At 70.6% G+C, this 47,606-nt stretch carries 49 protein-coding genes and 3 pseudogenes; 29 read left to right on the top strand and 23 right to left on the bottom strand.

Features of this window, described 5'->3' with window-relative positions; translation table 11 throughout:
• From OEY_RS0103380 to OEY_RS0103365, 4 genes are all read right to left on the bottom strand, one after another.
• Positions 1 to 565: flavin-containing monooxygenase (locus OEY_RS0103380; RefSeq protein WP_010592538.1), on the bottom strand; the 565-nt coding region annotated here is incomplete at its 3' end.
• Positions 566 to 679: 114 nt separating this feature from the next.
• Positions 680 to 2,308 carry a LuxR C-terminal-related transcriptional regulator gene (locus OEY_RS0103375; protein ID WP_010592537.1) on the bottom strand — a complete coding sequence of 543 codons (1,629 nt, stop codon included), beginning with the start codon at positions 2,306 to 2,308 and terminating at the stop codon, positions 680 to 682.
• A gap of 91 nt (positions 2,309 to 2,399) precedes the next feature.
• A complete protein-coding gene (locus tag OEY_RS0103370; protein WP_010592536.1) occupies positions 2,400 to 3,149 on the bottom strand; it encodes an ABC transporter permease in 750 nt (249 codons plus the stop codon).
• 97 nt (positions 3,150 to 3,246) lie between these two features.
• Positions 3,247 to 4,062 (bottom strand): mycofactocin-coupled SDR family oxidoreductase, encoded by an 816-nt coding sequence (locus OEY_RS0103365; protein WP_010592535.1) that lies wholly within the window; start codon positions 4,060 to 4,062, stop codon positions 3,247 to 3,249.
• Between the two features lie 176 nt (positions 4,063 to 4,238).
• Here OEY_RS0103365 and OEY_RS0103360 point away from each other — a divergent pair, with 176 nt between their 5' ends.
• Together OEY_RS0103360 and OEY_RS0103355 are read left to right on the top strand one after the other, a co-directional pair.
• Entirely contained in the window at positions 4,239 to 4,892 is a 654-nt protein-coding gene (locus OEY_RS0103360; protein WP_010592534.1) for a TetR/AcrR family transcriptional regulator, read from the top strand.
• Positions 4,889 to 5,548, top strand: coding sequence for an enoyl-CoA hydratase-related protein (locus OEY_RS0103355; RefSeq protein ID WP_010592533.1), 660 nt, complete (start codon positions 4,889 to 4,891; stop codon positions 5,546 to 5,548). Before OEY_RS0103360 ends, OEY_RS0103355 begins: the two co-directional genes overlap by 4 nt.
• 4 nt (positions 5,549 to 5,552) lie before the next feature.
• Here the strand turns inward: OEY_RS0103355 and OEY_RS0103350 are convergent, their stop codons facing one another.
• From OEY_RS0103350 to OEY_RS0103325, 6 genes are all read right to left on the bottom strand, one after another.
• Positions 5,553 to 7,112, bottom strand: a complete 1,560-nt coding sequence (locus OEY_RS0103350) for an ATP-dependent DNA ligase (RefSeq protein WP_010592532.1) — start codon at positions 7,110 to 7,112, stop codon at positions 5,553 to 5,555.
• A gap of 76 nt (positions 7,113 to 7,188) precedes the next feature.
• Positions 7,189 to 8,271 (bottom strand): ABC transporter ATP-binding protein, encoded by a 1,083-nt coding sequence (locus OEY_RS0103345; RefSeq protein WP_010592531.1) that lies wholly within the window; start codon positions 8,269 to 8,271, stop codon positions 7,189 to 7,191.
• Positions 8,272 to 8,301: 30 nt separating this feature from the next.
• The gene (locus tag OEY_RS0103340) at positions 8,302 to 9,183 is read right to left on the bottom strand and encodes a carbohydrate ABC transporter permease (protein WP_010592530.1); all 882 of its coding nucleotides are present in this window, start codon (positions 9,181 to 9,183) and stop codon (positions 8,302 to 8,304) included.
• A complete protein-coding gene (locus tag OEY_RS0103335) occupies positions 9,183 to 10,148 on the bottom strand; it encodes a carbohydrate ABC transporter permease (protein WP_010592529.1) in 966 nt (321 codons plus the stop codon). Before OEY_RS0103335 ends, OEY_RS0103340 begins: the two co-directional genes overlap by 1 nt.
• Positions 10,145 to 11,473: an ABC transporter substrate-binding protein gene (locus tag OEY_RS0103330; protein ID WP_010592528.1), complete on the bottom strand. Its 1,329-nt coding sequence runs from the start codon at positions 11,471 to 11,473 to the stop codon at positions 10,145 to 10,147. The genes OEY_RS0103335 and OEY_RS0103330 overlap by 4 nt, the downstream gene beginning before the upstream one ends.
• A 62-nt stretch (positions 11,474 to 11,535) precedes the next feature.
• Entirely contained in the window at positions 11,536 to 12,540 is a 1,005-nt protein-coding gene (locus tag OEY_RS0103325) for a sugar-binding transcriptional regulator (RefSeq protein ID WP_010592527.1), read from the bottom strand.
• Between the two features lie 145 nt (positions 12,541 to 12,685).
• Between OEY_RS0103325 and OEY_RS0103320 the strand changes: the two genes are divergently transcribed.
• The 12 genes from OEY_RS0103320 (at position 12,686) to OEY_RS0103265 (ending at position 23,961) form a co-directional block, all read left to right on the top strand.
• Complete coding sequence (locus OEY_RS0103320; RefSeq protein WP_010592526.1) at positions 12,686 to 13,702, top strand: NAD(P)-dependent alcohol dehydrogenase; 1,017 nt, start codon at positions 12,686 to 12,688, stop codon at positions 13,700 to 13,702.
• Positions 13,703 to 13,713: 11 nt separating this feature from the next.
• Positions 13,714 to 15,189, top strand: a complete 1,476-nt coding sequence (locus OEY_RS0103315) for a mannitol dehydrogenase family protein (RefSeq protein ID WP_010592525.1) — start codon at positions 13,714 to 13,716, stop codon at positions 15,187 to 15,189.
• Complete coding sequence (locus OEY_RS0103310) at positions 15,186 to 16,112, top strand: carbohydrate kinase family protein (protein ID WP_010592524.1); 927 nt, start codon at positions 15,186 to 15,188, stop codon at positions 16,110 to 16,112. Before OEY_RS0103315 ends, OEY_RS0103310 begins: the two co-directional genes overlap by 4 nt.
• The gene (gene xylB, locus OEY_RS0103305; RefSeq protein ID WP_010592523.1) at positions 16,109 to 17,530 is read left to right on the top strand and encodes a xylulokinase; all 1,422 of its coding nucleotides are present in this window, start codon (positions 16,109 to 16,111) and stop codon (positions 17,528 to 17,530) included. The genes OEY_RS0103310 and xylB overlap by 4 nt, the downstream gene beginning before the upstream one ends.
• 147 nt (positions 17,531 to 17,677) lie before the next feature.
• Positions 17,678 to 18,148, top strand: coding sequence for a VOC family protein (locus OEY_RS0103300; RefSeq protein WP_010592522.1), 471 nt, complete (start codon positions 17,678 to 17,680; stop codon positions 18,146 to 18,148).
• A 48-nt stretch (positions 18,149 to 18,196) separates the two neighbouring features.
• Entirely contained in the window at positions 18,197 to 19,510 is a 1,314-nt protein-coding gene (locus OEY_RS0103295) for an MFS transporter (protein WP_010592521.1), read from the top strand.
• Positions 19,511 to 19,574: 64 nt separating this feature from the next.
• Positions 19,575 to 19,700, top strand: coding sequence for a hypothetical protein (locus OEY_RS31370; RefSeq protein WP_268965544.1), 126 nt, complete (start codon positions 19,575 to 19,577; stop codon positions 19,698 to 19,700).
• Positions 19,701 to 19,912: 212 nt separating this feature from the next.
• Positions 19,913 to 20,740 carry an IclR family transcriptional regulator gene (locus OEY_RS0103285; RefSeq protein WP_010592520.1) on the top strand — a complete coding sequence of 276 codons (828 nt, stop codon included), beginning with the start codon at positions 19,913 to 19,915 and terminating at the stop codon, positions 20,738 to 20,740.
• A 44-nt stretch (positions 20,741 to 20,784) separates the two neighbouring features.
• Positions 20,785 to 21,579, top strand: coding sequence for a 2-keto-4-pentenoate hydratase (locus OEY_RS0103280; RefSeq protein WP_010592519.1), 795 nt, complete (start codon positions 20,785 to 20,787; stop codon positions 21,577 to 21,579).
• Positions 21,576 to 22,364: a 2-keto-4-pentenoate hydratase gene (locus OEY_RS0103275; RefSeq protein ID WP_010592518.1), complete on the top strand. Its 789-nt coding sequence runs from the start codon at positions 21,576 to 21,578 to the stop codon at positions 22,362 to 22,364. The genes OEY_RS0103280 and OEY_RS0103275 overlap by 4 nt, the downstream gene beginning before the upstream one ends.
• Before the next feature lie 2 nt (positions 22,365 to 22,366).
• On the top strand, positions 22,367 to 22,564 hold the full coding sequence (locus OEY_RS0103270; RefSeq protein ID WP_010592517.1) for a tautomerase family protein: 198 nt from the start codon (positions 22,367 to 22,369) through the stop codon (positions 22,562 to 22,564).
• Positions 22,565 to 22,695: 131 nt separating this feature from the next.
• Complete coding sequence (locus OEY_RS0103265) at positions 22,696 to 23,961, top strand: acyl-CoA dehydrogenase family protein (RefSeq protein ID WP_010592516.1); 1,266 nt, start codon at positions 22,696 to 22,698, stop codon at positions 23,959 to 23,961.
• Between the two features lie 70 nt (positions 23,962 to 24,031).
• Here OEY_RS0103265 and OEY_RS0103260 read toward each other — a convergent pair whose 3' ends face one another.
• Positions 24,032 to 25,039 carry an AraC family transcriptional regulator gene (locus OEY_RS0103260; RefSeq protein WP_010592515.1) on the bottom strand — a complete coding sequence of 336 codons (1,008 nt, stop codon included), beginning with the start codon at positions 25,037 to 25,039 and terminating at the stop codon, positions 24,032 to 24,034.
• A gap of 132 nt (positions 25,040 to 25,171) precedes the next feature.
• Between OEY_RS0103260 and OEY_RS0103255 the strand changes: the two genes are divergently transcribed.
• Both OEY_RS0103255 and OEY_RS0103250 read left to right on the top strand, forming a co-directional pair.
• Entirely contained in the window at positions 25,172 to 26,386 is a 1,215-nt protein-coding gene (locus tag OEY_RS0103255; RefSeq protein WP_010592514.1) for a cytochrome P450, read from the top strand.
• Positions 26,387 to 26,388: 2 nt separating this feature from the next.
• Positions 26,389 to 27,417 carry an NADH:ubiquinone reductase (Na(+)-transporting) subunit F gene (locus OEY_RS0103250; protein ID WP_010592513.1) on the top strand — a complete coding sequence of 343 codons (1,029 nt, stop codon included), beginning with the start codon at positions 26,389 to 26,391 and terminating at the stop codon, positions 27,415 to 27,417.
• Between the two features lie 53 nt (positions 27,418 to 27,470).
• On the opposite strand, the gene OEY_RS0103245 is transcribed toward OEY_RS0103250, so the two are convergent.
• The gene (locus tag OEY_RS0103245) at positions 27,471 to 28,493 is read right to left on the bottom strand and encodes an AraC family transcriptional regulator (RefSeq protein WP_010592512.1); all 1,023 of its coding nucleotides are present in this window, start codon (positions 28,491 to 28,493) and stop codon (positions 27,471 to 27,473) included.
• 209 nt (positions 28,494 to 28,702) lie between these two features.
• Between OEY_RS0103245 and OEY_RS0103240 the strand changes: the two genes are divergently transcribed.
• The 4 genes and pseudogenes from OEY_RS0103240 to OEY_RS31085 all read left to right on the top strand — a co-directional run bounded on the left by OEY_RS0103240 (position 28,703) and on the right by OEY_RS31085 (position 31,550).
• Positions 28,703 to 30,265, top strand: a complete 1,563-nt coding sequence (locus OEY_RS0103240; RefSeq protein WP_010592511.1) for a 4-hydroxyphenylacetate 3-hydroxylase family protein — start codon at positions 28,703 to 28,705, stop codon at positions 30,263 to 30,265.
• A gap of 13 nt (positions 30,266 to 30,278) precedes the next feature.
• A complete protein-coding gene (nphA, locus tag OEY_RS0103235; protein WP_192811057.1) occupies positions 30,279 to 30,806 on the top strand; it encodes an NADH-dependent flavin reductase in 528 nt (175 codons plus the stop codon).
• Between the two features lie 29 nt (positions 30,807 to 30,835).
• Positions 30,836 to 31,135, top strand: a pseudogene (locus tag OEY_RS31445) (wax ester/triacylglycerol synthase domain-containing protein); the annotation flags it as partial.
• A 91-nt stretch (positions 31,136 to 31,226) separates the two neighbouring features.
• On the top strand, positions 31,227 to 31,550 hold the full coding sequence (locus OEY_RS31085) for a hypothetical protein (RefSeq protein ID WP_010592509.1): 324 nt from the start codon (positions 31,227 to 31,229) through the stop codon (positions 31,548 to 31,550).
• Positions 31,551 to 31,576: 26 nt separating this feature from the next.
• Here OEY_RS31085 and OEY_RS0103220 read toward each other — a convergent pair whose 3' ends face one another.
• The 5 genes from OEY_RS0103220 to OEY_RS0103200 form a co-directional block, all read right to left on the bottom strand.
• Entirely contained in the window at positions 31,577 to 32,005 is a 429-nt protein-coding gene (locus OEY_RS0103220) for a tautomerase family protein (RefSeq protein WP_010592508.1), read from the bottom strand.
• Positions 32,006 to 32,038: 33 nt separating this feature from the next.
• A complete protein-coding gene (locus OEY_RS0103215) occupies positions 32,039 to 32,791 on the bottom strand; it encodes an SDR family NAD(P)-dependent oxidoreductase (RefSeq protein ID WP_010592507.1) in 753 nt (250 codons plus the stop codon).
• 112 nt (positions 32,792 to 32,903) lie between these two features.
• A complete protein-coding gene (locus OEY_RS0103210) occupies positions 32,904 to 34,382 on the bottom strand; it encodes an aldehyde dehydrogenase (protein ID WP_010592506.1) in 1,479 nt (492 codons plus the stop codon).
• 15 nt (positions 34,383 to 34,397) lie between these two features.
• A complete protein-coding gene (dmpG, locus tag OEY_RS0103205; RefSeq protein WP_010592505.1) occupies positions 34,398 to 35,459 on the bottom strand; it encodes a 4-hydroxy-2-oxovalerate aldolase in 1,062 nt (353 codons plus the stop codon).
• On the bottom strand, positions 35,456 to 36,334 hold the full coding sequence (locus OEY_RS0103200) for an acetaldehyde dehydrogenase (acetylating) (RefSeq protein WP_010592504.1): 879 nt from the start codon (positions 36,332 to 36,334) through the stop codon (positions 35,456 to 35,458). The genes dmpG and OEY_RS0103200 overlap by 4 nt, the downstream gene beginning before the upstream one ends.
• A 219-nt stretch (positions 36,335 to 36,553) precedes the next feature.
• Between OEY_RS0103200 and OEY_RS0103195 the strand changes: the two genes are divergently transcribed.
• Positions 36,554 to 37,648 carry a VOC family protein gene (locus OEY_RS0103195; RefSeq protein WP_010592503.1) on the top strand — a complete coding sequence of 365 codons (1,095 nt, stop codon included), beginning with the start codon at positions 36,554 to 36,556 and terminating at the stop codon, positions 37,646 to 37,648.
• A 68-nt stretch (positions 37,649 to 37,716) separates the two neighbouring features.
• Here the strand turns inward: OEY_RS0103195 and OEY_RS0103190 are convergent.
• Positions 37,717 to 38,644: pseudogene (locus tag OEY_RS0103190) on the bottom strand (sigma-70 family RNA polymerase sigma factor).
• A gap of 75 nt (positions 38,645 to 38,719) precedes the next feature.
• On the opposite strand from OEY_RS0103190, the pseudogene OEY_RS27975 reads away from it, so the two are divergent.
• From OEY_RS27975 to OEY_RS0103175, 3 genes and pseudogenes are all read left to right on the top strand, one after another.
• A pseudogene (locus OEY_RS27975) lies at positions 38,720 to 39,176 on the top strand (carboxymuconolactone decarboxylase family protein).
• A gap of 96 nt (positions 39,177 to 39,272) precedes the next feature.
• Entirely contained in the window at positions 39,273 to 39,662 is a 390-nt protein-coding gene (locus tag OEY_RS0103180) for a hypothetical protein (RefSeq protein ID WP_010592500.1), read from the top strand.
• Positions 39,663 to 39,754: 92 nt separating this feature from the next.
• Positions 39,755 to 40,174, top strand: coding sequence for a hypothetical protein (locus OEY_RS0103175; protein WP_010592499.1), 420 nt, complete (start codon positions 39,755 to 39,757; stop codon positions 40,172 to 40,174).
• Positions 40,175 to 40,183: 9 nt separating this feature from the next.
• On the opposite strand, the gene OEY_RS0103170 is transcribed toward OEY_RS0103175, so the two are convergent.
• On the bottom strand, positions 40,184 to 40,636 hold the full coding sequence (locus OEY_RS0103170; RefSeq protein WP_010592498.1) for a phosphatase domain-containing protein: 453 nt from the start codon (positions 40,634 to 40,636) through the stop codon (positions 40,184 to 40,186).
• Between the two features lie 101 nt (positions 40,637 to 40,737).
• Entirely contained in the window at positions 40,738 to 42,435 is a 1,698-nt protein-coding gene (locus OEY_RS0103165) for a fumarate hydratase (RefSeq protein ID WP_010592497.1), read from the bottom strand.
• A gap of 267 nt (positions 42,436 to 42,702) precedes the next feature.
• Between OEY_RS0103165 and OEY_RS0103160 the strand changes: the two genes are divergently transcribed.
• Positions 42,703 to 43,458: a CPBP family intramembrane glutamic endopeptidase gene (locus OEY_RS0103160; protein WP_010592496.1), complete on the top strand. Its 756-nt coding sequence runs from the start codon at positions 42,703 to 42,705 to the stop codon at positions 43,456 to 43,458.
• Positions 43,459 to 43,507: 49 nt separating this feature from the next.
• On the top strand, positions 43,508 to 44,032 hold the full coding sequence (locus tag OEY_RS0103155) for a 2'-5' RNA ligase family protein (protein ID WP_010592495.1): 525 nt from the start codon (positions 43,508 to 43,510) through the stop codon (positions 44,030 to 44,032).
• Positions 44,033 to 44,042: 10 nt separating this feature from the next.
• On the opposite strand, the gene OEY_RS0103150 is transcribed toward OEY_RS0103155, so the two are convergent.
• The gene (locus OEY_RS0103150) at positions 44,043 to 44,258 is read right to left on the bottom strand and encodes a hypothetical protein (RefSeq protein WP_010592494.1); all 216 of its coding nucleotides are present in this window, start codon (positions 44,256 to 44,258) and stop codon (positions 44,043 to 44,045) included.
• 89 nt (positions 44,259 to 44,347) lie between these two features.
• The gene (locus OEY_RS0103145; protein ID WP_010592493.1) at positions 44,348 to 45,139 is read right to left on the bottom strand and encodes a helix-turn-helix domain-containing protein; all 792 of its coding nucleotides are present in this window, start codon (positions 45,137 to 45,139) and stop codon (positions 44,348 to 44,350) included.
• Positions 45,140 to 45,266: 127 nt separating this feature from the next.
• On the opposite strand from OEY_RS0103145, the gene OEY_RS0103140 reads away from it, so the two are divergent.
• A complete protein-coding gene (locus OEY_RS0103140) occupies positions 45,267 to 45,602 on the top strand; it encodes a DUF1330 domain-containing protein (RefSeq protein ID WP_026137631.1) in 336 nt (111 codons plus the stop codon).
• A 19-nt stretch (positions 45,603 to 45,621) separates the two neighbouring features.
• On the opposite strand, the gene OEY_RS0103135 is transcribed toward OEY_RS0103140, so the two are convergent.
• Entirely contained in the window at positions 45,622 to 46,188 is a 567-nt protein-coding gene (locus OEY_RS0103135) for a mismatch-specific DNA-glycosylase (RefSeq protein WP_010592491.1), read from the bottom strand.
• 158 nt (positions 46,189 to 46,346) lie between these two features.
• On the opposite strand from OEY_RS0103135, the gene OEY_RS0103130 reads away from it, so the two are divergent.
• Together OEY_RS0103130 and OEY_RS27970 are read left to right on the top strand one after the other, a co-directional pair.
• On the top strand, positions 46,347 to 47,291 hold the full coding sequence (locus OEY_RS0103130; protein ID WP_010592490.1) for a winged helix-turn-helix domain-containing protein: 945 nt from the start codon (positions 46,347 to 46,349) through the stop codon (positions 47,289 to 47,291).
• 116 nt (positions 47,292 to 47,407) lie between these two features.
• Positions 47,408 to 47,606, top strand: a 199-nt coding sequence (locus OEY_RS27970; protein WP_010592489.1) for a twin-arginine translocation signal domain-containing protein, incomplete at its 3' end; no start/stop codon positions are given.

The raw sequence follows: 47,606 nt of genomic DNA, 5'->3' as shown, positions 1-47,606 counted from the left end.
CCACCTCGTGGGCGAGGTCGCCGCCGGAGTGGGACGCGCCCACCACGAGCACCGGGCCGTCGGTCAGCTGCGCCGGATTGCGGTACTCGCTCGAGTGCAGCTGCACGATCCGCGGGTCCAGCTCGGCCGCGAAGTCCGGGATGCTGGGGGTGCGGCCGAACGTGCCGGTGGCGACGACGACGTTGCCGGCCTCGATCCGCATCTCGCCGCAGTCGAGGACGAAGCGATCGCCGTCGCGCGACAGCCGTCGCACGCGGGTGCCGCCGCGAACGGGCAGCTCGAACCGCGCGGCGTACGCCTCGAGGTAGTCGGCGACGTCGTCCTTCGTCGGGAACCGGTGCGGATCGCCGGGGAACGGCATGCCGGGCAGGCCGTCGTATCCGGCGGGGCTGTACAGGCGCAGCGAATCCCAGTGGCTGCGCCAGTTGTCGCCGATCCGCCGGTTCGCGTCGACGATCAGGAAGGGGCGCCCGTGCCGGGCGAGGTGGTAGCCGGCGGACAGCCCCGCCTGGCCTGCGCCGATCACGACGGTGTCGATCCGTCGGGGTGCACTGTCGGTGGTCATCGGAACTCCCGGGCTCGAGGGGACTGGACGGATGACGTTAGGCGCCGCCGGCATCGGCCGCGTCGGGCGAAGTACGCAGCCGTCCGCGGACCCGGATGGGTAGTTCTGTGCAGCTCAGAGCAGGTGGTGCTCGTACGCGTATGCCGTCGCGGCCGCCCGGGACGACACGTCGAGCTTGGTGAAGATGTTGCTCAGGTGCCGCGCCACGGTCTTCTCGCTCAACACGAGTTCACGGGCCACGGCGCGGTTGGTCTTCCCCGTGGCGACGGCCCGCAGCACCTCGATCTCGCGGGTGGTCAGCCGGCCCCGCGCGGCCGGGCGCCCCGGCCTCCGCGCGAGGTCCCGCAGGTCCGGCTCGGCGTGCAGGTCCCGGAACGTCGCCGCCGCGGCCTCGTACTCGAGCCGCGCCGTCTCGGCGTCGCCGAGCGCGTCACAGCACCGGCCCTGCAGCACCCGCACCCGCGCGCACTCGTAGGGCGCCTCGAAGCCGCGCCAGAGCCCGCACGAGCGGCGCAGCCGGTCGAGGGCGGCGCGCGGTGCGCCCTCGGCGAGCAGGACGGCGCCGGTGACCTGCTCGGCGATCGCACTCAACGCCGGAGCGTCCTGTTCCCCGGCCAGCGCCGCGAGTTCGTCGGCGCTGCGGCGCGCGGCCGCGACGTCGCCGACGGCGAGCGCGATCTCCGCGTGGCCCGCCAGCAGCCGCGGACGATAGAGCGGAAGCGATTCGCCGAGCGCCCGCCGGATCCCGGCGAGCGCCGCGTCGGTGTCGCCCCGGCGCAGACGCAGCAGCGCCATGCCCGGCTGGATCTCGCGGCCCAGCCGGCCGGCGCGGCGGTAGGCGTCCTCGGCCTCGTCGAACTCGCCGCGCAACCGGTGCAGTTCGCCCTGTTCGTACAGGGCCATGCCGACGGCCGGTTGACCCGGTGGGTCCGACAGCCGCCGGAACGCGAGCCGGGCCAGGTCCATGGCCTCCGTCCAGGCGCCCTCGAGTTGCAGGATCTCCGCGCGGTGTACGAGGCACTGTCCCCGGAAGGGAACGAGGCCGGGCTGGGCGTCGCACCAGCGGCCGAGTGCCCGCGTCCATTCCCTGGCCCGCTGCAGCTCGAACGTGCCCTGGCAGGCCTCGATGACCGCGCAGTACACCAGTCCGGCCACGACCGGCGAGACCTCGTCGAGGCTCACGCCGACCATCACCTCGTCCAGGGTGCCGAGACCGCCGGCGACGTCGCCGAGCAGGATGCGGCACTGCCCGATGCCGAGGGTGCTCAGCGCGACGAGGTCGGCGTCGCCGCAGGCTCGGCCGATCGCCTGGGCGGCGGTGAACGAGGGCAGGGCGTCGGCCGGCCGGTTCGCATGCATGTCCTGCACCGCCGCCGGCAGCATCAGGAGGCCGCGTGTCGCGCAGTCCGGGCGCCCGGGCTCGGTCAGGTGCTGGGCCCGGGCGAGCCAGCCGCCGGCGCGCGCCACCTCCCCACGGTTCATCAGCAGGAAGCAGAGCCAGAACGCACTGAGTCCGGCCCGCTCGGGGTCGTCGGCGTCGAGATGCGCCGAGAACGCACGCTCGCACAGCGTCGCGCAGTCGTCGTCCCGGCCGACCAGATACGCCGACCGTGCGAACAGGTCGAGGTCGTCGGCGGTGAGGGGCTCGTGCGCGTCGGCGGTGCGGAACGCGTCGAACGCCCGCGTCCAGTCCCGCGCGTGGAACGCTGCCCGCGCGTGGTCGAGCACCGTCGACGTGCCCATCCTCGCTCCCTGCGGCGACCGAACGTGCACCGAGTGGTTGCCTGCGATCCTACGCCCACCGGCCTCCGGTTCCGGGGTGCGCAGTGGGAGGTCAGTCCGGCAGGCCGGGCCGGGTACGGACCGGTGCCAGACCGGAGACGAGGACGACGGCGGTGATCGTTCCGGCGGCCATGATCGCGGCGAGCACCACGATCTGGAAGCGTCCGGCCTCGAGCGGGGACACACCTCCGAAGATCGCGCCGACGAAGGCACCCGGCAGCGTCACCAGCCCGGTGGTCTTGGTCTGGTCGGTCGACGGGATCAGCGCCGAGTGGACGGCCAGTCGCGTGAGCTCGCGGGTGGACTGCCGCGGCGTCGCACCGAGCGCGAGCCAGCCCTCGACCGTGTCCCAGTTGTCCCCGGTCAGTTCCGTGAAGCGCCGCCCCGCGAGGGTCGCGATGGTCATCGCGTTGCCGACGACGATGCCGCCGATGGCCAGGACGTACCGCGGGGAGAACTCGATGGCGCCGGTGACGAAGACGATCGTGAGCGTCACGGCGATCCCGAGCGCCATCGCACCGGATACGAGGGCCACGTGCCCCGGGCTCCAGCCGATCCGGCGGGATGCGGTGGCAGCGGCGACGGTGAACATGACCAGCAGCGCGGCCCCCACCCAGACGGGACTCGTGATCACCCCGGACAGCACCACACTGATCAGGGCGAGTTGCACGGCGCCCCGCAGCACCGCGACCGCCGGCGCGAAGTGATGCGGGGCGCGGTAGCCCCACAGCACCGCGGTCGTCGTCCCGACGAGCAGGGTCACCCCGACGGCGGTGGGAACCAACTCCAGGGACCAGGTCACCCTCCGGAGGGTATCCGCCGGGGGACGGGGGTGGCCGAATGTGACATGCGTTCGATCAGATCGAAGCGGTGTGACATTCGGCCCACCGGCAGCGGGTTCAGCGGATCAGGTTCCCCAGGTCGACGGGGATCTGCGCGCCGGTGATGTACTTCGCCTCGTCGGAGCACACCCACGCGACGACGGCCGCGACGTCCTCGGGCTGCAGGATCTCGTAGGGCAGCGAGTTCATGTAGATCGGGCCCAGGGTGGTCGCGTACTTCGCGATGAGCGGGTGCAGGTCGCTGACCTTCATGCCGGTCTCCACGCCGGCCGGGTGGACGGTGTTGACCCGGATCCGGTGCTCGCCCAGTTCGTTCGCCATCGTCTTCGCCAGGCCGGTGATGCCGTGCTTGGTCGCGACGTAGTGGCCGGTGAAGGGGGTGCCCTTGAGCCCCGAGACGGAGCTGGTGAAGACGACCGCCCCGCCCTCGCCCTGCTCGATCAGGTAGGGCACGGCGGCCTTCGCGGTGTGGAACACGCCGGTGAGGTTGACGTCGACGGTCTCCCGCCACTGCTCGAGGGTGATCTCCCACGACAGCGCGCCCGAGCAGATGCCGGCGTTCGCGACCACCACGTCGAGGCGGCCGAGCTGCTCGACGCCGTCGGCCAGCGCCCGCGACAGCGCGTCGAAGTCCCGCACGTCCGCGGTCGTGGCGACGATGCGACGGCCCGTCTTCTCGACCAACCGCACCGTCTCCGCGAGATCCTCCTCCGTGGCGCCCGGGTAGGCGGTCGAGGCGAAGTCGGTGCACGCGTCGATCGCGATGATGTCGGCGCCCTCGCGGGCGAACTGCACGGCCTCGGCGCGGCCCTGACCGCGCGCCGCGCCGGTGACGAAGGCGACCTTGTTCTCGAAACGGCCGGCGGTCTCCATGCTTGCCTCCTCGGTGGTGTCGGACGCGGATTCTCCCGGTCCGAAGCGGGGGACGGCAGCGCGGGTTCCGCTCACCGGGACCGCGGTCCGGAAGGCGCACGGTGTCCCGTGTCCGGCCGGGCGCCCCGTTCGGTTACCCGCTGGTAATAGAGCATGCGTTCTGTTATGGTCCCGCTGTGCCCCGGCCCCGCATCCACGACCTCGACGAGGTTCTCGACGCCACCGAGAATCTGGTGGTGGCCGGTGGTGCGAGCGCGGTGACGCTGCGTGCGGTCGCCGCGGCCACGGGGATGTCGAACGGGGCTCTGTATCACGCCTTCGGCTCCCGCGGTGGGCTGGTCGGCCGGGCCTGGTTGCGCGCGGCCCACCGCTTCCTCGACCTGCAGCGCGCGGCGGTCGACGAGGTTCTCGGCTCCGCGTCGACGCCGGACCGGGGGATCGACGCCGTCGTCGCCGCCGCCGATGCCCCCGCGGCGTTCGCCGCCCTGTTCCCCGAGTCCTCGCGCCTCCTGCTCACCGTCCGGCGCGAGGAGTTGCTCGGGTCCGACCCGCCGGCGGACGTCGCCGCAGAGCTGGGGCGGCTCGATTCGATTGTGGTCGCGCTGCTCGTCCGCCTGTCCCGGGCGTTGTGGGGCCGCGGCGACGCGCGCGCGGTCGCGGTCGTCGAGGACTGTGTCGTCGGTCTGCCGACAGGTCTGTTGCTCCGGCGCGGGCGTGTCCCCGACGCGGCCATGCGCCACCGTCTCGAGGCCGCGGTCCGCGCGGTGCTCGCCCTCGATCCTCCGCCCGCGCCATCCGGGCGCGGCGGCCACACGAAAGGCTCGCGATGACCGTCACTCTGACCTACCGGGACAAGATCGCCGTCCTCGACCTCGGCGACGACGAGAACCGGTTCTCTCCCGACTGGCTCGACACCGTCGACCGGCTCCTCGACGAAGTGCAGCAGAACGCGCACGCACTCGTCACCACGGCGACGGGGAAGTTCTACTCCAACGGCCTGGACCTGGAATGGCTGACAGCTCACGGTGATCGGGCGCAGTGGTACGTCGGCCGGGTGCAGGCGCTCTTCGGCCGCATCCTCACCTTCCCGCTGCCGACGGTCGCCGCCGTGGTCGGGCACGCGTTCGGGGCGGGTGCCATGCTCGCGATCGCGCACGACTACCGGGTGATGCGCGCGGACCGGGGCTACTACTGCTTCCCCGAGGTCGACATCCACATCCCGTTCACGCCGGGCATGGCCGCGCTGATCCAGGCCAAGCTGACCCCGCAGACCGCGGTCACGGCGATGACCACCGGTCGCCGCTACGGCGGTCTCGAGGCCGAGGCCGCCGGTCTGGTCGACCGCACGGCGGGCGCGGACGGCGTCCTCGACGCCGCCGTCGAACTCGTCACCCCGCTCGCGGGGAAGGACCCCGGCACCCTCGGTGCCATCAAGTCCACCATGTACGCGGCCGCGGTCGACGCACTCGCCCAGGGTCGGGCCTGACCGGTCACGAACTTCCGTGATGGGACGGAAGTGGTTGCTGCGGAACGGAATCCGTCCCCGGTAACAGTGCGCGCACCGCGTCGACGGTGTCCGCCTCGGCGGCGGTCTTGTCGGGGCGGTAGCGCAGCACACGGGCGAAGCGCAGCGCCACCCCGCCGGGGTAGCGGGGGCTGACCTGTACGCCGTCGAGTTCGATCTCCACGACCAGCTCCGGACGCAGGTACACGGTGTGCGCGTCGCGGCTGCGTTCGTGTCGCGGGAGCTCCTCGGTCTGCCATTGCAGCAGGGCGTCGGTCAGTCCCTTGAACGTCTTGCCGACCATGATCGGCTCGCCGCCGTCCGGATCCCGCGCGCCCAGATGGAGATTGGACAGGTAGCCGGCGCGACGGCCGTAACCCCACTCGGCGCCGAGTACCACCAGGTCCAGGGTGTGCTCCGGTTTGACCTTCTGCCAGGCGCGGCCGCGCCGGCCCGCCGCGTAGGGCGCGGTGAGGTCCTTGACGACGACGCCCTCGTGCCCGGCGGCGAGGGCGGCGTCGAACTGGGCGTCGGCGGTGGCCGCGTCCGGCCGCAGCACGCCCGGGATCCGATGGTTCGGCGCGACCCGCCGCAGAGCGTCGAGACGCTCGGTGAGCGGCGCGTCGAGCAGGTCGGTGCCGTCGAGGTGCAGGCAGTCGAAGAAGTACGGGTGCAGCATCAGCTCGTGCGCGGACTCGGCACCGAACCGGCTCATCGTCTCCTGGAACGGCCGGGGCCGGCCCGCAGGGTCGAGTGCCAGGGTCTCGCCGTCGAGCACGACCGACGTGCAGGGCAGCGTCGCGACCAGCTCCACGAGTTCGGGGACGCTGCGGGTGATCTCCCGCAACGTGCGGGTGAACACCCGCACCGTCCCGCCCCGGCGGTGCACCTGGATGCGGACGCCGTCGAGCTTGTACTCGACGCTGACCTCGCCGCCGAACTCGCTGTGGGCACCGGCGAGGGACTGGGCCGGGGCGGCGAGCATGGGCCGGATCGGCCGGCCCACCTCCAGCCGGAAGGCGGCGAGCGCGTCCGCGCCGCCGCCGAGCCCGGCCGCCGCGGTTGCGGGCAGCCGGCCGGAGAGCATGAACGCCCGGCGCACCGTCTCGGCCGGCAGCCCGGCCGCGGCGGCCACCGCGTCGGTCATCACCCCGTCGAGCGCGCCCTGCCGCAGGTCGCCGGTCAGCAGCCGCACCAGGAAATCCTGCTCCTCGGCGGTGGCCGCGCCGAGCAGACCGGCGAGCAGTTCGCGCCGCCGCCCCGTCGAGCCGGTCCCGGACAGACCGGCGAGCTCGGTGAAGGCCCGGTCGACGTCGACGACGGTCAGCGACGGCTCCTCGGACGGGTCGATGCGGGATCCGGCGAGGGTGCGCCATCCCACGCCGATCCGGCCCTGACGTGGCTCACCCGCCAGCCACGACACCACGGGCTCGACCTCCCCGGGGTCGAGGACGGCGAGGAGGGCGCGCAGTTCCTCCACCTTGGCCCGCCGCGACCGGGTGGCACCGACGGCCTGCGAGGTGGCAACGATCGTCGAGAAGAGCACGCCCCGACCGTACCGACCACCGCCGGTTTCGGCGCGGGTGTACCGCCGGTTCCGGCGCGGGTGTACAGCCGGAGGGTCAGTCGCCGACGCGTTCACCGGTCGCCGGATGGAACAGGTGCACCGTGCCCTCCCGCTTGCGCAGCCGGATCGTGTCCGCCAGCCGGGCCGGGGTGCGGGTGAGCGAGCGTGCGACGAGGGGGGTGTCGCTGCGCGCGACGCGGGTGTACACGTACGACTCGCTGCCGAGTTCCTCGACGAGTTCGACGATGGTCTCGACGCCGTCGCCGTCCGTGATCTCGAGCTGTTCGGGCCGGATCCCGACGGTGACGGTCTCGAGGCCGGCGCGGTGCAGCGAGGCGATGCGGTCGCGTTCGACGTCGACGACGGTGCTGCCGATCTGCACGCCGCCGTCGACGATCCGCGCGTCGAGCAGGTTCATTGCGGGCGAGCCGATGAACCCGGCGACGAACGCATTCGCGGGCCGGTCGTACAGCTCGGTGGGGGAGGAGAACTGCTGGAGCTTGCCGCCGCGCAGCACCGCCACCCGGTCGCCCATGGTCATCGCCTCGACCTGATCGTGCGTGACGTACACGGTGGTGGTGCCGAGACGCCGCTGCAGCGCGGCGATCTGGGTGCGGGTCTGCACGCGCAGCTTGGCGTCGAGGTTGGACAGCGGTTCGTCCATGCAGAACACCTGCGGTTCGCGGACGATCGCGCGGCCCATCGCGACGCGCTGGCGCTGCCCGCCGGAGAGCTTGGCGGGTTTGCGGTCCAGGTAGTCGGTGAGGTCGAGCAGCTTCGCCGCCTGTTCGACCTTGCGGCGCCGTTCGTCGGCGCCGACGCCGCGCATCTTCAGCGCGAAGCCCATGTTCTCGGCGACGGTCTTGTTCGGGTAGAGGGCGTAGTTCTGGAAGACCATTGCGATGTCACGATCCTTCGACGGCACGCCGACCATGTCGCGGCCGCCGATGCTGATCGAGCCCTCGTCGATGTCCTCGAGCCCGGCGAGCATTCGCAGGGCGGTGCTCTTGCCGGAGCCGGACGGCCCGACCAGGACGACGAATTCTCCGTCCTGGATGTCCAGGTTCAGGGAGTCGACGGCGAGGGTGTCGGAGTTCTCGTAGAGGCACGACGCGTTGCGGTAGGTGATCTCGGCCATGACGGTTCCTTCGGAAAGTGAGTGGGGGAGTTACTTGATCGCGCCGAACGACAGGCCGCGCACGAGCTTGTTCTGGGCGAGCCAGCCGGCCAGGACGACGGGCAGCGCCGCCATCGTGGCGGCCGCGGACAGGCGGGCCCAGTACAGGCCCTCGCCGGTGATGAAGCCGACGAGGAACACGGGAATGGTCTGCGCCTGCACCGCCGTGAGGTTCACGGCGAAGAAGAACTCGTTCCAGGAGAAGATGACGCAGATCAGGGCGGTGGCGGCGATGCCGGGCGAGACGAGCGGCAGGATCACCTCCCGCACCGACGTCCACAGGTTCGCGCCGTCCATGCTCGCGGCCTCGAGCAGCTCGCCCGGCACCTCGAGGAAGAACGAGCGCATCATCCACACCGCGATCGGCAGGTTCATCGCGGTGTAGAGGATGATCAGTGCCCAGATGTTGTCGAGCAGACCGATGTTCGCGACGATCACGTACAGCGGGATGATCGCGGCGACGATCGGCAGCATCTTCGTGCTGATGAAGAAGAACAGGGCGTCCTTGGTCTTGCGCACCGGCCGCAGCGACAGGGCGAACGCGGCGGGCACGCCGAGCAGCAGGACGAGGATCGTCGACACGCCCGTGGCGAACGCCGAGTTGAGCAGGCTGACACCGACTCCGGTGTCGAACACGGCGCGGAACTGGTCGAGGGTGGGCGTGAAGGAGAACTTCGGCGGATCGGAATAGGCGTCGGCCTCCTGCTTGAAGGCGGTGAGCACCATCCAGAACACGGGGAAGAAGAACCCCAGGGCGGCGATCCAGGCGACGACGCCCCACGGATTGGCCTTGCGGTGCTTGCGTTTCCGGGTTCCAACCGGGACGGTCTCCGGTGTGGGAACCTGTTGTGCGGTGGGGGCGGTGGTGCTCATCAGGCGGCCTCCTCCTTGCCGGTGAACGATGTGAAGATCAGCCGCAGCGCGACGGTGGCCACGACGATGGTGGCGACGACGACCACCACGCCCATGGCGGCGGCCTGGCCGATGTCGAAGCCGAGGAACGCGCGCTGATAGATGTAGAAGGGCAGGTTGGAACTCGCGGTGCCCGGTCCGCCCTGGGTCATCATGTAGATGGCGTCGAACGTGTTGACCAGGTGGATCGCGCCGAGCACGGCGCCGAGTTCGATGAACCGCCGCAGGTGCGGCAGCGTCAGCTCGCGGAACAGGGCGAAGGCGCCCGCCCCGTCGACCCGCCCGGCCTCGAGGATGTCCCGCGGCATCGACTGCAGACCGGCCAGGATGAGCAGCATCATGAACGGGGTCCACTGCCACACCAGGTTCGCCATCACCGCGGCGAGCGGGTAGCGGCTGACCCAGTCGATCTGCCCCACGCCGAACGGGGAGAGCACGAAGTTGACGATGCCGAACACCGGGTCGAACATCGCGGTCTTCCAGATCAGTGCGCCGGCGACGGGGGTGACGAGAAACGGGGTGATGAGCAGGGTGCGAACGATGCCGCGGCCGAGGAAGACCCGGTCGAGCAGCAGCGCGAGGAGCAGGCCCAGCACGACGGAGATCAGCACCGTGCCGACGATGAGGACCACGGTGTTGACCGCCACCTCGCGGAACTGACTGTCGCGGAAGACGTCCGCGTAGTTCTGCAGGCCGACGAAGCTGCGTGAGCCCGGGCGCACCAGGTTCCACGACTGCGTCGAGTAGTAGAGGGTGAACACGAACGGGATCTGGGTCACCACGATCATGAAGATCAGGGCAGGCAGCAGGGGCCCGCGTCGGCGCCAGCCCTCCGCGCGGGAGACCGCGTCGCTCTTGGCGTCGCGCACCCGGCGGATGCGCTCCGAGTCGTCGGCGGTGGAGGCGCCGACCGCCAGGGTTGTCATCGCTGATCCTCTCGGTAGGTGGCGCCGACCACGTCGGCGTACTCCTGCGCCTGTTCCAGTGCCTCGGTGACGGTCTTCTGGCCCGCGATCGCGGCGCTGATCTGCTGGCTCACCCGGGTTCCGAGGTCCTGGAACTCGGGGATGGCCAGGAACTGGACACCGGTGTAGGGCACCGGCTCGACCGTCGGGGCGTCCGGCGTCGCGCTCTCGATGGACTCGAGGGTGAGCGGCCCGTATGCGGCTGCGGCCTCGCGGTATTCGGGGATCTCGTAGGTCGACAGCCGGCTGCCCGGCGGTACCCGCTCCCAGCCGAGGGTCTCCCCGACGGTGCGCAGGTACTCCTTGCTCGTCATCCACGAGACGAACCGCCACGCGGAGTCCGCGTTGTCGCTGTCGACGGGGATGCCGAGCGACCAGCTGTAGAGCCAGCCCGCGTCGTCCTTGACCCGGATCGGTGCCGGGGCGTACCCGATCTTTCCGACGACGTTGCTCGACGCCGGGTCCTCGAGGGTGGAGACCGCCGAGGTGGAGTCGTACCACATCGCGACCCGGCCCTGCGCAAGCTGCGTGGCGCATTCGCTGAAACCGCTCGTGGCGGCGCCGGGCTGGCCGTGCTCGCGGACCAGGTCGACGTAGAACTGCACCGCCTCGACGACCTCGGGGCTGGTGAGCTGCGCGTTCCAGTCCTCGTCGTACCAGCGGCCGCCGAAGGTGTTGATCACGGTGTTCAGCGGGGCGAGCACCTCACCCCAGCCGGGCTTGCCGCGCAGGCAGATCCCGGCGGTGTCGGGGGTGTCGAGCCGGGCGGCGGCGGCGGCAACCTCGTCCCAGGTGGGGGTGGGGGACAGGACGATCCCGGCCTGCTCGAACAGGTCCTTGCGGTACATCAGGAACGACGACTCGCCGTAGAACGGCACCGAGTACATGTCGCCCTCGTAGGACAGCGAGTCGCGCAGGGTGGGAATGAAGTCGTCCTCGTCGTAGCCCTCCGTCTGCCGGGCGTACTCGGAGAGGTTGGTCAGCCACCCGTTCGCCGCCCACTGCGGTGTCTCGTAGTTGCTGATCATCACCACGTCGAACTCGCCGCCGCCCATCGCGGTGGAGGCCGTGATCTTCGCGCGGGCCTGGTTCTCCGAGAGGGTGACGAACCGCAGGTCGATGTCCGGGTTCTCGGCCTCGAACTGGGCGGCGAGTTGCTGGGCGTCCTGCATCTGGGAGTTCGACACCATCGCGATGGTGACGGTCTGGTCGGAGGCGCCGAGCGAGCCGGCGCCGGCGCAGCCGCTGAGCGTGAGGCTGAGCGCCCCGGCCCCGGCCGCCAGCATGCGGGTGGTTCTTCTGGATCTGTTCACCGATCGTCGCCTCTTCTCCGGTCTCTCCGGTGGTGTCATCGGTCGAGTAGCCAACGTGCGCACTCGATGTCGCATACGAGCATGGTGACCAGGCCGCCGCGCAGCGCTCCCAGCGCGGCCTGGTGTTTGGCGGCCCCGCCGGTGACGAGGACCGCGGCCGGGCAGGCGCGGATGTCGTCGAGCGAGACCGACACGGCGCGACGGTCGAGATCCCCGCCCACGGCCGTGCCGTCGGCGTGGAAGAACCGTCCCGCGATCTCCCCGACCGCGCCGAGGTCGGTGAGGGTGTCGAGCATGGCGGTGTCGAGATAGCTGCCCTCGAACAAGGTGGTCGACGTGGACACCGCCCCCACACCGAACATCATCATGTCGGCGCGGCGGCCGACGTCCAGGGCGCGGGAGATCATGGAGTCGGCCCGCAGGGACGCGACCGTCGCGGGGTCGGCGTACAGGGGGACCGGGAGCCGGACCATCTTGGCCTGCAACTGTTCCGCGCAGCGCCCGAGCACGTACTCGGCGCCGGTCTGGTAGTCGGAGGTGGTGACGGCGCCGTCGAGCTGGACGATCGTCGCGCATGCGGCCCCGCCCGGCGGGAGGGCCTGCGCGACGGCCACGGTCTCCGGCCCCCACGTGAACCCGAGGGTGTCGGTCGCGCGGATCCGCCGGCTGATCAGGGCGGCGGCGGCCCGTCCGACGCCCGCGAAGCTGGCGGCCTCGTCGAGCGGGCCGGCTGCGTCCACCCCGTCGCCGACGACGACGGCCTCGAGCAGGCCGAAACGCTCCTCGAGCGCGCGTTCCTCGTCGGCGTGCAGGTCGTCGCGCAGGTTGGCCGGCACGTTCACCTCGATGCGCACCAGGCCCTGGGCCCGGGCCCGGGCGACGAGCCGTCCCGCCGTCGGGCGGGAGACGCCCAGGCGCGTCGCGACCTCGGCCTGGGTGAGGCCGTCGAGGTAGTACAGCGTCGCGGCGCGCAACGCCAGGCGCAGATCCTCCGGTGCCGCGGTGGCCGCGGGCGGGTTCGTCGCGTGGGGGACGGTCACGTCATCTCCTGGGTCGGAGGGACTCGGGCCGGGGAACCGGCGAAGTCGGTGGAGCGTGAGCAAATGCTCATGGGTGCGTTCATCTGCTCAGTACGCTAGCATCGGCACTGTGACCCACACAACACCCCCGTCGATCCCGGAGCGCATGCGCGCCGCCGTTCTGGTCGAACCCGGACGGATCGAGATGCGCGAGCGCCCGGTCCCCGAACCCGCACCCGGCGACGTGCTCGTCCGGGTCACCACGGTCGGCGTGTGCGGATCGGACACGCACTACTACCGCGAGGGCCGCATCGGTGAATTCGTCGTCGAGGCCCCGCTCGTCCTCGGCCACGAGGCCTCCGGCACGATCGCCGCGGTCGGTGCCGGCGTCCCCGCCGAACGGATCGGGCAGCGCGTGTCGATCGAGCCGCAGCGACCCGACCCGACCACCGAGGAAACCCGGCGCGGGCGCTACAACCTCTGCCCGCACATGCGGTTCTACGCCACCCCGCCCGTCGACGGCGCCTTCTGCGACTACGTCACCATCGGGGCGGAATTCGCCCATCCCGTCCCCGACGCCGTCTCCGACGACGCGGCCGCCCTCTGCGAACCGCTGTCCGTGGGCATCGCCGCCGTCCGCAAGGCGGGCGTCACCGCCGGATCCCGGGTGCTCGTCACCGGCGCCGGCCCCATCGGCATCGTCACCGCGCAGGTCGCCCGCGCCTTCGGCGCCACCGACGTCGTCGTCACCGACCTCGACGCGGACCGTCGCGCGCTGGCCCGGAAGTTCGGGGCGACCGCCGCCCTCGACCCGCGCACCGACGACGTCACCGACCTGCACGTCGACGCCTACATCGACGCCTCCGGCGCCCCCGCCGCGGTCGCCACCGCGATGCGGGCCGTGCGGCCCGCCGGCACCGTCGTCCTCGTCGGCTCCGGCGCCGAGACGATGAACCTGCCGGTCCAGCTGATCCAGAACCGTGAGCTGGTCCTCACCGGCGTCTTCCGGTACGCCCACACCTGGCCGACGGCCGTCGCCCTCGCCGCCACCGGCCGCGTCGACCTCGACGCGATGGTCACCGCCCGGTTCCCGCTCGAGCGGGCGGCCGAAGCACTCGAATCCGACCGGACACCCGGCAACATCAAGACCGTCGTGCGGGTCCACCCCGGCGACGACACGTAAGGAGCCCCGACATGGACCTGGGGGAGAACGCCCTGACCGCCCTGCCCGTCCCCGGCCCGGCGTACCCGCGCCGCGACATCGGCGTCGGCATCGTGCATTTCGGGGTCGGCGGATTCCATCGTGCCCATCAGGCGATGTACGTCGACCGATTGCTCGAAGGCGCGGGCGCCCGCAACTGGGGCATCTGCGGTGTCGGCGTCATGCCCGGCGACCGCCGCATGCGCCACGCCCTCGCCGCCCAGGACGGCCTCTACACCCTGATCCTGCGCCACCCCGACGGCACATGGGAACCGCGGGTGATCGGTTCGATCGTCGACTACCGTTACGCACCCGAGGATCCCGAGGCGGTGATCGAGCTGATCGCGGCGCCCACCACGCGCATCGTCTCGCTCACCGTCACCGAGGGTGGCTACAACATCCGCCACGACACCGGCGAGTTCGACGTCGACGACCCCGCCGTCCGCCGCGACGTCGAGCACCCCGATGCGCCCGCCACCGTCTTCGGGTTCGTCACCGCCGCCCTCGCGCGCCGCCGCGAGCGCGGACTGCCGTCGCCGACGATCATGTCCTGCGACAACATCGAGGGCAACGGCACCGTCGCGCGGCGGGCCTTCACGTCCTTCGCCGCGCTCGTCGACCCCGGTCTCGCCGACTGGATGCGCGAGCACACCCGGTTCCCCAACTCGATGGTCGACCGCATCACCCCGGTCACGACCGACGACATCGCCTCCGAACTCGACGCCCGCTTCGGCGTCCGGGATCGCTGGCCCGTCGTCGCCGAGCCGTTCACCTCCTGGGTACTCGAGGACGACTTCTCCTGCGGCCGTCCGGCATTCGACGAGGTCGGGGTGCAACTCGTCGACGACGTCGCCCCGTACGAACTGATGAAACTGCGCCTGCTCAACGCGAGTCACCAGGCACTGGCCTACTTCGCGCACCTGTGCGGCTACCGCTACGTGCACGAGGCCGCGCAGGACCCGTTGTTCGCGGAGTTCCTGCTCGAGTACATGGACGCCGAGGCCACCCCCACCTTGCGTCCGGTGCCCGGCATCGATCTCGCGCAGTACAAGCGCACCTTGATCGAGCGCTTCGCCAACCCCGAGATCCGCGACACCGTCGCCCGGCTGTGCGCCGAATCCTCCGACCGCATCCCGAAATGGCTGCTGCCCGTCGTGCGGGAGAACCTCGCGACGGGCGGGTCGGTGCGCCTGGCCGCCGCCGTCGTGGCCAGCTGGGCCCGCTACGCCGAGGGCACCGACGAGGCCGGCGAACGCATCGAGGTCGTCGACCGGCTCGCCGGCACCCTCGGACCCCTCGCCCGCAGCCAGCGCGGGAATCCGACCGCCTTCCTCGAGAACCGCTCCGTCTTCGGTGATCTCGCCGACGAGCCGCGGTTCGTGGACGCCTACCGGTGGGCGCTCGACTCCCTGCACCGCAACGGCGCCCGCGCCACGCTCGAGGCCCTCCGCAGCAGGGTCGGATCGTGAACGGGCACGTCCTCGTCCTCGGCGAGGCCCTCGTCGACATCGTCCGGCGCGGCCCGGCCCGGCCCGTCGAACACGTCGGCGGCAGCCCGCTCAACGTCGCCGTCGGCCTCGGCCGCCTGGGCCGCGACGTCGAATTCGTCACCCACATCGGCGACGACGACCGGGGCCGCCGCATCGTTCGCCACCTCGCCGACTCCTCGGTGCGGCTCGCCGCCGGCAGCAGCACCGCGCCGCGCACCCCCACGGCGACCGCCACCCTGGACGAGAACGGCGCCGCCACCTACGAGTTCGACCTCGAGTGGCAACTGCCGGATCCACGCCCGGAGCCCGGCGCAGGGCACGTGCACACCGGGTCGATCGCGGCCCTGCTCGAACCCGGCTGCGAGGCCGTCGCCGCGCTGCTCGACCGGCACGTGCCCACCGCGACCATCAGCTACGACCCCAACGTCCGGCCCGCCCTCGTCGGCGACGACCCGCGCACCCGCGACCGCATCACCCGCTTCGTCGCGGGCGCCGACGTCGTCAAGGCCAGCGACGAGGACCTGCGCTGGTTCGCCCCCGACCGCGACCCCCGCGACGTCGCGCAGGAGTGGCTCGCCCTCGGCCCGGCGCTCGTCGCGGTGACCCTCGGCGCGGGCGGTGCCGTCGCCGTCGCGCGGTCCGGCGCCGTCGACGTCGCCGCGCACCCCGTCGAGGTCGTCGACACCGTCGGCGCCGGCGACGCATTCATGGCCGGTCTGCTCGACGCCCTGTGGACGCAGGAACTGCTCGGCGACCGCGAGGGCCTGCACGGAATCGAACCGGACGCGCTGCGCGCGGCCCTCGACGTCGCCGCGCGCACCGCGGCGCTCACCGTCGCGCGCCCGGGTGCGGACCTGCCGACCCGCGGGGAGCGGGACGCCGACCCGAAGGAGCAGAGGTGACGCTCGTCGCCGGGATCGACTCGTCCACCCAGTCCTGCAAGGTGCTCGTCTGCGACGCGCGCACCGGTCACGTCGTGCGGGAGGGCCGTGCCCCGCATCCCGACGGCACCGAGGTCGACCCGCGCGCCTGGGCAGACGCCCTCGACCGCGCCGTCGCCGCCGCGGGCGGGCTCGACGACGTCGCCGCGGTGTCGGTCGGCGGTCAGCAGCACGGGCTGGTGACCCTCGACGAGACCGGGACGGTGGTGCGCCAGGCGCTGCTGTGGAACGACACCCGCTCGGCCGCGGCCGCCGCCGACCTCGTCGCCGACCTCGGCGGCGGGCAGGCGTGGGCCGACGCCGTGGGGGTGGTGCCGCTCGCCGCGATCACCGTCGCCAAGGCGCGCTGGCTCGCCGACCACGAACCGGGCCACGCCGACCGCGCTGCGGCACTGTGCCTGCCGCACGACTGGCTCACGTGGCAGCTCGCGGGAGCCTCCGGCGTCGGCGCGCTCGTCACCGACCGCAGCGACGCCAGCGGCACCGGCTACTACAGTGCCGCCGACGGCTCCTACCGCACCGACCTGCTCGACCTCGCGCTGCGTGGCCGCCGGCCCGTGCTGCCCCGGGTGGCCGGACCGGCCGAACGGGTCGGGGAGACGGTCGCGGGCGCCGCACTCGGACCCGGTGCCGGGGACAACGCCGCCGCGGCCCTCGCCCTCGGCGCGCACGAGGGCGACGTGATCGTCTCCGTCGGCACCTCGGGCGTGGTCTCGGCCGTCTCGGCCACCCCGAGCCGCGATCCGTCCGGGCTCGTCGCCGGCTTCGCCGACGCCACCGGCCGGCACCTGCCGCTCGTGTGCACCCTCAACGCGGCGCGGGTCCTCGACGCCACGGCCGCGCTGCTCGGGGTCGACCACGACGAACTGTCGCGGCTCGCGCTGTCGGCCCCGCCCGGCGCCGGCGGTCTCGTGCTGGTGCCGTACCTCGAGGGCGAGCGCACCCCCAACCGGCCCGGCGCCACGGGCGCGATCCACGGCCTGCACCTGACGAATTCGACACGGGAACACCTGGCGCGCGCGGCCGTGGAGGGACTGCTGTGCTCGCTCGCGGACGGTCTCGACCACATCACCGCGCAGGGCGTGCCGGTGCGGCGGGTGCTGCTCGTCGGCGGCGGCGCCCGTTCCCGGGCGCTGCGCGAACTCGCGCCCGGCATCCTCGGGGTCCCGGTGGAGGTGCCGGAGCCGGGCGAGTACGTCGCAGCCGGCGCGGCCCGGCAGGCCGCCTGGGTGCTGGCCGGCGGCACCGAACCACCCCGGTGGGAGGGTGGCGGCGTGCGGCGCTACGAGGCGGACCCGGTCCCGGCCGTGCGCGCCCGGTACGCGGAGGTCCGTGATCTCACGGACGGCAGCGACCTGACACCTCTTTCCGGAACCTGACACCGGTTCCGGCCGGCCGGAAAGGCTGTCGGCATCCCGAAACGGATGCACGCTCCGGACCGCGGCCGCGATGAGTTCCGGCGTCGGCCCGGGTCGATATCTGTGACGCCGACAGGGCGCCGTCATCCACCGAGCAAGGAGAAGGCGATGCCGAAGATCACCCCGTTCCTGTGGTTCGACACCGAGGCCGAAGAGGCCGCCAAGTTCTACACCAGCGTGTTTCCCCGCTCGCGCATCCTGAGCACCACGTACTACCAGGACACCGGGCCCAAGCCGGCCGGCACCGTCATGACCGTCGACTTCGAACTCGACGGCCAGCGCTACGTCGCGCTCAACGGCGGCCCGGAGTTCTCGTTCACCGAGGCGGTGTCGTTCCAGATCGACTGCGCCGACCAGGACGAGGTCGACCACTACTGGAACGCTCTCACCGAGGGGGGGGAAGAGAGCCAGTGCGGCTGGCTGAAGGATCGGTTCGGGCTGTCCTGGCAGGTGGTGCCGCGACGGCTCTTCGAGCTGCTCTCCGACACCGGCCCCGAGGTGGGGCGGCGGGTCACCGAGGCGATGCTGCAGATGCGCAGGATCGAGATCGCACCGCTCGAGGAGGCCGCCCGCGGCTGAACCGGCGAGCCCAGCGGGCACCGCGGCGGCGGGGATAGCTTTCGGTCGATGACCACGCGCACCGAGCGGTTCGCCGAGCTGCCGCTGACCCGCAGACACGGCAGGCTGCTGCTCGGCTCCGGTGTGGGCTGGGCACTCGACGCCATGGATGTCGGGCTCATCTCCTTCGTGATGGCCGCCCTGGCCGTGCAGTGGAATCTGAGCGCGACCCAGCTGTCGTGGATCGGGTCGATCGGCTTCGTCGGAATGGCAGTCGGAGCCGCGGTCGGTGGGCTGCTCGCCGACCGGATCGGCCGGCGCCAGGTGTTCGCGGTGACACTGCTGGTGTACGGCCTGGCCACCGGCGCGGCGGCGCTCGCCGGCTCCGTCGCGGTGCTGATCGTGTTGCGGTTCGTCGTCGGCCTGGGTCTCGGCGCCGAGCTTCCCGTCGCGTCGACCCTCGTCAGTGAGTACGCGCCGCGCCGGCAGCGGGGTCGCATGGTCGTCGCGCTCGAGGCGTTCTGGGCGGCCGGATGGATCCTCGCGGCCCTCATCGGCTACTTCGTGATCCCCCTCGGCGACGACGGCTGGCGCTGGGCGCTGGCCGTGGGAATCGTCCCCACCCTGTACGCGGTGGTCGTGCGGTTCGGACTACCCGAATCCGTGCGATACCTCGAGCGCCGGGGCCGCTACGCCGAGGCGGAGAAGGCCGTGCGGTCCTTCGAGATGTCCGCCGGCGTCGCGGCGCCGACGGACGCGGAGGAGACGTCGCGTCCGGTGCTCACGGAGACGAGCGCCGAGTCGATCTGGTCGCCGCGGTTGCGGCGGCGCACCGCCGCCCTGTGGACGGTGTGGTTCTGCATCAACCTCTCGTACTACGGGGCCTTCATCTGGCTGCCGAGCCTGCTGGTGAACCAGGGCTTCGACCTGGTGAAGTCCTTCCAGTACACGCTGATCATCACGCTCGCGCAGCTGCCGGGATACGCCGTCGCGGCGTGGCTGATCGAGGTGTGGGGGCGCCGCGCAACCCTGGCGAGCTTCCTCGTCGGCTCGGCCGCGGCCGCGGGCCTGTTCGGGCTGGCCGACACGCCCACCGAGATCGTCGCCGCCGGAATGGCATTGTCGTTCTTCAACCTCGGCGCCTGGGGGGCGCTCTACGCGATCGGACCGGAGCTGTATCCGACGTCGGTGCGCGCCGCCGGGACCGGCGCGGCGGCCGCGTTCGGGCGCATTGCGTCGATCGTGGCGCCGCTGCTCGTGCCCTGGCTGCTCACCGGCGGCGGCAACGCCCTCGTGTTCGGGGTGTTCGCGGCGGCGTTCGTGCTCGCCGCCGTCGCCGCCTTCACGCTGCCGGAGCGCAAGGGGCACGTGCTCGAGGCCTGAGCCCTACGCCCGGGCGGCCGGCGCCGGGCCGCAGGCCGCCGCCACCGCGAAGGTCCCGAGGGCCGTGCCCGTGACGAGGCGCTGGGTCCGCACGGCCCGCGGGGGCGTCGCCATGCGGCGCGCCGGTCAGTTCGACGACCCGACCCTCGCGGACGTCGTGTCGCACCTGCGGATGTCGTCGGGCGCGTAGCCCGCCGGCCCCCGCGCGTGCGCACGTCTCGCGCCGATTCCGAAGGCAGCGCCACGGGATGTGCGCCCTCGGTGCGCGTGGAGTCATCCTTCTGTGCATTCGCAGCCATGTTCGCCCGCACTCCGGGGACCTAGTGTTCCAGATCACAAGCATCCGGCGGCGGGCCGTGCGCATCCGAGGCCTCCGCCGCGACCGAAAGGACGGACCTGGACGTGGCGTCACTGCAGACGGTGCAGAGGATCGGACCGGTGCTGGACCTGTTCACGGTGCAGCAACCCGAGTGGGGGGTCTCCGAGGTCGCGGCGGCGATCGACGTTCCCCGATCGAGCGCGCACGCTCTGCTGTCGAGCCTGGTCGACACGGGGCTGCTCCAGTGCCGCGCACGCGGACGCTACCGGCTCGGGTGGCGCGTCGTGGAGCTGGGGGAGACGCTGCGCGGCACCGTCGACGTCCGGTCCTGTGCCGCCCCCGTCCTCGAGCGTCTGGTGGAGAAGTACGGAGAGACAACTCATCTCGCGGTCATGGATCGATGGAACGTCCTCTACGTGGACAAGATCCTCGGCAATCACAACATCACCGTGCAGGGCGCCCGGGTCGGGACGCGCCTGGATGCGCATTCCACGGCGGTGGGCAAGGTGCTGCTCGCGCAACTCGAGGAGATCGAGGTGCGCCGGTACCTGGCCATGCGTCCGTTGCGGCGGCTGACACCGTCGACCACCACGAACCCCCAGGCACTTCTGGACGCTCTGGCCGGTGTGCGCTCGGCCGGCTTCGCTGCGGACCTCGGGGAGACCGTCTCCGAGGTGCACTGCGTCGCCGCCCCGGTGCGCGACGACCTGGGCTCCGTCGTGGCGGCCGTGAGCGTGAGCGTGCCCGCGACGCGCTTCGCCCAGCGGCGACCGCAGCTCGAGCGGGCCGTGGTCGGCGCCGCGCACGAGATCACCCGGGCGATCGCCGAAGCCCACGACTGCAGTCCCGTACCGCTGCGGGACGACCCGAGTGCCGCCGCTCTCGTGGAGGCGAGTCCGCGCGCCTCCTGATCACGATCCGACTGCACGAACACGACAAGCGAAAAAGAGGAGCCATGGACACCGCCGCCCACAAGGCCGCAGACCGACTGCTCGAGGTGTATCGCACGGGGGAGCCGATCGATCCGCTCACCCCCGATCATCCCGACGCGTCGATCGAACTCGCCTACCGGATCCAACAGCTGCAGGTCGAGCAGTGGACGCTGGCCGGCGATGTCGTCAAGGGCCACAAGGTGGGCTTGGCCTCCCGCGCGATCCAGCGGCAGATGGGTGTCGATCAACCCGATTTCGGGCATCTGACCGCGAGCATGTTCCACCTCGAGCATCAGCCGATCCCCGCCGGCCGCTTCCTGCAGCCGCGGATCGAGCCCGAGGTGGCGTTCGTGCTCGGCAGGCCGCTGGCCGGTCCGGGCGTCACCGCCGCCGAAGCTGCGCGGGCCGTGGACTTCGTGCTGCCCGCACTCGAGATCGTCGACTCGCGGATCCGGGACTGGAAGATCGGCATCTTCGACACCATCGCGGACAACGCCTCGTCCGGCGGCGTGATCCTGGGGAGCCGGCCGGTCTCCCTCGGTGACGTCGACCTGAGGCTGATCGGATGCACACTCCACATAGGCGGTGAACTCATGGCGACGGGAGCCGGCGGAGCCGTCCTCGGGTCCCCGCTCAACGCGCTGGTGTGGCTGGCCAACACGGTCGGCCCGCTCGGGGTCACCCTCGAACCGGGGCATGTGGTGCTTCCCGGCTCCATGACCAGGGCGTTTCCCGTGGCGGCGGGCAACTCCATCGTGGCGAACATCAGCGGGCTCGGCAGCGTCACCGCCGTGCTCGGCGGAAAGGACGAGAAATGAGCGACCAGTCGTGGAGCGCGGCCCGCGTCGCCGACGTGCTTCTGCGGGCGGAGGACACGGCGACCCCGCAGACGTCGATCCTCGCGGAATGGGACGGACTGGACCTGGGGACCGCGTACGCCGCGCAGGACATCGCGTTGCGCATGCGGCTCGCCCGCGGCGAGCGGCTCACCGGCGTGAAGCTCGGGGTCACGTCTAAGGCAAAGCAACGGCAGGTGGGCGTGGACTCGCCGTCCACCGCGTGGCTCACGGACAGGATGATCCTGCCGATCGGCGAGCCTGTCCCGCGCGAGAAGATGATCCACGCTCGCGCGGAGCCGGAGATCGCGTTCGTCATGGGCCGCAGGCTCGAGGGGCCGGGCGTCTCGGCCGCGACCGCACTGGCCGCGGTGGAGCACGTGGTCGGCGCGATCGAGATCATCGACAGCCGCTTCTCCGGCTACCAGTTCTCGATGATGGACGCCGTCGCGGACAACAACTCGTCCGGACGGTACGTGACCGGTCCGGTCGGCCGCGCGCCGGAGGATCTCGATCTCGCCCTCGAGGCGTGTCTGCTCGAGATCGACGGCGAGGTGGTGGATTCGGCAACGGGCGCTGCGGTACACGGACATCCCGCGGAGGCGCTGGCCTTCGCCGTGAACACCCTGGCCGAGCGGGGACTCGCCATCGAGGCAGGGTGGGTGGTGCTCACCGGCGGCATGACCGACGCCGTGCCGGTGCAGCCGGGGGCGCGCATCGCCGCGCACTTCACCACCCTCGGCACCGTCACCGTGGCGGGAGGCTGACGATGCCGCTCATCGACGTGACGATCGCGGAGGGGCGCAGCCCGGACGAGCTCCGGAGGCTGATCCACGAACTGACCCAGGCGGCGCACCGGGCCCTGGACGCGCCGCTGCCCAACATCCGGGTGGTGCTGCGGGAGACGCCGAAGACACACTTCGCCGCAGGCGATGTGACGATCGCCGAGCGTGAGACACGGGCCTGAACGGTCCGGATATCCCGGACTGCGACAGCGCCGGCCGGCGACGACGTCGAGCATCGTGATCGAGCCGCATCGGGGCGGGGAAGCGGGATACACAAGGGAGACACCATCCCCTGCGTCCCCTGGAGAACCCGATGACGTCGAACCCACAGCGCGCCCTCACCCTGGTTGCCGAGCCCGAGCCCGGCTGCGAACGGGTGGCGGACCGGATGTACCACGACCTGCTTTCGCCACCGGAGGTGCAACAGGTGCGCGACCGCGTCCGGGACTTCGCCGCTCGGGCTGTCTCGCCGATCGCCGGCCGGATCGCCGGCGGGGACGAGCGCCTCGACGGGTTCCCCCGGGACGCGTTCGAGGCCATGGCCTCGAACGGTCTGTTCCGCCTTCCCTTCACCGCGGATGTCGGTGGCGACGGACTCACGCACCGCGCCACGGCCACCGCAGTGGCCGTCGAGGAACTGGCGTACTACTCCAACAGCGTCGCCGCGATCTACGACGTCCATTGCATCCTCGCCGGCACGGCACTGGACCAGGGCACCGAGGAGCAACGGCGCCGATGGCTGCGTGCCGTCGTCGACGGGGAGATCGTCGGATCGTTCGCGACGAGCGAGCCCGGTGCCTCGAGCGATCTGTCTCCCGAGGCGGTGCAGACCGTCGCGAGCCCGGACGGCGACGGGTGGGTGCTCACCGGCCGCAAGCGGTGGATCACCAATTCGGTCGTCGCCGGTGTCGTCGTCGTGCTCGCCCGGACCGGCGACAGCCTCACCACCTTCATCGTTCCCACCACCGCACCGGGCGTCACCGTCGGCACACCCGACCGCAAACTCGGCAACCGCGGGCAGATCACGGCCGACGTGATCCTCGACCGTGTTCCGCTCGGGCCGGAATCGGTGCTCGGGCGGGTCGGCGGTGGCCTGCGCGTCGCGCTCCGGACACTCACCTACGGCCGCATCGGAATCGGCGCCGCCGGCGTCGGCATGGCGCAGGCCGCCTTCGACCGGACCGTCGCGCATCTGAAGTCGCGGCACGCGTTCGGTGGTTCGCTGGCCTCCAAACAGCATTGGCAGTTCGTGATGGCCGACTACGCGGCAGATCTCGAGTCCGCCCGTAGCCTGTACCTGAAAGCGGCGCTCCGGCTCGACGCGGGGGAACACTTTCCCGAGCCCGAAGCGGCGATGGCAAAGCTGCGCGGAACCGACCTGGCGGCGCGCATCGCCCGGGATGCCGTGCAGGCGTTCGGCGGACTCGGATTCGTGCAGTCCCTCGGTGCCGACGACACCGAAGGCCCGGTCGAGGCGATCTACCGGGACAGCAAGATCGGCGAGATCTACGAGGGAGCCAACGAGATTCAGAAATGGGTGCTCGCCCGGCAGATTTTCGGGCGGGACCACACCGGATAGGTTTCGGCAGTTCTGTGGGGGCTGGTCGTCGCTCGTGCGAGCGTGGACGGCCGGCCCTCGCCGGTGACGACTACCCGCGCACGGCGGGGTTCAGGCGGAAATGTGCAGGGCTGGAGCCGAACCGGCGACGGAACGCGCGGCTGAAATGCGATACGTCCCGGAACCCGACGTGGACACTGATCGCAGTGACGGTGAGATCGGTTTCCAGCAGCATCGTTCGGGCGCGGCCGAGTCGCACCTCGTACAGCCACGTGCGGGGAGTGGTTCCCGCCGTGCTGAACAGTTTGTGGATGTAGCGCAGCGACATTCCCAGTTCCATGCCGATCTCGGCGAGCGTGTGATCGGGATCGTGCAGGTACCGGGCCATGGTGGCCTGGACCTTGCGCAGGTCGTCCGCGTGCGCCCGCTTCGTGGCGTTCAGCGGAGTCACCCGGTCGCTGATCGCGGTGACGAGCAGGTCAAGCGCCGCGGCGGCCACAGAATCCGAGGTTCCACCGGACAGGGGGGTTTCGGTGGCGGCCACGTCGACCAGAAAACGCGACACCAGTCGCCCGATGCCGGTCTGCCCCGAAATGCCGTGGCCCGTCACGCTCTCCACCGCGTCGAGCGGCAGTCGGGACGTGAGCTGCCGGCGCGGCGCCCGCAGTACGATCTGCTCGAATTCGGTTGTGCCGTCGACGACGAACGGCGTCGACGAGTCCACGACGCCGAAGGCGCCGTTCTCGAGGATCGCCGTCCGCGGCCCCTGCGTCAGGGTGGCGGAACCCTGAGTGATGAGGCACAGCAGGAAATCGTCGTTGGGATCCGAATCGATCATCGCGGGGGTCCGCACCACCGTGTGCGGATCGGCGCGCACCACGCTCACGATCACGTCGCCGATCGGGCGAGCGACCAGATCGGCAGCAAACCGGTCGTTCGATCGGGACCAGTCGACGTCCATCTCGCAGTAGGTCCGGTCGAGCGTATCCGCCCACCGCGCACGGCCTTCGGCGGATTCGAGTTCACGAACGCTCAGCGCCACCGGTCGACCGGCCTCCGCGGTGCACGGGGAGTCATCCTTCGGTGCACTGTCGGTCATGTTCCTGCTCACCTCCTCCTCCTAGTGTTCCAGATCACAGGAACTCGGCGGGCGGACGATACCGCGAGACGCACCGTCTGCGCGACCCTCGACCGTCGCCTCCGGACGAGCCGACGACAGGAGAACGACATCATGACCACCACCCACACCTGGATCGACGAGATCACCATGGAGGAACTGGATCGCGACCCGAATCCGATCTATGAGCGCCTCCGCCGTGAAGCCCCGGTCGCGTATGTGCCCGCAGTGGGGATGCACGTCGTGGCGACCCGCGAGTTGTGCCTGCAGATCACGCAGGACCCGCAGGCGTGGTCCACCGTGATCGCCCCCTCGGGAGGCCGGACGTTCGGCAAGGGAACGGTTCTCGACTCCAACGGCGAGCAGCACCGCAGGATCCGGGAGTGGATCGATCCGCAACTGCGTCCCGCCGCCGTCGACACCTATGTCGAGGCCCTGGTCCGGCCGCAGGCGCAGCGGATCCTCGAGCGCATCGAAGACCTCGGAGCCGCCGACATCCAGGAGGCATACTTCGCGCCGGTCAGCGTCCGCGCCGTCGGCGACCTCATGGGCCTGACGGACGTCCCGTCCGAGACGCTCGTGCGCTGGTTCCAGACGCTCGCCCTGTCCTACGGCAACGCCGCGGTCGACGAGCACGGCAACTTCGCAGATCCGGCACCCTTCGAGGCCGGTGACAGGGTCAAGGAGGAGATCGTCGCGACAGTCGACCCCATGCTCGACCACTGGACCGCCCACCCCGACCACACCCTCATCTCGCACTGGCTGCACGACGGGATGCCCGAGGGACAGGTGCGCGATCGCGCCGAGATCTACCCGAACATCTACGTGTTCCTGCTCGGTGCTCTGCAGGAGCCGGGCCACGTCATGACGACCACCCTGGCGGGCCTGCTGCAGCACCCCGACCAGCTCGAACGGGTCGTCGACGATCCGACCCTCGTGCCGCGCGCGATCAACGAGGGCGCTCGGTGGGTGGCGCCGATCTGGAGCGCTGCGGTGAAGGTCGCGAACCACGATGTCACGATCGGCGGTGTCGACCTGCCTGCGGGTACACCCGTGATACTCGCCTACGGCTCGGCGAACCGGGACGAGACCGCCTGGGAGAACCCGGACGCCTACGACGTGGATCGGCCGGTCATGCCGCATCTCGCGTTCGGCTCCGGCAACCATGCCTGTGCCGGAACCTACCTCGGCACCGCGATCGTCCGCATCGCGCTCGAGGAGCTGTTCGAGACGATCCCGAACATCGAGCCCGATCTCGACCACACGCCGGACTTCTGGGGCTGGACCTTCCGCGGCCCGCAGGGATTGCGTGTGCGGTGGGAGGTGTGACAGTGGAACATTCGGTGACCGTCTCGGACGGCGAGCAGCCCTTTCGTGCCGCAGCGGACCGCTCCATCCTCGAATCCGCGCTACGGGAGAACCGGTGGCTCCCGCATGCCTGCTCGCAGGGCACGTGTGGCACCTGCAAGATCCGCGTGCTGTGCGGGGAGGTGGACCACGGGCGGGTGGACGATACGGTCCTTTCCGAGACGGAGCGTGCGAGCGGGCTCGCGCTGGCCTGCCAGGCGAGCCCGCGCACCGATCTGACCGTCGCGCCGTTGAGCGAGACTGCGCCGGTCGGCCCGAGGCATCCGTTGCGCGATCACGCCGGCACCGTGCTCGAGCTGACCGACATCGCCCGGTGCACCCGCCGGCTCGTCGTGGAGCTGGACGAGCCGATGGAATTCTCCGCCGGCCAGTACGCCGAGCTGGTTGTGCCGGGTTCCGTGGTGGCACGCCAATATTCGATGGCCAATCCGCCGTCCGAGTCGCGCCGGCTCGAGTTCCACATCAAGAAGGTCGACGGTGGGCTCGCGACGGAGGGGTGGATCTTCGGCTCGCTTCGCCCGGGAGACCGGATCGAGTTGCGCGGGCCGCTGGGGCAGTTCGCCCTGGTTCACCCCCAGGAGGAACCGGCCATCCTGATCGGCGGCGGGACGGGACTAGCCCCCTTGAAGTCGATTGTGCGCCATGCTCTCTCCAGCGATCTCGTCCCGAGCATCGACCTGTACCACGGAGGGCGCGGGCAGGCGGATCTGTACGACGTGGACTTCTTCCGGGCACTCGAGGCTGCCGATTCCCGATTCCGCTACCACCCCGTGCTCAGCGAGGAGCAGTGGGACGGCGCGACCGGCATGGTCACCGACGTCGTGCTCGACGACTTCGCCAGTTGCCGGGGGCGCAGCGCGTACCTGTGCGGACCACCCGCCATGGTCGCCGCGGCGGTCAAGGCGCTCAAACGGCGTCGCATGGCGCCCCGGTCGATATTCAAGGAGGAGTTCACCGTCGGCGCCGCGCCGCCGGTGCTGTCGCCGACGTGACCGGTTCTGCGGCCGGGTGTTCGGGTTCGTCCCGGGCACCCGGCCGTTCGCCGTCAGTGCCGGTGGCCCGGTGGGCGGTCGGTTCTTCCCTTGCGGTACTGACCGGGGCTGGAGCCGAAGGAGGCGCGGAACGTCCTGCTGAAGTGGGAGACGTCCCGGAAACCCGCGCATTCGCTGACCTCCGCGACGGACATCTCGGTCGTCAGCAGGTACTTCCGCGCGCGTTCGAGGCGGGCCTGGTACAGCCATGCCCGGGGGGTGATCCCGGCCGCGCTGAACAGTTTCTGCACGTTACGCAACGACATCCCGGCGTCGGCCGCGACGTCCGACAGCGTGAGCTCGGGATCGTGCAGTTTCTGTTCGATGACCCGCTGGACGCGGGTGAGGTCCTCGGTGCGATGCAGTTGCGAGGCGCTGGTCGCGAGCGGTCCCTCCGCGAGCGCGGTGGCCAGCATGTCGACGGCCGAGGAGGCGAACGACACGGCGGCCCCCGGCGAGATCGGCGCCGTCGTGGTCGAGAGGTCGACGAAGAATCGGCCGACCAGTTCGCCGGCCCCGGTGTCGCCGCCGATCGACCGGGCGGTGCCGTGCTCGACGATCCGGCCGGGTAGACGTGAGGTGAGCAGCTCGGCGGGGGACCGCACCACGATCTGCCGGAACGGCGCGGGGGAGTGGAAGACGAACGGTGCGGAGCAGTCCAGCAGCGCGAATCCCCCGCGCTCGAGAACGGTGGCTCGACCGGACTGCTGCACCTCGACGCGGCCCTCGGTCACGATGCACACGAGGTAGCCCGCCCAGTTGTCCGAGGCGATCATCTCGGGGGACCGCACCACGGTGTGGGCGTCGGCGCGGATCGTGCTGATGTGCAGGTCCCCGAAGGGCCGTCCACCCCACTCGGCGTCGAAGTGCTGCCGCGGATCGGGCCACGCCACGTCCATCTCGCCGTACAGCAGCTCGAGGGTGCTCGCCCACTGTGTGCGGCCTTCGCGGGTGTCGAGCTCCCGCGTGCGTAGGGACACGAGGGCGGGCGCCGCTCCGTTGCGCGCGGAGTCACCCGATTGTTCGCGCTCAGCCATGTTCCAGCAGACCTCCGCCTTCTAGTGTTCCAGATCACAGGGACTTGGCGTCCGGAACGATATCCCGACATCGCGCCGAAGGCGACATCCGAGAGCGGATCCCCAATCAGGGCAACGCAATCGGTGCCGACCGCGTCGCAGCGCGACGCCGGTCGATCCCGCCGGTCCCCGAAACGACTCTCCACCGCCCGAGACCAGGAGTGAACATCATGACGACATCAGCGATCATCGGCGACGCCGTGGGAGCACCCAACACCGTCCGTCCCATGACGGGCGAGGAGTACATCGAGTCGCTGCGCGACGGTCGCGAGGTGTACTTCCGTGGTGAGCGGGTCGACGACGTCACCACGCACCCGGCCTTCCGAAATTCGGTTCGGTCGGTGGCACGGATGTACGACGCGATGCACAAGCCGGAGGCGAAGGGCATCCTCACAGTGCCGACCGACACCGGCAACGGTGGCTTCACCCATCCGTTCTTCAAGACGGCACGCAGCGCCGACGACCTGCTCCTCGCCCGCGACGCGATCGCCACGTGGCAGCGCGAGGTGTACGGCTGGCTGGGCCGCTCGCCCGACTACAAGGCGTCGTTCCTCGGCACCCTCGGAGCCAACGCCGACTTCTACGGCGAGTACAAGCAGAACGCCCTCGACTGGTACAAGAAGTCCCAGGAGCGGGTGCTCTACCTCAACCACGCGATCGTCAACCCGCCGATCGACCGCGACAAGCCCGCCGACGAGACCGCCGACATCTGCGTGCACGTGGTCGAGGAAACCGACGCGGGTCTGATCGTGTCGGGCGCGAAGGTGGTGGCGACCGGTTCGGCGATCACGAATGCCAACTTCATCGCGCACTACGGCCTGCCGCTCCGCAAGAAGGAGTTCGGCCTGATCTTCACCGTTCCGATGGATTCACCGGGGCTGAAGTTGTTCTGTCGTACGTCCTACGAGATGAACGCCGCCGTCATGGGTACGCCGTTCGACTACCCGCTGTCGAGCCGATTCGACGAGAACGACGCGATCATGGTGTTCGACCGGGTGCTGGTGCCGTGGGAGAACGTCTTCGCCTACGACGCCGAGACGACCAACGGGTTCGTCATGAAATCCGGGTTCATGTCGCGCTTCATGTTTCACGGTTGCGCCCGTCTCGCCGTGAAGCTCGACTTCATCGCCGGCTGTGTGATGAAGGCGGTGGAGATGACCGGCTCGGCCGGATTCCGCGGGGTGCAGATGCAGGTCGGCGAGATCCTCAACTGGCGCGACATGTTCTGGGGACTGTCCGACGCGATGGCGAAGACGCCCGATCCGTGGGTGGGCGGGGCCGTGCAACCGAACCTGAACTACGGCCTGGCGTATCGGACCTTCATGGGTGTGGGCTATCCGCGGATCAAGGAGATCATCCAGCAGACTCTCGGCAGCGGTCTGATCTACCTGAATTCCCATGCGAGCGACTGGGGCAACCCCGACATCCGGCCGTACCTCGACCAGTACGTGCGCGGGTCGAACGGCATCGCGGCCATCGACCGTGTCAAGCTGCTCAAGCTGCTCTGGGATGCCGTCGGCACCGAGTTCGGCGGCCGGCACGAGTTGTACGAGCGCAACTACGGCGGTGACCACGAGGCCGTGCGCTTCCAGACGCTGTTCGCCTACCAGGCCCAGGGCCTGGACAACCAGCTCAAGGGCTTCGCCGAGCAGTGCATGTCCGAGTACGACGTCGACGGCTGGACGCGCCCCGATCTGATCGGCAACGACGATCTGAAGATCGTCCGGGGCTGAACGGAGCGAGACGATGAGGAGCACTGCTGTGGCCGATCTCGAGGTCACTCCACAACATATGCGAAAAGCGCTTGGGCGGTTCGCGAGCGGCGTCACCATCGTCACCACCGCCGAGTGCGAGGACGAGGCTTCGGTGCACGGGATGACCGCCAACGCCTTCACCTCGGTGTCGCTCGACCCGCCGCTCGTGCTCGTGTCGATCGCCAACCGCGCCAGGATGAACGAGCGGATCCGGGAGACCGGTAGGTACGGGATCTCGATCCTCGCCGGGGACCAGGAACCGTTGTCCCTGCACTTCGCCGGTGCGGCACACCAGCCGGATCTGGTCCGGTTCGTGTGGCGGAAGGAAGTGCCCCTCCTCGAGGGCGCGCTGGTGCACCTCGCGTGCACGGTGGTCGACTCCCATCCCGCGGGTGACCACACGCTGCACGTGGGCCGGGTGGAGCAGCTCTGGTACGACGACGGGCACCCCCTGGTGTTCTACACCGGCAGTTTCCGGTCGCTCGAGTTGCAGGGCAGGGACGACCCCTGGGGCTTCTGATCGAGGTAGAGCGGGGGTGGCCGCGGCGGGTGTCGCGGCCACCCTCCCGCGTATCCGACGGCATCCCTCCGTGCCCTGTCTGCGGACATCTGGTTCGCAGGAGGGACGCGACGCCAGGTGGGCGCATCCGGGCGGTCGCAGCGGGACGGGGCGGGGAGTTGTTCCCGGTGGTCGAATCGATCCGGCGGCGCCCGCTCGACCGGTCACGGCCGCTGTGGGAGCTGTGGGTGATCCCGGGGCTCGGAGAGCATTCACATGCGGTCTACCTGCGGGTCCACCATGTGATCGCCGACGGCCCGGCGGGGGTGGCGATGCTCGGCGTGCTCCTCGACGCCGCCCCGGACGTGCCGCTGACGCCCGCGCCGCCTCGGCACGAGGAGAAGATCGACGATGTGCTGCTCTCGGTCTTCGCCGGGGGGCTTGCGCGAACTGCTGTGTCGCCGGGGCGAACCGGCCGACGACGTCGTGCTGCGGGCGGTCGTCCCCGTCTCACTGCACGGGCAGCAGTCGGGGCCGGCCCGCGGAAGCCTGCTCGGTCAGATGATCGTTCGGCTTCCGGTGGGCAACACCAGCCTCGGTGCGGGCGCGTTCTCGTACGCGGGGCGGTTCACGATCACCGTCGTCGGCGACAGTGTCGTGTGTCCCGAAGTGGACGTGGTGGCTCGCGGGATGGAGGAGACGCCGCGAGTGCTGCGCGGCGGACGCCCGAGCGAATGTGCCGTGGTGTCGGGTAGACCGACGTGACGGCACATTCGCTCAGGTGCCGGCGATCAGCGCGCCCGCTGTGTGGTTGCCGCCCGTGCCGCGACCTCGTCGGCGCGGGCGGCGGCGGCGGGGTCGCCTGCGATGAACCAGTTCACTGGGTCCGCCTCCACGATCCGGCCACGCACCGACTCCCTCGGCGCCCCGAGAATCTCGACGATCAGATCGGTGAAACGCGCTGCCAGCTCCTGCCGCTGCGCGATGGGGCGTCCGGCCAGGACGATCGCGGTGAAGTAGGGGGCCGGGGTGCCGCCGTCGGCGATCACCGTGCCGGACGTCGCGACGTCGTCGGGGTCGTACCGGACGACGAACGCCCGCACCCGCTCGATCGGGGAGTCGAGGACCTCCGCATAACAGCGACTCGCGTCGGCGAGCAGACGACGTCGTTGCCCGGCGGTGTAGGCGCCGTCGACGAGGTGGAAGTGTGCAACGGGCATGGATGCTCCTTCGTGACGCTTCGGGGTACAGGATTACTGGACTCCGTGCCGGGTCCCGCCGTCGACGTTGAGGACGCTTCCGTGCAGCACGGCGGCCTCGGGAGCGAGGAGCATCTCCAGAGTCCAGCCGATCTCGTCGAGCGTCGGTAGGCGGCCGAGCGTGGTCGCGGCGCGATAGCGATCCCAGATCTCGCCGGGGTCGCGCCCGGTCTCGGCGGCCTCGGTCTCGACGAACTTCCGCAGCCGTGGAGTGTCGACGGGTCCCGGTGCGATGGTGTGGGTGGTGACGCCGCTCGGGCCGTAGAGTGCGCTGAGCTGGCGCATGAGATTGAAGACTGCGGCGTTCACCGTCCCCGGCCCGGCGTCGAGCGGGCCGGGTTCGAGTCCGAGCGAACCGGCGATCGTCACGAAACGCGAGCCCGGTACGAGGTGGTCCCGGACGGCGTGCAGCAGCCGCACCAGTCCGCCCACCTTGATATTCGCGCCTACCGCGAGGTCCCCCGGTGCGATGGTGTCGGCCGAGCCGCGCACCGGCAGCCCGGCCGCGAACACGGCCAGGCGCACGGGCGCGTCGAGACGGGCGGCGATCGCGCCGATGGCACTGTCGTCGGCGATGTCGGCGACACACGGAACGATCAGATCGCCCTCGGTCGCGAGCTTGTCGAGGTCCTCGGCATTTCGGGCGACCGCGACGACGCGCATCCCGCGCCGGACCAGGCGCCGGGTGAACTCGGTGCCCATCGCGCCGGTTGCGCCGACGACGACGCACAGTGCGGGTGAGGCCATGTCTGTGCTCCTTGATTCGTGGGTGTGGCCGCAATCGAGACGCGAAATCGGAACTCGCCCAGACATGGTCGTGGGCGGATTCCGATTCGGCGTGCGTATCCGTTGCTCCGTTTCAGCCGCGCAGCCGGAGGGTGACTGCCCGCGGCTCGGTGAAGAAGTCGCGGGAGTACTGCCCGCCCTCGCGTCCCAGGCCGCTGGCGCCCTCGCCACCGAACGGCAGGCGCAGGTCGCGCTCGAAGAAGCAGTTGATCCACACGGTGCCGGCCTTCCAGCGGGCGGCCATCCGGTGGGCGCGGTCGAGGTTCTGGGTGAACAGCATTCCGGCGAGACCGTAGGGGGAGTCGTTGGCGATGCGCAGCGCTTCCTCCTCGGTATCGAATCCGAGGACGGTCTCGACCGGGCCGAAGATCTCCTCCCGTGCGGTGCGGGAGTCGTTTGTCAGCCCGGTGACGACGGTGGGCGGGTAGTAGAACCCGGCGGCGCGGGCGTCGTCGGTCAGGCGGGCACCACCGGTGACGACCTTGCCGCCTTCCTCCTGGGCGAGTTCGACGTAGCCGTGCACCTTGTCGAGGTGGCGCTGCTCGATGAGCGGGCCCAGGAAGTTGGCCGGGTCCTTCGGGTCGCCGACGGTGAGCTTGTCCGCCTCCTCGGTGAACCGGGCGAGGAACTCGTCCATGATGCTGTTGTGCACCAGAAGGCGGGAACCGGCCAGGCACACCTGCCCGTTGCCGCCGAAGATCGCCCGGATCGCCATCGGCACGGCGACGTCGAGGTCGGCGTCGGCGAAGACGATGTTCGCGGACTTGCCGCCCATCTCCGCGGAGACCGGGGTGTGATGGGCCGCGGCGGCCTGCAGGATCTTCACGCCCGTGGCGCTCGAGCCGGTGAAGGTGATCCGATCCACCCGCGGATCCGAGGTCAGCGGCCCGGCGACGGCCTCACCGCCGAACCCGTGCACGACGTTGAGCACCCCCTCGGGCAGCCCGGCCTCGAGGGCGAGCTCGGCGAAGCGGTGCGCGGTCAGCGGGGTCTGCGGCGCGGGCTTGAGAACAGCGGTATTTCCGAATGCCAAGGCGGGAGCGATCTTCCACGTGGCGAGCATCAGCGGCGCGTTCCACGGGCTGATCGCCGAGACGACACCGGCCGGTGGGTAGAGCACGTACGACAGCAGGTCCCCGTCCGGGTATGCCTCGTTCGCGGCCATCGCGACGTAGTCGGCGAAGAAGCGCAGATTGTGTGCCACCCGCGGGATCTCGGCGTGCAGGGACTGATTGATGCTCTTGCCGCCGTCGCGGGTCTCGAGCAGGGCGAGTTCCTCTCGGTGGGCGTCGACCGTGTCGGCGACCGCGTGCAGGATCTTCGCGCGCTCCTTCGGGGACAGCAGCGGCCACGGGCCGTCGTCGAACGCACTGCGGGCGGCGGTGATCGCCGCGGCACCGTCCTCGGCCGTGCCCGCGGGTACGATCCCGAGTAGCGCACCGTCGTGCGGGTCGCGGGATTCGAAGGTGGCCCCGTCCGACGCCTGCTTCCATTCGCCGCCGATCAGGTGACGGACCTGCGTGACCGATGGCGGGTTCTGGGTCTGTGTCATGGCAGTCTCCCTGTGTCAGACTCCGGCGCGGGCCGGGAGCTCGTAGGTGCGGCCGGCCAGTTCGGAGGCGACGTCGACGATCATGTCCTCCTGGCCGCCGATGACGCCGCGGCGCCCGAGTTCGAGCAGGATCTCGCGGGTGGAGATGCCGAACTTCTTCGCGGCCCGCTTGGTGGGGTGGAAGAAGGTCGAGTACACCCCGGCGTAGCCCAGGATCAGCGCGGTCTCGTCGATGATCTGCGGGTCGGTCATCAGCGGCGCGACGACGTGCTCGGCGGTGTCGATCAGCGGGAACAGGTCGACGGCGGTATCCCAGCCGGCCCGCTCGAACGCGGCGGCGAGCACCTCGGTCTGTGCGTTGCCGGCGCTGGCGCCGAGCCCGCGCAGGGACCCGTCGATGAACGTCGCGCCGTTCTCGGCGGCGGTGAGCGCGTTGGCGATGCCCACTCCGAGATTGTTGTGGGCGTGGAAACCGATGTCGGCGGAGATCTCCTGTCGCAGGGCCGCGACGCGCTCACCGGCGTGCCGGGGCACCATCGCGCCGGCGGAGTCGACCACGTAGACGACATCGGCGCCGTAGGAGTCGAGCTTGGCGGCCTGCTCGGCGAGCGGCTCCGGGTCGAGTTTGTGGCTCATCATCAGGAACGTCATCACGTTCAGGCCCTGCTCCTTGGCCCACTCGACGGGCTGCTGGGCGCAGTCGGCCTCGGTGCAGTGCACCGCGACGCGCACGGTCTTGATGCCGGCGTCGATCGCGGACTTCAGTTCGGCGAGGGTGGCGATGCCCGGGACGTACAGCACTGCGATGTCCGCATTGTCGACGGCGTCGACGGCGGCGCGTACGTACTCGGGGTCGGTGGCGGCGGCGAAGCCGTACTGGATCGAGGAGGCGCCGAGGCCGATGCCGTGGGCCACCTCGATGGTGGGGATGCCGGCCCGGTCGAGGCCGCGGGCGATGTCGGCGACGTTCTCGGGGGTGAATCGGTGCGAGACCGACGACATGCCGTCGCGCAGGGTGGTGTCGACGAGGGTGACCTTGCGGCGCCCGGTGTGGGTGGCGGCGTCGGTGGTGCTCACTGGGCTGCTCCCTGGACGAGGTTGCGCTGCGCCAGGACGTCGGCGACCTGTACGGCGGCGGCGGTGATGATGTCGAGGTTTCCGGCGTAGGTGGGCAGGAAGTCGCCGGCGCCGACGACCTCGAGCATGACGGTGACGAGGTCGCCGTCGACGTCGACGAGCCGCAGGGTGTAACCGGGGACGTACTGCTGCACCCTGGCAACCATGTCGATCACGGCGCGTTCGATCGCGTCCGGGTCGGGGTTGCGGACCTTGGCGTAGACGGTGTCGCGCATGTTCATCGGCGGTTCGGCCGGGTTGATCACCGAGATGGCCTTGGCGCGGTCCGCGCCGGCGACCTGCGCGAGTGCCCGGCCGGTCTTCTCGCTGAATTCGCTGAGGTTCTGACGGGTGCCGGGGCCCGCGCTCTTCGACGCGATGGCCGCCACGATCTCGCCGTACGAGGCGTCGGCGACCTCGTTGATCGCATACAGGATCGGGATGGTGGCCTGCCCGGCGCAGCTGACCATGTTCACGTTCGGCGCGTCCAGGTGCTCGGTGAGGTTGACGGCCGGCACGACGTACGGGCCCACCGACGCGGGCGTCAGGTCGATCGCCTTGATTCCCGCCTCCGCGTAGCGGGGCGCCGTTGCGGCGTGCACCTTTGCCGAGGTGGCCTCGAACACGACGTCAGGGAGTTCGGGGCGGCTCAGCAGCCAGTCCACGCCCTCGGCGGACGCCTCCAGGCCCGCCTGCCGGGCCCGTTCGAGTCCCTCGCTGGACGGGTCGATGCCCACCATGTACACCGGCTCGACATGCTCGGACCGCAGCAGCTTGTACATCAGATCCGTGCCGATGTTCCCGGAACCGACGATCGCGGCTTTCAAACGACTCATCTGTGGGGCCTTCCCTCAACTCGGGGGTGATGCGGACCACGCTAGGGCGGAAGGTCCCCTTGTCGGCCCCTCGTCCGGAGGTCTCGAACGCGGGACCGATGCCCCGAGTGGCGATTCGGCTATTCCGAACGACGTGCACAGCGGACTCGAGGTGCGCGCACGCTCGTGACGAAGAGCACAGCCGGTATCCTCGCCGGCCAGCGCAGATCAGGAGAGATCATGACGGACACGACCGCCCGTTTCGACATCGCGCACCTCGCCCGCGCGGAGCTGTTCACCCCGAGGCCTCAGGAAACCCTCGACTTCTTCACGAAGTTCCTCGGCATGTACGTCACGCACCGGGAAGGACAGTCCGTCTACCTGCGCGGGTACGAGGATCCCTACCAGTGGAGCCTGAAGGTCACCGAGGCTCAGGAGCCCGGCATGGGCCATGCTGCGCTGCGCGCCAGCTCGTCGGAAGCTCTCGAACGCCGCGTCGCGTCCCTGAAGCAGGGCAACGTGGAGGGCAAATGGAGCGAGGATCAGTTCGGCTACGGAAAGACCTTCGAATTCCAGTCCCCGGACGGCCACAACCTGCAGTTGCTGTGGGAGGTCGAGAAGTACGTCGCCCCGCAGGAGCTGCAGAGCAAGATCCTGTCGCGTCCGTCGAAGAAGCCGCTCCAGGGTATTCCGGTCAAGCGGATCGATCACCTGAACCTCATGTCCTCCGACGTGACCGCGGTGAAGGACTCGTTCGAGCGGCACCTCGGATTCCGCACGACCGAACGCGTGGTGGACGGCGGCGTGGAGATCGGCGCCTGGATGAGTTCGAACCTGCTCGGTCACGAGGTCGCCTGCATGCGTGACATGACCGGCGGACACGGCAAGCTCCACCACCTCGCGTTCTACTACGGCACCGGCCAGCACCTCGCAGACGCGGTCGAGATGTTCCGGGACTACGACATTCAGATCGAGGCAGGTCCCGACAAGCACGGCATCACGCAGGGGCAGTTCCTCTACGTGTTCGAGCCCGGCGGCAACCGCGTCGAGCTGTTCGGCGAGGCCGGTTACCTGCATCTCGATCCGGACGCCGAGACGAAGACGTGGCAGATGGCCGACATCGACACCGGCCTCGCGGTCGGTGGGGCCAAGCTGCCGTGGGAAACCTACTTCACCTACGGCACCCCGAACCCGCTCGCACTCGATCAGCACATCGAGAAGTTCTCGCACTTCGGCCCGGGCGCTCCTGTCGAGGACCCCGAGGTGCTCGCCGCGGAGCAGACGATCCCGGACGACATCGATCACTCCCGCGCGGTGTCCGGCTCCCCGGTCTGAGTCCTGGCGGGTGCGCACCTCCTGCACCGTCTTCCGGCGTGCCACGACGAGAGGTGCGCACCCGCGTGTCAGCCGGCGTCCGGGAACGTCACCTCGAGCGCCGCGAGCTGCTCGGGATCCGACACCACCTCGATCTCGACGATCGCGTCGTCCTCGATCGTGAAGGCGAACACCGTGCGCGGACGGCCGCCCGGCGCCCATGCGGCGCCGGGCATTCCGTCGACGAGCACTGCCCGGGCGGCCTGGGCGCGGCCGTCGAAAACCTCTGCGACGCTGTGGGGGCCGTGAAGCTCGCGCGCGAGCGCCGGTGCGCCGTGAGCCGCGCCGGCACGGGCCGTCGCCACGGCGATGTCGTCCGCGCGGAGGATCACACCCGGATCGAGCAGGGCCAGCAGGTCGTCGAACCGCCCCTCCCGCGACGCGGCGAGGAACGCATCGACGAGGCGACGGCGGCGCATCAGGTCGGCCCGTGGAGCGGTCGCGCCCTGGATGCGCCGCCGCGCTCGGCTCGCGAGCTGGCGGGTGGCGGCGGGGGAGCGTTCCACGATCGGGGCGATCTCGTCGAAGGGGACGGCGAACAGGTCGTGCAGCACGAACGCAAGGCGTTCGGCCGGGGCGAGGGTGTCGAGCACGACGAGCAATGCCACCCCGACCGAATCGGCCAGCAGTGCAGCGCTTTCCGGAACGTCGCGCGGGTCCGTCGACCGAGGTTCGGGACGATCGGGCATCGAGGGGGACCTCCCGGCGCGAGCCCCGCGAGCGCAGCATGTCCAGGCACACCCGGCTCACCACCGTCGTCAGCCAGCCTCCCAGGTTGGCGACCTCGTCGGTGCCGGAGCGGTGCAGACGCAGCCAGGCCTCCTGCACGGCGTCGTCGGCCTCGCTCGCCGAGCCGAGCATGCGGAAGGCCACTGCCCGCAGACGGTCCCGATGTGCCTCGAACTGTTCGGCGGGGAAGGCGCCGCCGGGGTGGGCCGAGAAGTTTCCGTCGCTCATGTCGTCACATTCTGTCGTCGGGATCCGTCATGGCTGTGACGAACGCACGACCCCGGATGTGACAAGGAGACGATCATGAAGGCTCGAATGACGAATCCCGCGCTTGTTCTGCCCGACGCGGTGACGGCGTTGCAGGCACTGGGGAACGCCGCCGACGGTGGCGGACTGCCGGCGCGCACCACCCACCTCGTGCATCTGCGGGCAAGCCAGATCAACGGATGCAGCGTCTGTGTGGACATGCACCCGCGGCTGGCCAAGAAGGACGGGGAGACCGACAAACGGCTGTTCGCGGTGGCGGCGTGGCGCGAGGCGCCGTACTTCACCGATGGCGAGCGGGCGGCCCTGGCGCTGACGGGAGGCGGTGACCCGGCTCGCGGACCGGCCCGACCCGGTGCCCGACGACGTCTGGGACGAGGCCGCCCGCCACTACGACGAGCCGCAACTGGCGGCGCTGATCCTGCAGATCTCGCTGATCAACGTGTGCAACCGGCTCGACGCGACGGTCGAGCAGGTGGCCGGCGCGCAGTGGTGACGACGGGCGTTGCCCTCCGGCAGATATTTTGGAATGATTCCAGATAACATCCCGGAGTGTCGTGCTGCGGCGCCCGGAACGAAAGGAAGTGCGCTCATGTATGCCGTCGATTCCCGTGCCGTCGCGCTGCCGTCGATGGTCCTCGGCGGGTTGCGGCCGCTGTACCGGCAGATGGCCCGCGCCAACGTGCGCGCCGTGGGCTTCGTGCACACCACGGGCGCGAACCGGTTCGAGGTCCGGCTGATCGCGTCCGTGGGTGGGCCGACGCTCGAAATCCGCTCGCAGGACCGGACAGTCGTGTTCACTGTCCCACTCACGGCCCAGTTCCGGGCGCAGCCCGAACTCGACACCGACAGCTACCGGCGGCTGTGCGCGATGCTGACCCCGGCCGCCGATCCCTCGCCCGACACCATCGTCCGGTTCCTGCAGGGTCTCGTCGCTCAGGCGCCCGCCGTCCTCTCGCGCACCGACGCCCGCGCTGCCTGAGGGCGCCCCTACGATGTTCGGCTGCCGGGTCGCGTCCCGGGGTGCATGATCGGATCGGGACCGAACCGTAGTGATGGCGGAGAGGGGTAACGATGGCGGAGGACGGCGAGACGCGTCGATTCGGACTGCTCGGGTCCGCGATGGAGGAGTTGCTCGAGAGAACCCGCGCGGTGGCCGACGAGGTCGCATCGATCGGGAGCGACGCCCTCGGGTCGATTCCCGACCCCCTGTCCAGGCCTGCCGACCGGATGCTCGCGTCGCTCCGGGAGGTGATGGAGCTGGCCCCGCCCGTCTTCACCGAGTTCGACGCCCTCGTCGAGCAGCTGCACGCGCAGCGGAAGTCGGTGCAGGCGCTGCAGGCGCAACTGTCGGCGTTCGACCGTCAGTTGGAGGTGGTCGAGAAGTCGCTGGCGCCCCTGCAGGGGCTGGCCCACCAGTGGGCGCGGTTGCAGCAGACGCTGCTTCGGTATCCCCCCACCGACGAACCGGAAACCGGCCCGCCGAAGTCCTGACGGACCGGGTCAGAAGTCACCCTCGGCCACCTGGAAACACACCAGTCCCATTCGCCGCCACATCCGCACCACCTGGTCACGATCGTCGAGGACGGCGACGACCCGGTACCGGTGCCGGACGAACCGGTCGAACAGCTCGGCCTTGACGATGGAGTCCTTGCGACTGTCGCCGGGCGTGCGCATGTGCAGTTCGGTGTAGGGCACCCGATGCTCGGCCAGCCACTGCTCGGTCTCGGGCCGGCACACCCCGTCGCGCCCGGAGACGAGCACGATCGCCGGCTTCTCCGGCGAGGCGGCGAACGCCGTCACCGCGGCCATCACGGCGGGGGAGAGCGAATCCTCGCCCACGCGGTGCCAGTGGTAGGGGCTGCGGTCGCTCATGTGGGCGAGCGTGCCGTCGATGTCGACGATCCACGCCGGGGGCAGCGTCGGATCCGGCACGTACGGCGCCGGGTAGGGCACCGGCTCGGCCCCTGGTCGGTGCCGCCCCTGTCGCCGCGCCCCGGTGCGTCCTTTGGGCTGCTGGGACCGCCCAAAGGACGCACCGGCGGCGCAGCCGCCTGTCACAGCCCGGGGCGCTTGCCGATCGTCAGGGTGACCTCGCCGGTGCCGGCGAAGAAGTCGTTGCCCTTGTCGTCGACGACGATGAACGCCGGGAAGTCCTCGACCTCGATCTTCCACACTGCTTCCATACCCAGTTCCGGGTACTCGAGAACCTCGACCTTCTTGATGCAGTCCAGGGCGAGGCGCGCGGCGGGTCCCCCGATGGAGCCGAGATAGAAACCGCCGTGGTTCTTGCAGGCGTCGGTGACCTGCTGCGAGCGGTTGCCCTTGGCGAGCATGACCATCGAACCGCCCGCGGCCTGGAACTGCTCGACATAGGAGTCCATCCGGCCCGCGGTGGTGGGACCGAACGAACCGGAGGCCATGCCGTCCGGCGTCTTGGCCGGGCCGGCGTAGTACACGGGGTGGTCCTTCAGGTACTGCGGCATGCCCTCGCCCGCGTCCAGACGTTCCTTGATCTTCGCGTGCGCGATGTCGCGGGCGACGACGAGCGGGCCCGTGAGGGACAGCCGGGTCTTGACGGGATGCTTGGACAGTTCGGCGAGGATCTCCGGCATCGGCCGCGTCAGGTCGATCTTCACCGCGGCGCCCTTGCCGGTGCCCGACACGCCCTCGGTCTCGGCGTCGAGCTGCGCGTCGGTGATCTCGGGCAGGAAGCGGCCGGGATCGAACTCGAGCTGCTCGAGGAACACCCCCTCCGGGGTGATCTTGGCCTTCGCCTGCCGGTCGGCCGAGCAGGACACCGCCAGCGCCACCGGCAGCGACGCGCCGTGCCGCGGCAGCCGGATCACGCGCACGTCGTGGCAGAAGTACTTGCCGCCGAACTGCGCACCGATGCCGATCTTCTGCGTCAGCTCGAAGACCTTCTTCTCGAGTTCGAGGTCGCGGAAGCCGCGGCCGGTGATCGCACCCTCGGTGGGCAGCTCGTCGAGGTAGTGGGCCGAGGCGTACTTCGCGGTCTTGAGGGCGAACTCGGCCGAGGTCCCGCCCACCACGATGGCGAGGTGGTACGGGGGGCACGCGGCCGTGCCGAGCGAGCGGATCTTGGCCTCGAGGAACTGCATCATCGAGTCCGGGTTCAGGATCGCCTTCGTCTCCTGGTACAGGTACGACTTGTTGGCCGAACCACCACCCTTGGCCATGAACAGGAACTTGTAGGCGTTCTCGTGGCCGGCCGCGGTGTCGGCATAGAGCTCGATCTGCGCCGGCAGGTTCGAGCCGGTGTTCTTCTCCTCCCACATGGTGAGGGGAGCGTTCTGCGAGTACCGCAGGTTGAGCCGGGTGTAGGCGTCGTACACGCCGCGGGCGATCGCTTCCTCGTCGTCGCCGGGGGTGAGGACGTGCTGACCGCGCTTGCCCATGACGATCGCGGTTCCGGTGTCCTGGCACATCGGCAGCACTCCGGCGGCGGCGATGTGGGCGTTCTTCAGGAGGTCCAGGGCGACGAACTTGTCGTTGTCCGACGCCTCCGGGTCGTCGAGGATGCTCGCGAGCTGCTTCAGGTGATCCGCCCGCAGATAGTGCTGGATGTCGTGCAGCGCGGTCTCGGTGAGCAGGCGCAGCGCCTCGGGCTCGACCTGCAGGAAGGTGCGGCCGCCCGGGCCTTCGACGGTCGACACCCCCTCGGTGGTCAGCAGCCGGTACTCGGTGGGGTCTTCCCCGATCGGCAGCAGGTCCTCGTAGAGGAAGTCGGCCATTTCTTCTCCTGAACTGTCCTGGACAGCGGGGCTGATGTTCGGGACAAGGTTAGTCCCGGCAACGGGACGCTCCGACGCCGGGGCGTGTGACGCAAACCGCCTCCGCGCCCATCGTGACCTGCATCACTGCCAAAATCGGTCGCCGGTGTGCCGCCGGTCACGGTCGCTCCGGCACGGAATCCGTACACTGGTACGGATGGTTCGTACAGTGCAGGAACGGGTACTCGATCGGTTCCGACAGACCCGACAGCGGGGGTTCGAGAACACATGACTGCGGAGACCCTGCCGACGACGGCACCTGCCCACCGCGGATCGCTCCGCGGCTTCCATGCCTGGTTCGACGTCGCCGTCGTGGTGATCGTCCTCGTCGCCACCAACCTGATCGCGCACTTCACCACCGTGTGGGCCAGCATCGCGACGGTGCCCGCTGCGGCGCTGGTGCTCGTCGCGCTGATGCGCCGTCGTGGCATGCGCTGGTCCGAACTCGGGCTCTCGCCGCGCCACTGGCGCTCGGGTTCCCTCTACGCCCTGGCCGCCGTCGGGGTCGTGCTGGCCGTGATCGCCGTGGGGGTGGCGTTGCCGCTCACGCGGCAGTTCTTCCTGTCGGACCGCTACGCCACGATCTCCGGCGCGCTCCTCGCCTCGATGATCGTGATTCCACTGCAGACGGTCATCCCCGAGGAACTCGCGTTCCGCGGCGTGCTGCACGGCACGCTCGAACGCGTCTCCGGTGCGCGCGGAGTGTTCGCCGCCGGGTCGCTGCTGTTCGGCCTGTGGCACATCGCCTCGTCCCTCGGGCTCACGAACGGCAATCGCGGCCTGAGCGGCATCCTCGGCGGCGGCCTGTGGGGGCAGGTGCTGGGCATCGCCGGAGCGGTCCTGGCCACCGCCGCTGCCGGGTTCGTCTTCACCTGGCTGCGCCGCCGCAGCGGAAGCCTGATCGCCCCGATCGCCCTGCACTGGTCCCTCAACGGTGCCGGGGCGCTGGCCGCGGCGCTGGTCTGGCACGCCACCCTGAACTGACCGCCCGAACCGGCCGCCGGCCCGCCGGCGCCCGCGGTACCGTGCGCTGATGGCACTCGCGGTCTGCCTGGTCTTCGACGCCGCCGCCCGGCGCGCCCTGCAGCAACTGTGGGCCCGGCTCGAAGACCTCGGGGTGCCGACGCTGCTCACCCATACCCACGGCCGGCACGTGCCGCACCTGTCGTACGCGGTGTTGCGCAGCTACGACGTCGAGGACGTGACGGCCGCGCTCGCGACGCTCCCCGACGGTGGACCGCTGACCCTCTACTCCGACGCGCTGGGGGCCTTCCGGCGCGGACGGGTCTGGCTCTCGCCGGCACCCACCGCCGACCTCCTGCGCCGTCAGCAGCGCGTGGTGGACACCGTCACCGCCGTCGGCGCGGACCTGCACAAGCACTACCGGCCGGGCGTATGGACCCCGCATCTGACCCTCAGCCCCCGAGCCCGGCTGGAGGACCTGCCGCGGGTGGCCGCGGTCGTCTACGACGTGCTGCCCCTCGAGACGGTCGTGTCCGGCGCGGCGCTGATCGACACCACGACGGGGGAGCGGCGGCCGCTGCGCCGCGTCCCGTGACCGGCGGTGCTCACTCCTCGGGGTTCTCCACCCACTTGCCGTACGGCGGCGGGCCCTCGCCCATGATCTGCACCCCGAAGTGCGGGGCGTGCTTCCACACGTAGCCGTGCAGGGTGTGTTCCTCCGAGGTCTGCGTATTGACGAGGACGAGGTCTCCCGTCGCTCGCTCCTCGAGGGAGAACCCGCTGTCCGGGCCCTCGAGTACCCACCACTTCGTCCTGCTCATGATCGATGCCTCCGGTGTGGGACGGGACAGGTCTCGGGGCGGACGTTACTCCCGACAGTGCCCGTGCGGCACCGGTTCGCCGATCCGGATCATCGGCCTCCCAGCACCCGTCGGGTGGCCTCGTCGGCCGGGTAGAACGCCTCGATCGCCAGTTCCGCGACGGTGACATCCAACGGCGTGCCGAACAGCGTCGTCGTGCTCAGCAGGGACAGCTCGCCGTCGTCGGTGCGCAGCCGCAGCGGCACCACCAGGGCGTGGGCGCCGGTCGGATCGAGCTCGGCGTCGTGCCCGTCGTCGCAGGGGTAGTCGGCCAGTTCGGCGTGCAGCCGGCGCAGCACCGGGTCGCCCGTCGCGGCGAGCTGATGTCGCAGTCGGGTCAGCAGGTGCGCCCGCCACTGGCCGTGATTGACGATGCGCGGCGCCATCCCGTCCGGGTGCAGCGTCACCCGCAGCACGTTCACCGGGGGCTCGAGCAGCCGCGGGTCGCATCCGCCCAGCAAGCCCATGACGGCGTCGTTGGCGTCGACCATCGTCCAGTGCCGGTCCACCACCAGCGCGGGATACGGGCGGTGCGACCGCAGGATCCGCTCGATCGCATCGGCCACCGCGGCCATCGGCACGTCCCCGAGACGGTGCTCCGGGTACGCGGGCGCCAGACCCGCCGCGAGCAGCAGCGAGTTGCGCTCCCGAAGCGGGATGTCGAGCTGATCGGCCAGGCGCAGCAGCATGACGCGCGTCGGCCGGGACCGGCCCGTCTCGAGGAAACTCACGTGCCGCGCCGAGACCTGCGCCCGGTTGGCGAGGGCGAGCTGGCTCAGGCCGCGACGCTCACGCCAGTGCCGCAGCAGTGCTCCGACGGGTTCCTCGTGCACGGTGGTCATGGAAGTCACGGTAGGCGCGGAAGGGAACGACGGCCATTACCTGCCGGGTAATCGATTCGGGCACCGCGGCCCGGCACTCTCGTCGGTGTGCGGCACACCGTCGCACCCGACCGACCCGGAGGACCCCATGACTGCCTACGCGATCGCCCATCTGCGCTCCGTCGACTTCGGCCCCGAGATCGTCCGCTACATCGAGGAGATCGACGACACCTTCACGCCGTACGGGGGCAGATTCCTCGTCCACGGCGTCGAACCCGAGGTCCACGAGGGACCCTGGCCCGGCCACGTCGTGATCGTCGAGTTCCCCGACATCGAGCAGGCCCGCGCCTGGTACCGGTCGCCGGCCTACCAGGAGATCCTGCCGCTGCGCACCGAGCACTCCGACAGTTCGGCCATCCTCGTCGAGGGTGTCCCGCCGGGCTACCGGGCGCGCGACTATCTCACCAAGGTGGGGCACCGCTGAGCGGCCCGGACCTACCGGCTCAGGGCAGGATCCCGGCCGCGCGGGCCGGCGCCGCATACGCCTCGGCGAGGGTGTCGACCGTCTCGTGGGCGTTGAGGCCACTCGGATTCGGCACCACCCATATCGGCACCCCGCCGATCGTCGCCTCCTGCAACCCCGCGGCCGCCTTGCGCTGCCCGAACGCCGACCGGTACGCCGTGATGCCGGCGACGGCCACCACCCGCGGCCGGTGCTGCGCCACCACCCCGGCCAGTCGCGCGGCCCCGGTCCGCAGCTCGTCTGCCGTGAGTTCGTCCGCGCGGGCGGTGGCGCGGGGGGCGAGATTGGTGATCCCGACGCCGCGCTCGAGCAGGTGTGCCTTGTCGTCCTCGCTCATACCGGAGGTGGGGTCGACGGGCCGGAGCAGGATGCCGGCCCGCAGCAGGGCCGGGTAGAAGCGGTTCCCGGGCCGGGCGAAGTGCGCACCCGTCGCGGCCGTCCACAGTCCCGGATTGATGCCCACGAACAGCAGCCGGCAGCCCGGCCCGATCAGGTCGGGCACCACCGCGTCACGGCAGCGTTCGAGTTCGGCGCGCGTGAATCCCATCCGTCCCACGGTAGCGAGCGGCGCCGTCCCGGTCCGGCCTCGCCCGGACACGAGGAGTGCGGCCGCCCTCGCTTCCGCGGTCATCGGCTAGGGTGAAATGCGCGTCGTGGCGGGACCGGACAGCCGCGGCGAGCAGGGCCGAAACGATAGGGGAAGGTGTGCAGCGCCGGAACGTGATCGGTAACCCCGTCGAAGACCCGTCCGGCCGCGAGGTGGCGCTACCGCCGTACACGGATCTGCTGTGGCCCACCCTGCAGGCGCTGATCGGGCTCGGCGGCTCGGCGTCGATCGAGGAACTCGAGAAGGCCGTCGTCGCGCGCGAGCGTCTGTCCGAGGCCGCGCGGTCCGTACCGCACGGTGACGGCCCGGTCACCGAGATCGAGTACCGGATCGGCTGGGCGCGTACCTATCTCAAGGGCATGGGTCTGCTGGCCAACACCCGGCGCGGGGTGTGGAGCGTCACGGACCGCGGTCGCGCGGTGCAGGAATCGGAGATCAAGCCGCTCCAGGTGGCCTACACCGCGGAGAAGCGACGCAAACGACTCGTGCGCAACGCGTCGTCGCGGGCGCAGGTGGTGCCTCTCACGGCGGCCCCCGAGGATCCCGAGCTGTGGCGCGAACCCGTGCTCGCCGCCGTCGCCGAGCTCCCCGACGAGGGGTTCGAGCGGCTCGCCGTCGCGGTGCTCCGCGCCGCCGGATTCACCACCGTCTCCGTCCCGCCGCACGGTGGCCATCTCGACACCGGCTCCGACAACGACGTCGACGTGGAGGGCACCGGCGTGCTGCGGGTGTCGCTGCTCGGCTTCTCGGTGTTCTTCCGGTTCCTGCGCGGCCCCGAGCGGGCGGGCGCGGACGTGGTGCGCGAGTTCCGCGCCGCGATGGCCGGTCGCGGTGAGAAGGGCCTGCTCGTCACCACCGGCACGTTCGGCGACGACGCCCGCTCCGAGGCGCACCGGCTCGGCGCGCCCCCCATCGAACTCGTCGACGGCGACGGGCTGTGCGATCTGCTCAAGGAGCACGGTCTCGGGGTCCACACCACGGTGCGCACCGTCGAGGACGTGGCTCTGGTTCCGGCCTTCTTCGCCGAGCTCGGCGGCCGCTAGCCCCGCCCGTCGTCGGGCCGCGAATCCCGATGTGCCCCCGCGGGACCCGGGAGTGTGATGCAATACCGGAGGCTCGACACCCTGTCCTCCGTGCACGCTCGTCCAAGCGAGGTTCGATGGCCGTTTCACGTCGGGAACTGTTGCGATATGCGGCCGTCGGCTCGTGCGCGGCCTGGATCTCGGCCGTCGCCGCCCCCGGGGTGGCGCACGGCCGGGAGGTGCTCGGCACGATCGTCGACTACTCGGCGGCGGTGCCGTCGCCGTCGTCGATCCGTGCCGCCGGGCACATCGGGGCCATCCGGTACGTCTCGGACC

The sequence above is a fragment of the Rhodococcus sp. P14 genome (assembly GCF_000256505.1).
In the GTDB taxonomy this organism is placed as follows: Bacteria; Actinomycetota; Actinomycetes; order Mycobacteriales; family Mycobacteriaceae; genus Rhodococcus; species Rhodococcus ruber.
The sequence above is the reverse complement of the archived record's forward strand: the minus strand, read 5'-3'. Positions and strand labels throughout refer to the sequence as shown.

Coding starts and splice junctions, on each gene's coding strand:
- OEY_RS0103375 (WP_010592537.1), bottom strand. CDS start 2,308: ATGGGCACGTCGACGGTGCTCGACCACGCGCGGGCAGCGTTCCACGCG.
- OEY_RS0103365 (WP_010592535.1), bottom strand. CDS start 4,062: ATGGAGACCGCCGGCCGTTTCGAGAACAAGGTCGCCTTCGTCACCGGC.
- OEY_RS0103355 (WP_010592533.1), top strand. CDS start 4,889: ATGACCGTCACTCTGACCTACCGGGACAAGATCGCCGTCCTCGACCTC.
- OEY_RS0103345 (WP_010592531.1), bottom strand. CDS start 8,271: ATGGCCGAGATCACCTACCGCAACGCGTCGTGCCTCTACGAGAACTCC.
- OEY_RS0103340 (WP_010592530.1), bottom strand. CDS start 9,183: ATGAGCACCACCGCCCCCACCGCACAACAGGTTCCCACACCGGAGACC.
- OEY_RS0103335 (WP_010592529.1), bottom strand. CDS start 10,148: ATGACAACCCTGGCGGTCGGCGCCTCCACCGCCGACGACTCGGAGCGC.
- OEY_RS0103330 (WP_010592528.1), bottom strand. CDS start 11,473: ATGCTGGCGGCCGGGGCCGGGGCGCTCAGCCTCACGCTCAGCGGCTGC.
- OEY_RS0103320 (WP_010592526.1), top strand. CDS start 12,686: ATGCGCGCCGCCGTTCTGGTCGAACCCGGACGGATCGAGATGCGCGAG.
- OEY_RS0103315 (WP_010592525.1), top strand. CDS start 13,714: ATGGACCTGGGGGAGAACGCCCTGACCGCCCTGCCCGTCCCCGGCCCG.
- OEY_RS0103300 (WP_010592522.1), top strand. CDS start 17,678: ATGCCGAAGATCACCCCGTTCCTGTGGTTCGACACCGAGGCCGAAGAG.
- OEY_RS0103295 (WP_010592521.1), top strand. CDS start 18,197: ATGACCACGCGCACCGAGCGGTTCGCCGAGCTGCCGCTGACCCGCAGA.
- OEY_RS0103280 (WP_010592519.1), top strand. CDS start 20,785: ATGGACACCGCCGCCCACAAGGCCGCAGACCGACTGCTCGAGGTGTAT.
- OEY_RS0103275 (WP_010592518.1), top strand. CDS start 21,576: ATGAGCGACCAGTCGTGGAGCGCGGCCCGCGTCGCCGACGTGCTTCTG.
- OEY_RS0103270 (WP_010592517.1), top strand. CDS start 22,367: ATGCCGCTCATCGACGTGACGATCGCGGAGGGGCGCAGCCCGGACGAG.
- OEY_RS0103265 (WP_010592516.1), top strand. CDS start 22,696: ATGACGTCGAACCCACAGCGCGCCCTCACCCTGGTTGCCGAGCCCGAG.
- OEY_RS0103260 (WP_010592515.1), bottom strand. CDS start 25,039: ATGACCGACAGTGCACCGAAGGATGACTCCCCGTGCACCGCGGAGGCC.
- OEY_RS0103255 (WP_010592514.1), top strand. CDS start 25,172: ATGACCACCACCCACACCTGGATCGACGAGATCACCATGGAGGAACTG.
- OEY_RS0103245 (WP_010592512.1), bottom strand. CDS start 28,493: ATGGCTGAGCGCGAACAATCGGGTGACTCCGCGCGCAACGGAGCGGCG.
- OEY_RS0103240 (WP_010592511.1), top strand. CDS start 28,703: ATGACGACATCAGCGATCATCGGCGACGCCGTGGGAGCACCCAACACC.
- nphA (WP_192811057.1), top strand. CDS start 30,279: ATGAGGAGCACTGCTGTGGCCGATCTCGAGGTCACTCCACAACATATG.
- OEY_RS0103220 (WP_010592508.1), bottom strand. CDS start 32,005: ATGCCCGTTGCACACTTCCACCTCGTCGACGGCGCCTACACCGCCGGG.
- OEY_RS0103215 (WP_010592507.1), bottom strand. CDS start 32,791: ATGGCCTCACCCGCACTGTGCGTCGTCGTCGGCGCAACCGGCGCGATG.
- OEY_RS0103210 (WP_010592506.1), bottom strand. CDS start 34,382: ATGACACAGACCCAGAACCCGCCATCGGTCACGCAGGTCCGTCACCTG.
- OEY_RS0103200 (WP_010592504.1), bottom strand. CDS start 36,334: ATGAGTCGTTTGAAAGCCGCGATCGTCGGTTCCGGGAACATCGGCACG.
- OEY_RS0103195 (WP_010592503.1), top strand. CDS start 36,554: ATGACGGACACGACCGCCCGTTTCGACATCGCGCACCTCGCCCGCGCG.
- OEY_RS0103180 (WP_010592500.1), top strand. CDS start 39,273: ATGTATGCCGTCGATTCCCGTGCCGTCGCGCTGCCGTCGATGGTCCTC.
- OEY_RS0103175 (WP_010592499.1), top strand. CDS start 39,755: ATGGCGGAGGACGGCGAGACGCGTCGATTCGGACTGCTCGGGTCCGCG.
- OEY_RS0103165 (WP_010592497.1), bottom strand. CDS start 42,435: ATGGCCGACTTCCTCTACGAGGACCTGCTGCCGATCGGGGAAGACCCC.
- OEY_RS0103160 (WP_010592496.1), top strand. CDS start 42,703: ATGACTGCGGAGACCCTGCCGACGACGGCACCTGCCCACCGCGGATCG.
- OEY_RS0103155 (WP_010592495.1), top strand. CDS start 43,508: ATGGCACTCGCGGTCTGCCTGGTCTTCGACGCCGCCGCCCGGCGCGCC.
- OEY_RS0103150 (WP_010592494.1), bottom strand. CDS start 44,258: ATGAGCAGGACGAAGTGGTGGGTACTCGAGGGCCCGGACAGCGGGTTC.
- OEY_RS0103145 (WP_010592493.1), bottom strand. CDS start 45,139: ATGACCACCGTGCACGAGGAACCCGTCGGAGCACTGCTGCGGCACTGG.
- OEY_RS0103140 (WP_026137631.1), top strand. CDS start 45,267: ATGACTGCCTACGCGATCGCCCATCTGCGCTCCGTCGACTTCGGCCCC.
- OEY_RS0103135 (WP_010592491.1), bottom strand. CDS start 46,188: ATGGGATTCACGCGCGCCGAACTCGAACGCTGCCGTGACGCGGTGGTG.